The sequence below is a fragment of the Aureibaculum marinum genome (assembly GCF_003813905.1).
Taxonomy (GTDB): domain Bacteria; phylum Bacteroidota; class Bacteroidia; order Flavobacteriales; family Flavobacteriaceae; genus Aureibaculum; species Aureibaculum marinum.
This window is the reverse complement of sequence record NZ_RPFJ01000001.1, coordinates 57,672-115,342: the sequence shown is the minus strand read 5'-3', so window position 1 is coordinate 115,342 and position 57,671 is coordinate 57,672. Positions and strand designations below refer to the sequence as shown.

At 29.9% G+C, this 57,671-nt stretch carries 51 protein-coding genes (2 of these 51 cut by a window edge); 28 read left to right on the top strand and 23 right to left on the bottom strand.

What is annotated here, in order from left to right; translation table 11 throughout:
- From EGM88_RS00485 to EGM88_RS00470, 4 genes are all read right to left on the bottom strand, one after another.
- Positions 1–804 carry the 5' portion of a glycoside hydrolase family 30 protein gene (locus tag EGM88_RS00485; protein ID WP_123895918.1) on the bottom strand. It extends 702 nt beyond the left edge of the window, so the window shows 804 of its 1,506 coding nt (coding positions 1–804); it begins with the start codon at positions 802–804; its stop codon lies off the left edge, out of view.
- A 142-nt stretch (positions 805–946) separates the two neighbouring features.
- Positions 947–1,849, bottom strand: a complete 903-nt coding sequence (locus EGM88_RS00480; protein WP_123895917.1) for a PKD domain-containing protein — start codon at positions 1,847–1,849, stop codon at positions 947–949.
- A gap of 19 nt (positions 1,850–1,868) precedes the next feature.
- Entirely contained in the window at positions 1,869–3,383 is a 1,515-nt protein-coding gene (locus tag EGM88_RS00475) for a RagB/SusD family nutrient uptake outer membrane protein (RefSeq protein ID WP_123895916.1), read from the bottom strand.
- Positions 3,384–3,395: 12 nt separating this feature from the next.
- Positions 3,396–6,503 (bottom strand): SusC/RagA family TonB-linked outer membrane protein, encoded by a 3,108-nt coding sequence (locus EGM88_RS00470; protein WP_123895915.1) that lies wholly within the window; start codon positions 6,501–6,503, stop codon positions 3,396–3,398.
- 356 nt (positions 6,504–6,859) lie between these two features.
- Between EGM88_RS00470 and EGM88_RS00465 the strand changes: the two genes are divergently transcribed.
- The 3 genes from EGM88_RS00465 to EGM88_RS00455 are packed head-to-tail and all read left to right on the top strand — an operon-like array spanning position 6,860 to position 10,508.
- Positions 6,860–9,646: a helix-turn-helix and ligand-binding sensor domain-containing protein gene (locus EGM88_RS00465; protein WP_123895914.1), complete on the top strand. Its 2,787-nt coding sequence runs from the start codon at positions 6,860–6,862 to the stop codon at positions 9,644–9,646.
- Between the two features lie 41 nt (positions 9,647–9,687).
- The gene (locus EGM88_RS00460; protein WP_123895913.1) at positions 9,688–10,197 is read left to right on the top strand and encodes a GNAT family N-acetyltransferase; all 510 of its coding nucleotides are present in this window, start codon (positions 9,688–9,690) and stop codon (positions 10,195–10,197) included.
- Positions 10,191–10,508, top strand: a complete 318-nt coding sequence (locus tag EGM88_RS00455; protein WP_123895912.1) for an antibiotic biosynthesis monooxygenase family protein — start codon at positions 10,191–10,193, stop codon at positions 10,506–10,508. Before EGM88_RS00460 ends, EGM88_RS00455 begins: the two co-directional genes overlap by 7 nt.
- Before the next feature lie 4 nt (positions 10,509–10,512).
- Here EGM88_RS00455 and EGM88_RS00450 read toward each other — a convergent pair whose 3' ends face one another.
- The 7 genes from EGM88_RS00450 to EGM88_RS00420 all read right to left on the bottom strand — a co-directional run bounded on the left by EGM88_RS00450 (position 10,513) and on the right by EGM88_RS00420 (position 16,710).
- Positions 10,513–11,253 (bottom strand): endonuclease/exonuclease/phosphatase family protein, encoded by a 741-nt coding sequence (locus tag EGM88_RS00450; RefSeq protein WP_123895911.1) that lies wholly within the window; start codon positions 11,251–11,253, stop codon positions 10,513–10,515.
- Positions 11,254–11,578: 325 nt separating this feature from the next.
- A complete protein-coding gene (locus EGM88_RS00445; RefSeq protein ID WP_123895910.1) occupies positions 11,579–12,433 on the bottom strand; it encodes a rhomboid family intramembrane serine protease in 855 nt (284 codons plus the stop codon).
- A gap of 63 nt (positions 12,434–12,496) precedes the next feature.
- A complete protein-coding gene (locus EGM88_RS00440; RefSeq protein ID WP_123895909.1) occupies positions 12,497–13,222 on the bottom strand; it encodes a rhomboid family intramembrane serine protease in 726 nt (241 codons plus the stop codon).
- A gap of 21 nt (positions 13,223–13,243) precedes the next feature.
- A complete protein-coding gene (gene mutL / locus EGM88_RS00435) occupies positions 13,244–15,070 on the bottom strand; it encodes a DNA mismatch repair endonuclease MutL (protein ID WP_123895908.1) in 1,827 nt (608 codons plus the stop codon).
- The gene (locus tag EGM88_RS00430; RefSeq protein WP_123895907.1) at positions 15,071–15,340 is read right to left on the bottom strand and encodes a riboflavin synthase subunit beta; all 270 of its coding nucleotides are present in this window, start codon (positions 15,338–15,340) and stop codon (positions 15,071–15,073) included.
- 116 nt (positions 15,341–15,456) lie between these two features.
- Entirely contained in the window at positions 15,457–15,930 is a 474-nt protein-coding gene (ribH, locus tag EGM88_RS00425) for a 6,7-dimethyl-8-ribityllumazine synthase (protein ID WP_123895906.1), read from the bottom strand.
- Between the two features lie 6 nt (positions 15,931–15,936).
- The gene (locus EGM88_RS00420; RefSeq protein ID WP_123895905.1) at positions 15,937–16,710 is read right to left on the bottom strand and encodes a tetratricopeptide repeat protein; all 774 of its coding nucleotides are present in this window, start codon (positions 16,708–16,710) and stop codon (positions 15,937–15,939) included.
- A gap of 103 nt (positions 16,711–16,813) precedes the next feature.
- Here EGM88_RS00420 and recF point away from each other — a divergent pair, with 103 nt between their 5' ends.
- The 3 genes from recF (at position 16,814) to EGM88_RS00405 (ending at position 21,774) form a co-directional block, all read left to right on the top strand.
- Positions 16,814–17,896, top strand: coding sequence for a DNA replication/repair protein RecF (gene recF, locus EGM88_RS00415; RefSeq protein WP_123895904.1), 1,083 nt, complete (start codon positions 16,814–16,816; stop codon positions 17,894–17,896).
- Positions 17,897–17,899: 3 nt separating this feature from the next.
- The gene (locus tag EGM88_RS00410; protein WP_123895903.1) at positions 17,900–18,199 is read left to right on the top strand and encodes a DUF721 domain-containing protein; all 300 of its coding nucleotides are present in this window, start codon (positions 17,900–17,902) and stop codon (positions 18,197–18,199) included.
- Positions 18,200–18,267: 68 nt separating this feature from the next.
- Entirely contained in the window at positions 18,268–21,774 is a 3,507-nt protein-coding gene (locus EGM88_RS00405) for a choice-of-anchor D domain-containing protein (RefSeq protein WP_123895902.1), read from the top strand.
- Between the two features lie 153 nt (positions 21,775–21,927).
- Here EGM88_RS00405 and EGM88_RS00400 read toward each other — a convergent pair whose 3' ends face one another.
- A complete protein-coding gene (locus EGM88_RS00400) occupies positions 21,928–22,347 on the bottom strand; it encodes a nucleoside-diphosphate kinase (RefSeq protein WP_123895901.1) in 420 nt (139 codons plus the stop codon).
- 369 nt (positions 22,348–22,716) lie between these two features.
- Between EGM88_RS00400 and EGM88_RS00395 the strand changes: the two genes are divergently transcribed.
- The 5 genes from EGM88_RS00395 to yidD all read left to right on the top strand — a co-directional run bounded on the left by EGM88_RS00395 (position 22,717) and on the right by yidD (position 27,297).
- On the top strand, positions 22,717–23,748 hold the full coding sequence (locus EGM88_RS00395; protein WP_123895900.1) for a DHH family phosphoesterase: 1,032 nt from the start codon (positions 22,717–22,719) through the stop codon (positions 23,746–23,748).
- Positions 23,738–24,358 carry a gliding motility-associated peptidyl-prolyl isomerase GldI gene (gene gldI, locus EGM88_RS00390; protein ID WP_123895899.1) on the top strand — a complete coding sequence of 207 codons (621 nt, stop codon included), beginning with the start codon at positions 23,738–23,740 and terminating at the stop codon, positions 24,356–24,358. The genes EGM88_RS00395 and gldI overlap by 11 nt, the downstream gene beginning before the upstream one ends.
- A 13-nt stretch (positions 24,359–24,371) precedes the next feature.
- Positions 24,372–25,472 carry a peptidylprolyl isomerase gene (locus tag EGM88_RS00385; protein WP_123895898.1) on the top strand — a complete coding sequence of 367 codons (1,101 nt, stop codon included), beginning with the start codon at positions 24,372–24,374 and terminating at the stop codon, positions 25,470–25,472.
- 95 nt (positions 25,473–25,567) lie between these two features.
- Positions 25,568–27,043, top strand: coding sequence for a cysteine--tRNA ligase (gene cysS, locus EGM88_RS00380; RefSeq protein ID WP_123895897.1), 1,476 nt, complete (start codon positions 25,568–25,570; stop codon positions 27,041–27,043).
- 11 nt (positions 27,044–27,054) lie between these two features.
- Positions 27,055–27,297, top strand: a complete 243-nt coding sequence (yidD, locus tag EGM88_RS00375) for a membrane protein insertion efficiency factor YidD (RefSeq protein ID WP_162497517.1) — start codon at positions 27,055–27,057, stop codon at positions 27,295–27,297.
- 66 nt (positions 27,298–27,363) lie between these two features.
- Here the strand turns inward: yidD and EGM88_RS00370 are convergent, their stop codons facing one another.
- On the bottom strand, positions 27,364–28,536 hold the full coding sequence (locus EGM88_RS00370; RefSeq protein ID WP_123895895.1) for a putative sugar nucleotidyl transferase: 1,173 nt from the start codon (positions 28,534–28,536) through the stop codon (positions 27,364–27,366).
- Between the two features lie 108 nt (positions 28,537–28,644).
- On the opposite strand from EGM88_RS00370, the gene EGM88_RS00365 reads away from it, so the two are divergent.
- From EGM88_RS00365 to EGM88_RS00355, 3 genes are all read left to right on the top strand, one after another.
- Positions 28,645–30,366 (top strand): GMC family oxidoreductase, encoded by a 1,722-nt coding sequence (locus tag EGM88_RS00365; protein ID WP_123895894.1) that lies wholly within the window; start codon positions 28,645–28,647, stop codon positions 30,364–30,366.
- 4 nt (positions 30,367–30,370) lie between these two features.
- Positions 30,371–31,078 (top strand): gluconate 2-dehydrogenase subunit 3 family protein, encoded by a 708-nt coding sequence (locus EGM88_RS00360; protein ID WP_123895893.1) that lies wholly within the window; start codon positions 30,371–30,373, stop codon positions 31,076–31,078.
- Positions 31,079–31,141: 63 nt separating this feature from the next.
- On the top strand, positions 31,142–32,938 hold the full coding sequence (locus tag EGM88_RS00355) for a M61 family metallopeptidase (protein WP_123895892.1): 1,797 nt from the start codon (positions 31,142–31,144) through the stop codon (positions 32,936–32,938).
- Between the two features lie 9 nt (positions 32,939–32,947).
- On the opposite strand, the gene EGM88_RS00350 is transcribed toward EGM88_RS00355, so the two are convergent.
- The 6 genes from EGM88_RS00350 to EGM88_RS00325 form a co-directional block, all read right to left on the bottom strand.
- Positions 32,948–34,039: a DUF695 domain-containing protein gene (locus EGM88_RS00350; RefSeq protein ID WP_123895891.1), complete on the bottom strand. Its 1,092-nt coding sequence runs from the start codon at positions 34,037–34,039 to the stop codon at positions 32,948–32,950.
- 534 nt (positions 34,040–34,573) lie between these two features.
- The gene (locus EGM88_RS00345) at positions 34,574–35,131 is read right to left on the bottom strand and encodes a YqgE/AlgH family protein (protein WP_123895890.1); all 558 of its coding nucleotides are present in this window, start codon (positions 35,129–35,131) and stop codon (positions 34,574–34,576) included.
- A gap of 145 nt (positions 35,132–35,276) precedes the next feature.
- On the bottom strand, positions 35,277–35,549 hold the full coding sequence (locus EGM88_RS00340; RefSeq protein ID WP_123895889.1) for an HU family DNA-binding protein: 273 nt from the start codon (positions 35,547–35,549) through the stop codon (positions 35,277–35,279).
- A 323-nt stretch (positions 35,550–35,872) separates the two neighbouring features.
- On the bottom strand, positions 35,873–36,829 hold the full coding sequence (gene fmt, locus EGM88_RS00335; RefSeq protein ID WP_203229409.1) for a methionyl-tRNA formyltransferase: 957 nt from the start codon (positions 36,827–36,829) through the stop codon (positions 35,873–35,875).
- The gene (locus tag EGM88_RS00330; protein WP_123895888.1) at positions 36,822–38,720 is read right to left on the bottom strand and encodes a RecQ family ATP-dependent DNA helicase; all 1,899 of its coding nucleotides are present in this window, start codon (positions 38,718–38,720) and stop codon (positions 36,822–36,824) included. The genes fmt and EGM88_RS00330 overlap by 8 nt, the downstream gene beginning before the upstream one ends.
- 5 nt (positions 38,721–38,725) lie before the next feature.
- The gene (locus EGM88_RS00325) at positions 38,726–39,280 is read right to left on the bottom strand and encodes an AAA family ATPase (protein ID WP_123895887.1); all 555 of its coding nucleotides are present in this window, start codon (positions 39,278–39,280) and stop codon (positions 38,726–38,728) included.
- 95 nt (positions 39,281–39,375) lie between these two features.
- Between EGM88_RS00325 and EGM88_RS00320 the strand changes: the two genes are divergently transcribed.
- From EGM88_RS00320 to EGM88_RS00260, 13 genes are all read left to right on the top strand, one after another.
- Positions 39,376–39,657 carry a DUF493 family protein gene (locus tag EGM88_RS00320; RefSeq protein ID WP_123895886.1) on the top strand — a complete coding sequence of 94 codons (282 nt, stop codon included), beginning with the start codon at positions 39,376–39,378 and terminating at the stop codon, positions 39,655–39,657.
- A 75-nt stretch (positions 39,658–39,732) separates the two neighbouring features.
- Positions 39,733–41,628 carry a peptidylprolyl isomerase gene (locus EGM88_RS00315; protein ID WP_123895885.1) on the top strand — a complete coding sequence of 632 codons (1,896 nt, stop codon included), beginning with the start codon at positions 39,733–39,735 and terminating at the stop codon, positions 41,626–41,628.
- 1 nt (position 41,629) lies between these two features.
- Positions 41,630–42,469: a hypothetical protein gene (locus tag EGM88_RS00310; RefSeq protein WP_123895884.1), complete on the top strand. Its 840-nt coding sequence runs from the start codon at positions 41,630–41,632 to the stop codon at positions 42,467–42,469.
- 1 nt (position 42,470) lies between these two features.
- Positions 42,471–43,841, top strand: a complete 1,371-nt coding sequence (locus tag EGM88_RS00305) for a peptidylprolyl isomerase (RefSeq protein ID WP_238988330.1) — start codon at positions 42,471–42,473, stop codon at positions 43,839–43,841.
- A 110-nt stretch (positions 43,842–43,951) separates the two neighbouring features.
- A complete protein-coding gene (locus EGM88_RS00300; protein ID WP_123895882.1) occupies positions 43,952–44,905 on the top strand; it encodes an AAA family ATPase in 954 nt (317 codons plus the stop codon).
- Between the two features lie 234 nt (positions 44,906–45,139).
- A complete protein-coding gene (locus EGM88_RS00295; RefSeq protein WP_123895881.1) occupies positions 45,140–46,471 on the top strand; it encodes a TolC family protein in 1,332 nt (443 codons plus the stop codon).
- 11 nt (positions 46,472–46,482) lie between these two features.
- The gene (locus EGM88_RS00290; RefSeq protein ID WP_123895880.1) at positions 46,483–47,685 is read left to right on the top strand and encodes an efflux RND transporter periplasmic adaptor subunit; all 1,203 of its coding nucleotides are present in this window, start codon (positions 46,483–46,485) and stop codon (positions 47,683–47,685) included.
- Positions 47,686–47,689: 4 nt separating this feature from the next.
- Complete coding sequence (locus EGM88_RS00285) at positions 47,690–48,433, top strand: ABC transporter ATP-binding protein (RefSeq protein ID WP_123895879.1); 744 nt, start codon at positions 47,690–47,692, stop codon at positions 48,431–48,433.
- A 2-nt stretch (positions 48,434–48,435) separates the two neighbouring features.
- Positions 48,436–49,656: an ABC transporter permease gene (locus tag EGM88_RS00280; RefSeq protein WP_123895878.1), complete on the top strand. Its 1,221-nt coding sequence runs from the start codon at positions 48,436–48,438 to the stop codon at positions 49,654–49,656.
- A 41-nt stretch (positions 49,657–49,697) separates the two neighbouring features.
- Positions 49,698–50,732: a sensor histidine kinase gene (locus EGM88_RS00275; protein ID WP_123895877.1), complete on the top strand. Its 1,035-nt coding sequence runs from the start codon at positions 49,698–49,700 to the stop codon at positions 50,730–50,732.
- 3 nt (positions 50,733–50,735) lie between these two features.
- Positions 50,736–51,470, top strand: coding sequence for a LytR/AlgR family response regulator transcription factor (locus tag EGM88_RS00270; protein WP_123895876.1), 735 nt, complete (start codon positions 50,736–50,738; stop codon positions 51,468–51,470).
- A 123-nt stretch (positions 51,471–51,593) separates the two neighbouring features.
- A complete protein-coding gene (locus tag EGM88_RS00265; RefSeq protein WP_123895875.1) occupies positions 51,594–51,893 on the top strand; it encodes a hypothetical protein in 300 nt (99 codons plus the stop codon).
- A gap of 231 nt (positions 51,894–52,124) precedes the next feature.
- Positions 52,125–52,724, top strand: a complete 600-nt coding sequence (locus tag EGM88_RS00260) for a DUF6515 family protein (protein ID WP_123895874.1) — start codon at positions 52,125–52,127, stop codon at positions 52,722–52,724.
- Between the two features lie 84 nt (positions 52,725–52,808).
- Here EGM88_RS00260 and EGM88_RS00255 read toward each other — a convergent pair whose 3' ends face one another.
- The 4 genes from EGM88_RS00255 to EGM88_RS00240 form a co-directional block, all read right to left on the bottom strand.
- Entirely contained in the window at positions 52,809–53,540 is a 732-nt protein-coding gene (locus EGM88_RS00255; RefSeq protein ID WP_123895873.1) for a LytR/AlgR family response regulator transcription factor, read from the bottom strand.
- Positions 53,540–54,583, bottom strand: coding sequence for a sensor histidine kinase (locus EGM88_RS00250; RefSeq protein ID WP_123895872.1), 1,044 nt, complete (start codon positions 54,581–54,583; stop codon positions 53,540–53,542). The genes EGM88_RS00255 and EGM88_RS00250 overlap by 1 nt, the downstream gene beginning before the upstream one ends.
- A 232-nt stretch (positions 54,584–54,815) precedes the next feature.
- Positions 54,816–55,799, bottom strand: a complete 984-nt coding sequence (locus tag EGM88_RS00245) for a Kelch repeat-containing protein (RefSeq protein WP_123895871.1) — start codon at positions 55,797–55,799, stop codon at positions 54,816–54,818.
- Between the two features lie 2 nt (positions 55,800–55,801).
- Entirely contained in the window at positions 55,802–56,671 is an 870-nt protein-coding gene (locus EGM88_RS00240; protein ID WP_123895870.1) for a DUF6268 family outer membrane beta-barrel protein, read from the bottom strand.
- 225 nt (positions 56,672–56,896) lie between these two features.
- Between EGM88_RS00240 and EGM88_RS00235 the strand changes: the two genes are divergently transcribed.
- Positions 56,897–57,671: the 5' portion of a DUF4270 family protein gene (locus EGM88_RS00235; protein ID WP_123895869.1), read on the top strand. Its footprint extends 554 nt past the window's final position; 775 of the gene's 1,329 nt are visible here — the first part of the coding sequence; the start codon lies at positions 56,897–56,899; the stop codon falls past the right edge of the window.

Here is a 57,671-nt window from a genome sequence, read left to right as displayed (position 1 = left end):
GTCTCGCTCTGCTTCAGCGGTATAGATACACGATTCCCAAGTTTGTGTTGCCATAGGTTCGTTTTGGATGGTAATACCCCAAATAGGAATATTTTCCTTTTCATAAGCTTTAATGAATTTGGTATAATAATTAGCCCAACTTTGATAAAATTCAGGCAATAGAGTACCTCCTTTTAGCATATTTTTATTACTTTTCATAAAAGCAGGTGGGCTCCAAGGAGAGGCATATGTTAACAGGGTGCCTCCAGCAGTCTCAATTGCTTTTTTTATCATAGGAATTCTAAATTGCTTATCGTGTTCTATTGAGAATGTTTTTAATGTTGAATCTCCTTCTTGTATATAGGTATAACTGCCCGTAGCAAAATCAGAACTATGAATAGTAGTTCTTAGCAAAGAATAACCAATTCCTTTTTCTTTACTGTAATAAGCTTGTAAAAGTTCTTGTTGTTTGTCTTTATTTAATTTAGAAAACACTTCAGCACTTGCATCACTGATAGCTCCGCCAATACCTATAAATGTTTGAAAACTTTTTTCTGGATTAACAAATACAGAAATTTCTGTTTCTTTAGGCTGTACACCTTTTTTAAAAGTTAAATCATCAGTTTTTGTAAGTCTTAAATCAGAATTTTTAGCTGTTGTATATACTTGAATCGTTTTATTTTGAGTACTAAACGCTATTTGATTATCAAGTTTTTCTGAATTATCTTCAGTTTTCTCTAATTCTTTTTTACAAGCAACAAGTGCTAAACAAATGAATAGAGTATAAATATAATATGGTTTTAAATGATTTAAAGTACGTTTCATAAAATTGGGAGTTTTTTGATGTGCTAAAATTGTATTAAATAAGGTTTAGGTTGTATAAAAATAGCCCATAATCGTGATGAAATACGGGCTATTTTCTTAACTAACTCAAATATAAAATGTCTTTTATTTTAATAACTTGCTCTTATTCTTCTGAGGTTAGAATACAAAACCATCCATTACCATCAGAGCCAACTGTTCTTAGGGTCATTTCATTTTCACTGCGTGATAAAATTGTATAACTATGATTACCTCCTACATAAAAGCCATGAAATCCTTTTCCATTAAAAGTTAAGGTTTCTTGACCGTCAGGTGCAGATAAAGTCCAAGTATCAGTAAAATCATCTACAGGATAATTAGCATACTCACCATCAGAATTTGTTTCCCAAGAAATTCCATAATCAGCATCTAATGGTGCTGCTTGTCCATAAATATCGCCATTTGTTACATAGGTAAGTGTACCATCAGATTTGAAGGTAATTCTATCATCATAAGCACCAACACCAGCTTTGTCATTAGGTGAGGCTGCCCACCAAACAGGAGTGGTTTCATTAGCAGGGCCAACACCAAAATGACCGTTAGATTCAGCTTTTATTCTCCAGGTTTTTTCTCCATCGCCGTGTAACATTTCCAAAAGGTCATCTGGAGCTACATAAATAGATAACACTTCAACAGTAATGGTTTTGGAAGTGCTAACACCTCCTGCACCATAGGCTTCAACAGTAACATCGTAACTGTTAACACCAGAAGTAGAAAAAACAAGTGTAGCTTTCCCTGCAGGTGCCATTATTTCTTGACCATTATAGATATATTTGTAAGTAATTACATCTGATGCTGTGGCGGTAAAATTTACTGTTCCGCTACCATCACCGTATGGATTGTCTGTGTTCTGTCCTACAGGAATAGCAGTAATTTCCAAATTTGAAGGAACTGTTGCTAATCCATTCCCATTATCAAAATCATCGGGTTGACAAGCGATGATACTTGCCATACCTATCATACCAATGAATAGATATAAATAGCTATTAAATTTTATTTTTAGGTTCATAAGATTTTAATTTTTAAAATTAGTAGTTAGGGTTTTGTTCAATGATAGTATTTTCTAATTCTTTTAAAGGAATAGGAAAAATTTCATTTTTACCAGCAGTAAATCCTCTGTCGGCTAAAACAGTGGCGGCTTTTCCAGTTCTAACTAAATCGAACCATCTATGACCTTCTCCTGCCAATTCTAATCTACGCTCATTAGCAATAGCATCTAAAGAAACTGGAATTGAAGGTAACCCTACTCTTGCTCTAACAGCATCTAGTAAAGCTTGAGCTCTGGCACCGGAACCTCCAAGTGCTTCGGCTTCCATCAAATAAGTGTCTGCCAATCTTATAGCATACACATTTTGTCTATAATTTAAGATAGGTTCACCACCACCAGTAGTAACTTCAGAATTTAATGGCATAAACTTTTTAAGGAAATAGCCAGTATCTTTGTAACCAGGCGTATAATTTACTTTTCCTGCAGCCTTTAACGCTGCAAAATCAGCAATTGTGGCGTCAAATCTTGGATCATTTTTCATTACATCGTACAAATCTTGAGTAACTGTATTAAAGCTCCAACCAGAAGCATAATCAGGAGCGTCTTCAGTAAGTTTTTCAACACTTCTAGGGGCCACCATTGTATTTACTGTATTTCCTAAATTTCGACCATCTCCCCATTCACCCCATCCAACATTAGCTTGATTGGTATGAACAATTTCTATAATGGCTTCAGAATTAAAATTACCATCGAGTTCCCATAAATCATTAAAATTATCAACTAGCTTGTAACCATAAATGCTTGTTCCTCCTGGCGTTCCATTTACTTCAGCAAATTCAGCAGCAGCATCGGTGTTTTTTCCTTGGTATAAATATACTTTACCTAACAATGCTTGAGCTGCACCTTTTGTTAATCGTCCAGCTTCATTTGCCATATCAGTAATGGTATTTGGTAATCCAGATTTGGCATCAATTAGATCTTGTTCAATTTGAGCATAAACTTCTTCTGGAGTTGCTTGAGGCACATTGTATATTTCTGAAGTAGCTACTCTATCTAAAATTAATGGAATATTTCTAAATAATCTTACCAATTCAAAATAGTAATATGCTCTAAGAGCTTTAGCTTCTGCGGTGTAGCGTGTTCTATTAGCATCAGTGATTGGTGCATCAGGTAATTTAGAAAGTAAAATATTAGCTCTAAAAATTCCTTGATAGAAATCATTCCAAAAACTATTGGGAATAGTAGCTTCACTAATAGAATAATCAGAAAAAGATTGAATTCCTGTACCATCAGTAGGGCCACCACCACCAGCATAATGATCATCAGAACCAGCATTCATCATGGTAATCATGTTTTCAAAACCACTAGATTGTTTTCCTAATCTGTCATATACTGCAACAACGGCTGAATATACTTCTGCTTCATTAGAATAGTAATTTGCTTCTAAGGGCACATCAACCTTAGGGTCTAATTCGATAAAATCAGTACTACATGATAATCCTGTAAGAGAAATTATCAATAGTCCTATTATTATTTTTATATTTTTTAGTTTCATAATACTAGTTTTTTAAAATTGAACATTAATACCTAACATACCTGTTTTGGCTTGTGGATAATAACCTCTATCAACACCCAATACATTACCACCTATTTCTGGATCGAAACCTGTGTATTTTGTAAAAGTAAATAAGTTCTCTCCGGTTATATATAGTCTTACTTTAGATAATCCTACTTTTTCAATAACGGTATTAGGTAAAGTATATCCTATTTGAATTGTTTTAAACCTTAAATAATCACCATCTTCTAAATAAAAATCAGAAGGATTGCTAAAGTTTAAATTAGTATCATCAGTTGTTAGTCTTGGAAAAGAATTAGAAGTTCCTTCTCCAGTCCATCTATTTAAAGCTTTGGTTTGGTAATTAGCACTACCAATATCTAGTCTTCTTAAACCTTGATAAATTTGATTTCCTACTGCTCCTTGAGCGAATGCCATAAAATCAAAATCTTTATAAGATACGTTAATTGTAAATCCGTAGGTAAAATCAGGTAATGGATTTCCTATAAAAGTTCTATCATCAGCTGTTATGGTACCTTCTCCGTCGACATTTACATATCTAAAATCACCAGGAACGGCATTGGGCTGTATTAAACTACCATCAGCATTGGTATAAGCATCGATTTCTGCTTGATTTTGAAAAATACCATCAGTTTTAAATCCGAAGAAAGAACTGTAAGGTTGTCCTACTTGTGTTCTTGTAAAATCATAAGTACTAGATTGGATGCTTTCACCACTACCTAAAAATTCAATACCACTACCTAAAAAGGTAACTTCATTTTCAACAAAACCTATGTTGGCATTTGCAGAAACTTTAAGATCTTCAAAAGTTTGTGAATACCCAAATTCTAAATCAACGCCTCTATTTTCCATGTCGGCTACATTACCCCAAGGGTTTCCTGTTGTACCAATGTAACCAGGAAGTTCAACTTCTTGTAAAATACCAGTGGTTTTTTTGTTATACCAGTCAAAAGTAAAAGTAAAGTATTGGAATAATCTAGCATCAAATCCGATATTAAGTTGAGCTGTTTCTTCCCATTTTAAATCAGGATTTGAAGGAGCATTTGGGCTGTTACCAGCAACAACAGACCCACCGGTACCAAAACTATAATTACGACCACTACCTATGGTAGCTAAGTACAAAAAGTCAGCACTAGAATCGTTACCTACAACACCATAACCACCTCTAATTTTTAATTGATTTACGGCATTATTTTCAGGCCAAAAATCTTCTAAAACAGGATTCCAACCTACTGAAAAAGAAGGGAAAACACCAAATTTATTATTAGATCCAAATTTTGTAGATCCATCTCTACGGATAATTCCTGTAAACATATATTTTTCTTGATAGTTATAGTTAATTCTACCAAATAAAGAATATACTGTATGTTCATATCCGTCATAAGCATAAGACTGTATTTTATCTGCAGGATGACCACTTACAAAAGCAGCTTCTTTGTAATCATTAGTTGGTATATCAAAATAAGTAACAGAGCTACCACTATTGATACCTTCAACATAAGTACCTTGCCCAAGTAAAACCGTAAAATTATGATCATTTATAGATTTGTCATAAGAAATAGTATTTTCTATGTTCCAAGCAAAACCTCTATTAGATTGTTTATTAATGTTATTTTGACCAACAACAAAAGCCGAGTTTAGATAAGATACAGGAGTAAAGTTCTCTTCACCCCAATAGGCTAATTTTGCACCTACAGTAGATCTTACTTTTAATCCTTCTAAAGGTTCAATTTCTAAATATGCGTTGCCAACAAAGTTATCAGACCATTGATAGTTTCCTAATCTCGTTTGTATGTAGGCATAAGGGTTAGACATCTCTTGACCAACAAGACTAGAAATTGCATATGGATTGCCATTTTCATCTCTAAAAATACCAGCATTGTTATAAGGGGCCTGATTGGCTAAAACAGGATCAGTTTCAACAACAGGTGTTATTGGGTCTAAATTAATAGCAGAAGCTAAAGGTCCACCATATTCACTATTCGTATTTCCAATACCAACAACTTTTTCGTGTGAATAAGCTGCTGTTTGTCCAAAAGTTATTTTGTCAGTAATCTTATGGGTAGAATTTAATCGAATATTTTGTCTAATATAATTTGAAATTTCGGTGGCAACAATTCCTTCTTGATCAGTTAAACCAAAAGAAACATAAAAAGTCGATTTGTCATTACCACCACTTAAGCTTAATTCGTGACTTTGGCGTACTGCAGCGTTATTGAATATTTCATCTTGCCAATCAGTTCCTACACCATAAGATTCAGGATTAGGAAATAATATAGAACCACCCCCAGCTACAGAACGTTCATTCATTAATGTTGCATATTCAGTAGCATTTAATAAATCTAATTTTCTTGAAGGAGAAGAAAGTCCAGCATAACCATTATAATTAACACTCATTTTACCAGATTTTCCTTTTTTTGTTGTAACTAAAATTACACCAGTAGCAGCTCTAGAACCATAAATAGCAGCTGAAGCACCATCTTTTAATACTTCAATAGATTCAATATCAGCTTGGTTTAAATAACCAATACCACCATTATCCACAACCACTCCATCAACAACCCAAAGAGGATTATTATTGTTTAAAGTGGTAATACCTCTTACTCTAATGGTAGATGAAGATCCTGGTTGACCTGAATTGGCAGCAATTGTTAAACCTGAAGCTCTACCTTGCAGGGATTGTTCTACTCTGGTAATAGGTAAGTCTTCTAAATCACTTTGTTTAATACTTGAAATAGCACCAGTTACCACACTTTTCTTTTGTGTACCATAACCGACTACAACAACCTCTTCCAATAAAGCTGCATCTTCTTTTAAGGTAATGTTAATTTCTGTTCTACCATTTACAACTTCTTCTATGGTGGTATAACCTACAAAACTGAATACTAAAATACCTTCAGCGGGGACTTCAATTTCATAGTTACCATCAAAATCAGAGGTTGTACCTAATGTAGTTCCTTTAACAACTATTGTGGCTCCCGGAACAGGTTGCCCACTTTCGTCATTTATTACACCTTTTACAACAATATCTTGTGCATATAAGTTTATTGTGCATAATAGGAGTAAAAAATTAAAAACATAAAATCGTGTTTTTTTCATTTGAAATAGTTTTAAATTAATCTGAGTTAAATTATTGTTAATTCTAGTCAAAGATATATTAAATTACCTTTATTCTATGTAAAATTATCCTTACAAAAACACATCAAGGTGTATTGTTAAGCTATACAAAAACACATCATTTATATTTTAAAATGTTGTTAAATAGAGTTTTATATATATTTAAACTTATTTATTTTATAATTTGTAAAAAATTAACACTACATTTGGTAAAACTTACTTTATAAAAATTAAAAACGTTGAAATTTAACTTGCTACATAGTGAATTTTATAGATTTTTCTTTTTTTGTGCCTTTTTATTGTTTTATTCAATTGCTGTAAACGGGCAAGTAAAAAATATGGGGCTTCCTAAAATAAAAAACTTTACAAAAAAAGATTATAACGCAGGGACGCAAAATTGGCAAATTGATCAAGATACAATTGGTAATTTTTATTTTGCTAATAATAATGGACTCTTACAATTTGATGGAAATTCTTGGGAACTTTATAAGATACCTAATTCTTTAAATATTAGAAGTGTAAAATATGATGAGAAAAGTGGACGTATTTATGTAGGAGGTTACAATCAATTTGGGTATTTTGAACCTGATAGAATGGGGAAGTTAAGATACAATTCTTTAGTCTCTTTAATTGATGAGAAAGAGACTGATTTTGTTTGGAAAATACACGTGCTTAATGATGAGGTAATTTTTCAATCTTTTCATAAATTATATGTTCTTAACAATAACGAAATAGAAATTATTGATGCCCCAGGTAAATTTCAATTTTCTTTTCTTGTAGGGGATAAGTTGCTTATTCAAGATATTAAGTATGGTATTTTTGAATTAGATAATGGTAAATTATCTTTATTAGAAGGGACTGATTTTTTTAATACTACAGAAATTTGGGGTATTTTTTCTTTGTCTAATACTACATTTCTTTTTGCTTCTTTAGAGAAAGGCTTGTTTACCTATACCAATGAAAAAGTACAACCATGGGAAACCGAAGCTAATGAGTTTATTAAAAAGAACAGTTCTCTTGGTGGGGTAATGATAAAAAACGAGTTTATTGTATTAAACACTGTACTAGATGGAGCTATTATTTGTGATATGAATGGAACTATTGTTCAACATTTAGATTTAGATAGAGGTATTCAAAACAATACTGTACTTAATTCATACATTGATAATAACGACAATCTTTGGTTAGGTTTAGATAATGGTATTAGTCATATAAAAATAAATTCACCTATTACTTATTTTGGTTCAAGTCATAATTTGAGTACAGTTTACTCTTCTGTTATTCATAAAGGATATTTATATGTAGCAACTAATCAAGGTCTTTTTTATAGATTGTTGGAAAGCCCGTTTACAGAAGATACATTTAAGTTAGTTGAAGGTACCACTGCACAAACTTGGAATATTCAGGTTATTGAAGATGCTTTGATTTGTGCTAACAACAGAGGTGCAATGCTTATTAAAAATAATAAAGTACAAAAAATACTAGATCCTATTGGGTATTTTGGTTTTATTCAAATTCCAAATCGCCCCAATTTCTTTATTGGTGCTAATTATGGAGGATTTGCCGTATTTGAAAAAACTTATTCTGGTTTAATTTACAAGAATCAAATTGATGGTTTTGATAAGTCTTCAAATGAATTTGAACATGATGGAACTTTCTTGTGGCTAAGAAAAGACAATAACCTATATCAGATGAGTCTTACTGAGAGTTTAGATGCATTTATTTCTGTAAAAAAAATTACAAGATTATCAGATACTATTAATGGAATTAATAGTTTACAAACTATAAATGGCGAAGTATATTTTCAAGCAAATAATCATTTTTATACATATTCTAAAGCTCAAGATAGGTTTTTTGAAGATAAAAAATTAAGTTCATATTTTGATGAAATTGCTCCAGTAAATTCTTTAATTGAAGATGTAAAAGGCAATATCTGGTATATGTTTGACGAATCATTAGGTGTTTTACTTAAGAATGATAATAGAAGTTATACCAAAGTAATTGAACCCTTTTCTAATTTAAAAGGTAATTTAGTTTCTAATTATTTATCAGTAGATATATTTGATAGTAAAAATGTTTTTATTGGCTTAATAGATGGGTTGGCTCACTATGATACTACAATCTCAATGAAAAATATTAAACCAAAAGCTTTTATAAGAAATTTTATATATGAAAATGATACAATAATACAAGGCAATGCTAAGCATCAATCTTTTGAAATAAAAATTCCTTTTAGATCTAACAATGTGCAGTTTTCTTTTTCATCTCCAGAGTATGATAATGGTGAACCTTCAATGTATTCCTATAAGTTAGAACCCTTTGATAATGATTGGAGTCCATGGTCAGAAATATCCATAAAGGAATATACAAATTTGATGGAAGAAGATTATACTATGCATGTTAGAGTTAAAAATAGTTATGGCAATATATCTAAAGTAACTAAATTTAACTTTAGCATTTTACCTCCTTGGTACAGACATTATCTTGCTTACTTATTATATCTAGTACTTCTATTGATTGGTTTTTATTTTTTAAATTCTTGGATGAAATTAAAAATTAGAAAAGATAAATATTACGAGACACTAGAACAACGAAAACATTATTTAGAAAAAGAAGCCAAAATTAAATCGGAACAATATAAATTAGAGAAAGAAATTGAAAAATTAAATAGAGAAAGATTACAAACTAGACTACTTGCTAAGGATAAAGAATTAGTTAATAACTCTTTACAGGTTGTGAAAAAAAATAAAATTTTAAATGGTATTATTGAAAAGTTAACTAAGCTAGAGAGAGGAACTATGAGTTCTGAAACTAAATCTCAATTAAATAATTTAAAAAATAGTATACTAAAAGAAATTAATGCAGATCATAGTTGGAGAGATTTGGAGAAGCATATAAAAAATGTACATTTTGATTTTTTAAAGCGATTACAAGATAAATATGAAAATATAACTCCTCGTGAATTGGATTTATCTACATATTTACTTATTAATATGTCAACAAAAGAAATTGCTGAAGTAATGAATATTTCTAAAGGAGGCGTTGAGTTGGCTCGTTATAGGCTTAGAAAAAAATTAGGATTATCTAGAAAAGAAAGCCTCACAGCATTTTTAATGAATATTTAGTGTTGTAAAAGGATATACTACTCTTAAAAATAATAATTAAAATGGAAATTCTATTTACAACAGAAAGGGTATTTGTAAGGTGGTTAAAATTTGATGATTTTGAAGCTTTTAATAAAATGCAGTCTAGTGCAATAGTTATGAAATATGTAAGCCAGAAACCTATGACTTATCAACAAAATAAAGAAGATTTACAGAATTTAATATTGTCTTATCAAGACTTGAATAATGATTTTTTAATTTATGCTGTTGTAAAAAAAGATAATTCTGAATTTATTGGTACTGTGGCCTTAGTTAAAGACGAAAATAATAATGATGAAATAGGATATCGATTTTTGGAAGAATTTTGGGGAAAAGGCTATGGAAGTGAAGTGTTAAAAGGATTAATATATTACTGTAAATCTATCCAAATAAAAAGAATTGTGGCTAATGTTGCTGTTGAAAATATGGCATCTGTAAAAATGATACAAAATGCTGGTTTTCAATTTGTAAAAAGCTTTATAAGTGAAGATTTAAAACTGCCTGAACGAAAATATATATTAGAATTATGTTAGACGAAACTCCAGAACCACCTTATTATGCTGTAATTTTCACTTCATTAAAAAATGAAAATGAACAGGGCTATGCCGCTATGTCTGATAAAATGATTGCTTTAGCCTCAAAGCAGCGAGGTTTTCTTGGAATTGAATCAGCCAGAGAAACTATTGGTATTACGGTATCATATTGGGATAGTATAGCGTCAATTAAAAAATGGAAATTTAACACAGAACACACAGAAGCTAGAAATAAAGGGAGAAACTTATGGTATAAAAAATTTAAAGTAAGAATATGTAAAGTAGAAAAAGAGTATTCTTTTAGTAATTAACAACTCATTTTATAAGCTCCAAGGTAGTCATAATAGGAGAGTGGTCTGACAAATGAGTATTATAGTTTATATGAGATTTTACTTTAAAGTTTTTATCTGCAAAAATATAATCTATTCGTAAAGGAAACTTTTTAAATTGATAGGTTGTTCCAAAACCTTCGCCAGTTTCTAAAAAGGTGTCTTGTAGGTCTTTTTTAGTATTTTTATAAGCCCATGAATAGGATGTGTTATTTAAATCTCCTGCTAATATAACTTTATACTTGTTATTTTTAATATGTGCATTTAAAGAGTCTATTTGTCGTTGTTGTATTTTAAAAGATTTACTTACTTTTTTTACTAATTTTTCTGAATCATCATGACCAAAATATGAAGCATCAGGAATAATTCCTAATGATGCCATATGAAAAGTATAAACTCGTATTGTATCCTTATTTTTGACAATATCGGCAAACATTGCCGAAGAATATGTTCTAGCATATTTAATGATACCTTCGTTTACAATAGGGTATTTTGAATAAATTGCCAAATTGATTCTATTTTTACTATTTAAAATAGAATCGCTATAATTTCCCATGGGTGGATTACTAAAATAAGGATAGTTAAATATTAACTTTTTGGGAGTTTTATACTCCTGTAAAGCCAAAATATCTGGATTTTCTTTTACAACAAATTCTTTTATTTTAGTTTCAATGTCATCGGTTTCAATCCATTTGTACATGTTAAATTTTCTAACATTAAAACTCATCAAGCTAATAGAATTTTTGTTTATGCTAGTGTCATTTCTATCAAATTTATACAATTGTGGAATAAAAAAATAAGAGATTACTAAAACTAAAAAGGACTGGAGTAACTGTTTTTTAAATCCGATTATAATCCAATAGATAACAAATAAAATATTTATTATGATAACTGCCGGAACGAGTATACTAAACAAAGAAATAAATCCAAATTTATTAGGGGAAAGCTCAGGTAAAAAAATAGCAAAAATTAATCCTAAGGAAAAAAAAATGTTTGCTATAAATAAAATTCTATTAATAAATGATAATTTTTTCACTATTCTAATATCTTTATTATTTTTTACCAATATTGAAAAGAAAATCTTTTTCTTCTTTAGTTAAAGCTTCGTATCCAGATTTACTAATTTTATCTAATATAGCATCTATCTTTTGCTGTTGAATAGATGTTGTTGTTGATTTTTTTTGAGGGTTAGGATTTTTAAATACAGTTTTTAAAGGTGTTGATTCTTTTGATTTAAATAAAAAAGCAAAGAGTTTATTTAAATTTTTTCCTTTATTGGCTTGATTTGTCAATAGAAACCCAATCAATGCCCCACCTAGATGAGCCAAATGTCCTCCAGTATTGTTAATAGGTAGTTGAATGAGATCAATAACAATCATGGCAACTGCAATATACCATAATTTAACCGGGCCAATAAATCTAAAATGAATGGCAAAATTAGGCACTTTGGTAGCTAGGCCTACCAGAATTGCAGTAACTCCAGCTGAAGCACCGAGTAAAACAGCATTGCTTCCTAACAAGGCAGGAAAAACATTATAACTGGTCAAGTAAATGATTCCTCCTACAATAATTCCAGAGAAATAAAAAATTAAAAAATCGCGTTTTGAGAAAAAATCTAAAAATAAATTACCAATGTAATACAATAGCATTAAATTGAATAAAATATGAAAAAAATCGGCATGTAAAAAACCATAAGTAACTATCGTCCATGGTTTTGATAAGAACTGGTCAAAGGTTGCAGGTAATGAAAACCAACTTACAAATAAATTCTCGTGCCATTGCATTAACGTAGAGAAAGCCCTAAATAATAGAGTAATTATATAAATTATAATATTAGCATAAATTATCTGTTCTGCAATATTTGCAGTTTTTAGTTTAAATGCTATTTTGTCTCTAAAGGTGTTCAAGGTTTTTAATTTGTGGTTTTATTTAGTCGGATTAGTTTCTAATTATATACATTTAATTGAGGATTAACTATTCCATCGCTTAAATTGATTCTTTTTCCAATACATCATAATGATAAATCCTACTATTGCTCCACCTACATGAGCAAAATGTGCAACACCACCTCCAAAAATAGAAAATCCTGTTAAACCAGAGAACAAATCCATTAGAATTAAAGCTGGAATAAAATATTTTGCTGCAATGGGTACGGGAAAAAAAATTAATGCAAGTTTGGCATTAGGAAAACTCATTCCGAAAGCTACTAAAACTCCATAAAGTGCACCAGAAGCACCAACAGCTGGAGTGTTAAAAATCTCATTTACCTTTTGTAAATATTCATTTTGATAGATTTTAGTCACATCCATTAATCCTGAAATTTCAGCACTTGTAGCTCCAGATTGAATCAATTCTTGAAACGCCATGTTGTATTGAAAATAGTTTACGCCTGTGTAAATTAAACCAGCACCAATCCCTGCAGAAAAATAAAAGAATAGAAATTTATTTCGGCCCCATAATTGTTCTAAAGGGCTACCGAACATCCAAACACCAAGCATATTAAAGGCAATGTGCATTATTGATTGTTGGCTGTGCATAAACATATGGGTAACATATTGCCAAATTCCAAAGTTTGGGTTTTTTGGGAAATGTAACGCAAATAAATCCTGTAATGGAGGATAAGCAAATTTTGTTACGAAATAAAGTAATATATTAATTATTATTATATGCTTAACGGCATCTGTAATTCTTCCCATTGTTTTTTATATGTTACGATTTTAATTGTCAAATTTAAGTTGAATTTCTTCAGAAGAAAGAGTTATAAATGTTTTTCTACCAAATGGAGATTGATTAGGTTCTTTACAAGAGAACAATTTCTCTAAAATTTCTTCTTGTTCTTTATTATCTAGTTTTGTTCCATTTTTTATAGCTAAACTTTTGGCTAAACTTTTAGCAATAGTATCTAATTGACTAAAACTAGAATCAGGTATTTCATTTTTTATATCTTCAAATAGTTCTTCAAATAAGCCTTGTAAATTATTTTGCTTAACATTTACTGGAATTCCATCTAAAACAATAGTGTCATTTTTTATAGCTGCAAATTGAAAACCAACACTTTCCAAATCGGGTTGAATTTCTTTTAATAAAGTAATATCTTCTTTATTAAAAGCTAAAGTTAAAGGAAACAAAAGTTGTTGGCTAGAAGTATCTTCAAGAGTCATTTTTGTTAACAGCTCTTCATATAAAATACGTTGGTGAGCCAAATTTTGATTGATATAAACAACACCAGATTTAATAACACTAAGTATGTATTTTTTATGTATTTGAAGAGTTTTTGATTTAAATTCACTTTCAGAATTGTCAAATAATTGATGTGTGAAAACATCAGGTTGAATTTCTGGTTGCTTTGGTTTAAAATCAGTATCTGTTTCGGTATATAGAGATTCCCATTGAGCTGTTTTTGGTTTTTGAAAAGAAGTATTTTTTGCTTCATTTTCAAAAGGATTAAAACTTGGGTTAACTTTTATTTTTGGGGTAGAAACTGATGATTTATCTTTAAAGGAGTAAGGAACGTCTAAGGTGTCATCTCTATTAAAATCTAAAACAGGAGCAACGTTATATTGTCCTAAACTATGTTTAATAGTAGAACGTAAAATAGCATACAAAGCTTGTTCATTATCAAACTTTATTTCTGTTTTCGTAGGATGGATATTAATGTCAATTGTATTTGGAGGTACATCTAAGTATAAAAAATAGGAGGGATGATGCCCTGAAGGTATTAATTGATTAAAAGCATTTAGTACTGCATGATGTAAATATCCATTTTTAATAAAACGATTATTTACAAAAAAGAACTGTTCACCACGTTTTTTCTTAGCAAATTCAGGTTTTGAAACAAATCCATTAATGCTAACAATATCTGTATGTTCTTGAATAGGTACTAGTTTTTCGTTTATTTTTTTTCCAAATACCGCAACAATACGTTGTCTTAAATTACTGTTTTTTAAATTCAGAATCTCACTATCATTATTATAAAAATCAAATGCTATAGAAGGGTGTGTTAATGCCACACGGTAAAATTCGTCTTTGATATGACGTAATTCTACTGAATTAGATTTTAGAAAGTTTCTACGTGCAGGAATGTTAAAAAATAAATTTTTAACAGCTATGCTTGTTCCTGTTGGAGTAGAAACTACATCTTGATTTTGTATAGTACTACCTTCAATTTTTATATGTGTGCCAAGCTCTTGGTCTGATTGTTTGGTTTTGACTTCAACATGTGCAATAGCTGCAATAGACGCTAATGCTTCTCCTCTAAAACCTTTTGTACTTAGATTAAATAAATCTTCGGCAGTTCTAATTTTTGAAGTGGCGTGTCGTTCAAATGATAATCTTGCATCAGTTGTGCTCATACCTTTTCCATTATCAATAACTTGAACCAAGGTTTTACCAGCATCTTTAATTAATAATTTTATTTCGGTAGCACCAGCGTCAATGGCATTTTCCAATAATTCCTTAACAACTGAGGCGGGACGCTGAACCACTTCGCCTGCAGCTATTTGATTGGCAACATGATCAGGGAGTAGTTGAATAATATCTGACATTTATTTCAGTTGAAAAATGGATAAATCAAAATCGATAATATATAGAAATATAAATACAAGAATAGCGATTGTGATTAATATAGTTTTATTTATACCTTTTGAGTTTTTAGTTTCTTCAACAGCTTGACTAAATTTAGCCTTTAAATTTTTTTTACCTACAGTAGTTCTAAATTCATCAAATTTATGTTCTATTTTATAGGGATTTCCCTCTCCTTTATAATATCTTGGGGTATACTCAAATTTTTTATGTGTGCGGTTAAAAAATCCCATAATTAGTAGTCTTTTAATTAATTTTCTAATTTAATTATAACAAAAATTAAACCAAAATCAAATTTACAGAAATTTTTAGGGCAATCAAATTATAAATTAGAAATCAGCTGTTAAATTTATGCCAAGGTTGCCATTTTTATAGCAGCAACTGCACATTCAACACCTTTATTTCCATGTTTACCTCCAGATCTTTCAATAGATTGCTGCAGTGTGTTGTCCGTTAATACACAAAAAATAGTAGGAATATCAAATTGAATATTTAAATCTTTAATGCCTTGAGAAACGGCCTCACAAACAAAATCAAAATGTTTAGTTTCGCCCTGAATAACACATCCAATTGCTATAATAGCATCAAACTTTCCTTGTTTTAACAGATACTTACTTCCAAAAATAAGTTCGTAACTGCCTGGAACATTTAATCTAGTGATATTTTCCTCTAAAGCTCCATTATCTAGTAATGTAGTAATAGCACCTTTGTAAAGATTTTCAGTAATAGAACTATTCCACTCAGAAACAACAATGCCAAATTTTAAGTCTTTAGCATTGTTTAAAGCTGATTTATCGTAATCTGATAAGTTGGTAGTTGCCATAATGGCTTAGTTTTGAGAAGCTAATCTAGCTCTGTTTAAATAAATGTCTATTTCCAATCCTTCGTCAGAATTTGGATATTCATTTTTTATTTTTTCAAACAATTCTACTGCTTTCTCAAAGTCACCCATGTCCATAGCTGTATTACCAGCTTTTAATAAATATAGTGGAGAGGTAAACTCATTACTTTTAAAGTTAGCAGCTTTTAAATAATGTTTAATAGCATCTTCAGGTTGATTAACTTGAGTAAAAGCATCACCAATATTACCCTCTGCAATAGCTCCTAAAATTTCATCATCAGTTGAGAAATCACTTAATAATTCAATGGCTTTCTCGTATTCACTTGTTTTTAAGTAAGAAATTCCAGCCATGTATTTAGCTAAGTTACCCGCATTGGTACTTCCATAATTATCAATGATGTCTAATAATCCATATCTTCCATCCGTACCATTTAATGCCAAATTATACAGAGAATCTGTAGCAATAGTAGCAGCACCTGATTCTGCTTGATCAAAAAAGGTTTTTGGGTAGGCCAACTCATTAGCAGCCTCTATTCCTTTTGGCTCTACAACAAATTTATTATAGGCCAAATATCCTAAAATAATAGCTGCTACAGCAATAATTCCTATCATTAAGGGTTTGCTGTTCTTTTCTACCCATTTTTCAGATTTAGAAGCTGTTTCATCTAGCGTATTAAACACTTCTGCTGTTGTGCTTTCTTGCTCAATTTTAGAGACCTTTTCTTTATTAGCTTTACCGCCTTTTTTCTTATACGTTGCCATTTCTATATCAAAATTTGTGGGTGCAAAAGTAGAAATTTTTATGATATTATATTCTTATTATTGATGTAAATTTTGTTTTTTTGTGCAGAACTCTGAAAAATGTATGTATTTAAAGAAAATTAACTTAGTTAATTATAAGAATTTTGAGGCCGAAGCTTTTGAATTTAATACCAAAATTAACTGCTTTGTGGGTAGTAATGGTGTTGGTAAAACCAATGTTTTAGATGCTATTTATCATTTAGCATTTACAAAAGGGTACTTTAATGCTATTGCAGTACAAAATATTAAGCATCATAAAGAGTTTTTTGTTATTGAAGGTGTTTTTAATTTAAACGAAAGAGAAGAACATATTAATTGTAGTGTTAAAAAAGGCCAAAAAAAAGTAATTAAGCGAAATGGAAAGGAATATGAAAAACTCTCTGAGCACATAGGTCTTATTCCAGTGGTTATTATTTCTCCTAATGACACAAACCTAATTAGTGAAGGAAGTGATCTTAGAAGAAAATTTATGGATAGCGTTATTGCTCAATCCGATAAAAGTTACCTTCAAAACCTAATTCATTACAATAAAGTGCTTTCTCAACGGAATGCTTTATTAAAGTATTTTGCTTCTAACCATACTTTTGATGCATTAAATATTGAAGTATATAACCAGCAACTTGTTGAAGTAGGGAATCAAATTTATCAAAAAAGAAAATCCTTTACAGAAAAATTTACACCAATTTTTAAAAAAAGGTATCATCATATTAGTAATGCTGTAGAGAGCGTGAGTTTTGGCTATAAAAGTCAATTAGAAAAATCTGATTTTAATGAATTGTTGCAGAAAAACTTAGAAAAGGATAGAGTATTACAATATACTTCAGTAGGAATTCATCGTGATGACTTGTTATATTCTATAGGTGATTATCCTATTAAGAAATTTGGATCGCAAGGACAACAGAAAACATATTTAATTGCGTTAAAGTTGGCAGAATTTGATTTAATTAAATTACAGTCAAAAAAAACACCAATTTTGTTATTGGATGATATTTTTGATAAATTAGATGAGAATAGAGTTTCAAAAATTGTAGATTTGGTAAATGATGATAATTTTGGACAAATATTTATTACAGACACCCATGCAGAACGCACTGAAAATGTTATAAAAAAAACAAATCAGTCTTACAAAATGTTTCAACTGAGTTAAGGTATGAGCAATAGAAGAAATAATGAGTTTTTATCCATTAAAGATGTTATGGCACATGTTTTGCAAGAAAACAAATTGCAAAAAGGGATTGATTTGGTGCTTATAAAAGAGGCATGGGCTTCTGTAATGGGAAGTGGTGTAGTTAGTTACACCAACGATGTGCAATTTAAAAATGGCGTGTTGTATGTTACGCTAACCTCTTCTGTTTTAAGAGAAGAATTAAGCTATGGAAAAGAAAAAATTGTAAAGCTTTTAAATGAAAAGTTAAATAAAATGTTAATAAAAAGCGTTAAGCTTTTATAGTCTAGTTATATAATTTGTATATTTGCGGATTAAGAAAAAGCTGTTAAAGACACTAACACACAAAAAAAATGATGAAAAAATTACTATGTACTCTTCTAGTTGCAATTTTTGCAATAGGATTTATAAACGCTCAATTTGGTGATGTAAGTGGAGGAAGTCCACTACAGGTAATTACCACAACGAGTTCACCTTCAACAGCAAACACACCCATTGCAGCAGATGGAACTGACATGGGAAGTGTAGTGGTTGGTAATTCAATAAGTAAAACGTTTACGTTTACTGCTGCAACAAATAATAATTTATATATCTCTACAGTTGCATTGTCGGGGGATTTTACTGTTAATTCACCTTCGCCATTTTTAACAACAAGTATTGGTGATACATCTAGTTTTACAGTTAATTTTACGCCTACCTCTGTAGGTACCCAAACAGCAGTAGTGCATGTGCGAGCAACAGATCCTGTTCTGCTTATATTTGGTGTGACTGAAGATTACTACTTTGAAATTACGGCAGAAGGACTCCCACCTGTTCCCGATATTGGTGTAGTTGGAGATGATAGTGTGGTTATTAATAATGGGCATTCAACTACTTCAGGAGATAATACTGATTTTGGTCAGGCTGTGGCTAATGTAGAGACTGTAACACGTTCATTTACTGTTGCTAATAATGGTGGGGAAGATTTAGATATAAGTTATCTTGATTTTATTCCTTCTCCAGATTCACATTACAGCATTGTTTTACCACCAGGGGTAACTTTACCTTACACATTAACACCAGGTTCTTCTTTTACTTATGAGATAGTTTTTAGTCCTGTTTCTATAGCAAGTCCACTTAGTGGTACTGTTTTTATTTTTAGTACTGATCCTGATACACCGTTTTTTACTTATCAAGTTTCAGGTGAAGGTGTAGCACCATACCCAATTATGGAAGTAACAGGGAATGGTAATCCAATAGCAGATGGTTCTGCAACGGCTAGTGACTCCAATCACACTCAGTTTTTAGATACAGATATTAATGCATTTGGAGGTTCTACAAGAATCTTTACCATTGAAAATACAGGTACAGATACCTTACGTTTAAATAATATTCCAATTGTACAAATTTCAGGAGCTGATGCCGCTGATTTTACGGTTATTGCTAATCCTGCAACAATTATTGCCCCAGGAGGTACTACTACATTTACGGTTGAATTTAACCCTACAATTTCTGGTACAAAAGTTGCTGAAATTAGTATAGATAATAATACTCCAGGTACAGACCCTTATAATTTTGTAATTCAAGGTGAAGCAACAGATGTTGTTACAACAGGTCAATTAATGATATCACAATATTATGAAGGGCTGGGGACTGAAGATCAATGGATTGAAATAAAAAATATTTCTAATGCACCTTCTCCAGGGGGGAATTATTATTTATGTTTATATGTAGATGCGAATACAAACCAAGGTACAGTTGAATTTACGGCTCCAGATCATTCTGTAGCTATACCTGCTATACCAGCTGGTGGAGTACTGTTATTTAAAAACAGTTTAGCTGGAGGTGCCACATTACCTCTTGCAGCAAATATGGGGTCAGCTACAGTTATACCAACGTTAGCAGCCAATTTTACTGGTAATGATATTATCTTAATTTCTACTTCAACAGCTGCAAGTACTTGTTATAATGATAGAATTGATATTTTAGGAGTGTCTAATATAGGATCAGGTTCTCCTACTCCTTGGGGAGAAAATCTTAGTATAATTAAAGGATGTGGTAATACACAGTTGCCTTCTAGAACTTTTGATATTAATGATTTTATTATTTTAGATTTAGATGAAGTTAATAATGCTGACCCTGATAGTAATGTTGCCTTAGGTACACAATATTCTGGGCCTGCAGAATGGACAACAGTATGGAATAATGGAAAACCAGATAGAACAAGAAGTGTTACTATCACGGGTACTTATACAGCTGCAGATGGTTCACTTACGGCATGTAACTTAACTGTAGATGGCAATTTAGATTTTAATAGTGGTACTTCAAATTATGTAGAGGTTACTACAAGCTTAACAATAAATGGTACTTTTACCGTTGGAGATCAAGAATCGTTATATACGGTAAATGAAAGAGATCCTTATGGAACTACAGTTGCTATATCTGGTGTTATTACTAAATACGAAACTACAACATCACTTACTAATGCTAGTGACTATACCTATTGGTCATCTCCGGTACAAAATGCGAGTATATCTTCTGTATTTCCTTCAGGAACTTATGATCAAGGTCGAATTTTTTATTGGGATCAATCGGCAACAAATGTTGATGGCGTTGGAGGTAATCAAGTTTTAGGAGAATGGATACCTGCAGCTGGTCAAACTATGAAAGTAGGTCAAGGCTATATTTCACAAGGTCCTGTTACAGGGTCTTATCCAGGAACAGCTACAGTTGCATTTACTGGTATACCTAATAATGGTACAATTAAATCAGAAGCAACTGGTGTAAATTTAGTTTTTAACGATGATGGTAACTCTTTAAATGATATGAATTTAATTGGTAACCCTTATCCATCAGCTATAGATGCTGATAAATTTATACTTGAAGGAAATAATTTATCTACTTTAAGTGGTACGCTTTATTTTTGGTCGCATAAAACACCTAATAATGAAGATACAACAGGAGAGCAATATACATTTAATGATTATGCTCTTTATAACTTAACCGGATTTGTTGGTCCTGGTTCGGGTACAGGCTCACCATCTGGAGCTCCTGCACCTGGACAATATATAGGTTCGGGTCAAGGATTTGTTGTAGCGGCAGATAATGCTAATCCTAAAACTACTTTTACGGATGCAATGCGTGTAAAAGGAGATAACACTCAATTTTTTAGAGGTACAGAAACTAAAAAGTCTACTTCAGAAGAAAAAAATAGAGTATGGTTACAAGCAAATAGTAGTATAGGTGGAGCTAACAGTCAAATATTAGTAGCTTTTGACGAAAATGCAACGGACGGATATGATAAGGGGTATGATGGTATTAAGTTAAGTGAAGGTTGGATAAACCTATACTCAAAAATTGATACTTTAAAATATGGTATTCAAGCCTTAGGTAATTTTAGCATTGATAAAGAAGTGCCATTAGCATTTCAAACGTATATAGAAGATGCTGATGTATCATATACTATTGGTATAGATCAGTTTGAAGGAGCTATAAAAGATAATGATCTTTATTTAGTAGACCACGAATTAAATGTAACTCACGATTTAAAACAAGGTGATTATACATTTGAGGCAGCAACAGGAAGTCATGATGATAGATTTTCTTTAGTGTTTAAAAAAGCTACTTTAGGTGTTGATGATATTGAAATGAATAATGATTTTGTAATTGTTAGTGAAGAAAGTGCTTTACTAATTAAATCTAAAACAATAGTTAGTGAATTAAAAATGTATGATGTTACTGGTAGATTGCTAGTGAATATGTTACCTAACGAAAGTGAATTTAGAGTAAATACTCATAACATTAGAAAAGGTACAGTACTTATATTAAATACTACCTTTGAAAACGGAACAGAGCTTAGTAAAAAAGCTATCAAATATTAGTAGTGTTTAACTACTATAAGTGTAAAAAAAATGCCTCGAAATTTTCGAGGCATTTTTTATTTTATAAACTTGAAATAAATATATTCTAAAAAAGTGTAAATACTTGTTTTAAGTCTTATCTATTTCTGATTAAGGTGTGTTTAAATAATCATGTTAAAACACTTCTCTACCAGCAAAATGAAAAGCTCCTTCTATAGCTGCATTTTCATCGCTGTCACTTCCATGTATAGCGTTTTCACTAATAGAAGTAGCAAATAATTTTCTTATGGTACCTTCAGCAGCTTCTTCGGGATTAGTAGCCCCAATTAATGCTCTAAAATCTTCTACAGCATTAGATTTTTCTAAAATAGCAGCAACAATAGGCCCACGTGTCATATAAGTTACTAAGTCATTGAAAAAAGGTCTTTCTTTATGAACAGCATAAAACGCTTTTGCATCATTCTCTGTCATTTGTGTTAATTTCATAGCTACTATTTTAAATCCAGCAGCGTTAATTTTTTCTAAAATTGCACCAATATTACCTTTTTCAATAGAATCAGGCTTAAGCATTGTAAAAGTTCTGTTTGTTGTCATTTTAAGTTATCTTTTTATGAATTGCAAAAGTAGTTGTTTTATTAAAATTACCTATAAAATATCTAAACAATCTATATATATGGTGACCTTTTTTTAAACAAAAAAATTACTAAGCATTTTTATGTTTACAACTAAGTCATTAAAATTGACAATACACCATGATATTTTATAAAATAATAATCATTTTTTAGACAATAGTTCTTTAAGAATTGATTGTTCTATAGTTTAGTTTATATGATGTTTTGTATATTTATAGGATAGAATTATTAAGTTTTATGGTTAAAAATGTTTTGTTTAAAAAACAGTTTAAAATAACTACAGAACGTTAATAATTATCTGAAAGATGAAAATATTGTATATTCGCAAGCAATGAATACCAAAGAAATAGAAGAGGTAAAGCAGCTGCTTATAAATCCTAAAAAGATAGTAATTGTATCACATCGAAACCCTGACGGAGATGCTTATGGCTCAAGTTTGGCATTATACCATTACTTATTAAAATTAAATCATAAGGTAACTGTAGTTTCACCTAATGATTGTCCTGATTTTTTGAAATGGCTACCAAATCAGGATAAAGTAGTTGTTTTTGAAGAAAATGTTAGAGAAGCATCAGAGTTATTGCAAGACGCAGAAATTGTATTTACTTTAGATTTTAATGCACTACATAGAGTAGGAGATCAAATGCAAAAAGTATTGGAAGGTATAAACCCTACTTTTATAATGATAGATCATCATGAGCAGCCAGATGATTATGCTAAGTATTGTTATTCTGATCCGCTAATAGCATCTACGAGTGAAATGATATATCATTTTATAGATCAATTAAATGAATTAGAAAATCTTGATAAGGATATTGCATCTTGTATCTATACTGGAATTGTAACAGATACTGGGTCTTTTAAATATTCAGCCACATCAAGTACAACGCACTTAATTGTTGCTAAATTAATGGATTTAGGTATTGATCATACTAAAATACACAATCGATTATACGATACCAATTCTTTTAATCGTTTACAATTATTAGGTATAGCGTTAAATAATTTAAAAGTACTAAATGAATATAGAACCGCATATATTACCATTTCTCAACACGAATTAAATAGTTTTAATTTTAAAAAAGGGGATACTGAAGGGTTTGTAAATTATGGATTGTCAGTAAAAGGTGTTGTTTTTGCAGTTATATTTATTGAAGATCAAAAACAAGGTATTATAAAAATTTCTTTACGCTCTAAAGGAAAATTCTCAGTAAATGAATTTTCTAGAACTCATTTTAATGGAGGAGGGCATTTAAATGCTGCTGGAGGAAGAAGTGAAGCATCGTTGCAAGATACAGTAAAACATTTTTTAGAAGCTTTGCCAAAATATAAAAACGAATTAGAAAATTCATATGATTACTAAAATTAAAAACAGATTTAATCAAAATCTTTTATTGAAATTATTTTCAATACTTAAATTTAAGAATTCTAAAAATGTATGGAATAAAATACTGACCATTGGAGTTGTTGTTGTATTTGTTTCGTGTACAAGGCCACAGCCAAGAAAACCAGTAACACAAAGCACATCCACTTTTTTACAAGAATCTATTATACGTAATAAAATTATTAATAAAGTTGAAGAAGAAGCTTTTATCAAATTAATGCAAGCAGATTCAAGTAAAGATTATATTACATCAGAATATGGATTTTGGTACTATTATAACAATAAAATTTCTGAAACATCGGCATTGCCAAAAACAGGTGATGAAGTTACTTTTACGTATGAGATTAGAGATATTAATGATGAGATTATCTATACTAAAGAAGAGTTAGGTGAGAAAAATTATCTTGTGGATAAACAAGAACTTATAACAGGATTACAAGATGGTATTAAATTAATGAAAGAAGGAGAGACGGTAACATTTTTATTCCCTTCCCATAAAGCATATGGATATTCGGGGTATAAAAAAATTAAATCTAATGAACCTTTAATATACAAGGTTACTTTACATAAAATTCTCACTAACAATTAATAATGGAATTACGATGAGAGTTTTAAAAGGATTGTTTCTTATATTATTATTTGTAGTTACTTCTTGTAAAACAGGTGATTATCCTGATTTGGATGATGGGTTATATGCAGATATTAAAACAGATAAAGGAAGCATCTTGGTTCTTCTTGAGTATAAAACTGTACCAATTACAGTTGCCAATTTTGTTTCATTAGCAGAAGGCACTAATCCTTATGTGGCTCCAAAATTTAAAAAGAAACCTTTTTATGATGGGTTAAAGTTTCATAGAGTCGTTAAAAATTATATTATTCAAGGAGGAGATCCTGAAGGGACAGGTTCTGGAGGTCCAGGCTATCAGTTTGAAGATGAGTTTCCTACCAATGAAAATGGAGATTTAATACTTACTCATAATAAGAAAGGAGTGTTATCAATGGCCAATTCAGGATTTAATACCAATGGAGCTCAATTTTTTATAACTCTAAAACCTGCACCTAGTTTAGATGGAGTTCATACAGTTTTTGGTAATTTAATTGAAGGGCAACAGGTTGTGGATTCAATTCAAGAAGGTGATATAATAAATAAAATAAAAATTATTAGAATTGGAAAAGAATCAAAAAAGTTTAATGCTCCTAAAATATTTGGAAATTACTTCAAGAAATTAGAAAAGGAAGCTGAATTAAAAAATAAAAAAGCCCAAAAAGCCAAACAGAGATTTTTAAAGCTCAAAGAAAACTATGAAGCAAAAGCAGATAGTTTGGAATCTGGACTAAAAATTTATTTCATTAAAAAAGGAAATGGGGAAAAACCTAGGACGGGCTCTACTGTTAATGTTTATTACTCTGGTTATTTCAAATCCGGAGAGTTGTTTACTTCAAATGATATAGAAATTGCAAAACTTTTTCTAAAATATGATCCGAAGTTTGAAGCACAAGGCGGATATAACTCAAAAGAGATGGATTATAGTCCCGATGCTGCATTAATTCCAGGATTTAAAGAAGGCTTACAGAAAATGAATGTTGGAGATAAGGTAATGTTATTTATACCATCTCATTTGGCATATGGAACTCTAGGTCGTGGACCTATCCCACCAGATACAGATTTAATTTTTGAATTAGAAATAGTGAGTAGTAATTAAATTATTAAAAAAAACCTCTAAATTTTATAAAATTTAGAGGTTTTTTACTTCCTAAATTGTTGTTACCTTTAGCCCATCTAAAAAGAACCGATTTTATGGAGTTGTATAAACAACAAAAAATAAAAATTTATAATTCACTTTCAAATCAGAAAGAAGATTTTATTCCTTTAATTGAGGGCTATGTTGGTATGTATGTTTGTGGACCAACAGTTTATAGCAATGTGCATTTAGGCAATGTAAGAACTTTTATGTCTTTTGATTTAGTGTATCGTTATTTTAAACATTTAGGTTATAAAGTTCGCTATGTAAGAAATATTACAGATGCTGGACATCTAGAAAATGATGCCGATGTTGGTGAAGATAGAATAGCTAAAAAAGCTCGTTTAGAAGAGATTGAACCCATGGAGGTTGTACAACAATATACAGTTGATTTTCATAATGTATTGAGGAAATTCAATTTATTGCCTCCCAATATTGAGCCAACTGCCACAGGTCATATTATAGAACAAATTGAAATTATTAAAAATATAATAGATAAAGGATTGGCTTATGAAGTAAATGGTTCTGTTTACTTTGATGTTTTGAAATATAATGAAAAGGAACATTACGGTATTTTAAGCGGAAGAAACATTGAAGATGCAATTCACAATACTCGTACTTTAGATGGTCAATCAGAAAAACGTAATCCACAAGATTTTGCGTTGTGGAAAAAAGCTCAACCAGAACATATAATGCGTTGGCCTTCGCCGTGGAGTGATGGTTTTCCTGGTTGGCATTTGGAATGTACGGCTATGAGCACTAAATATTTAGGAGAAGAGTTTGATATCCATGGTGGTGGAATGGATTTAAAATTTCCGCATCATGAATGTGAAATAGCTCAGGCTAAAGCTCATAACAATGTTAGTCCAGTTAAATATTGGATGCATGGAAATATGCTTATTTTAAATGGCAAAAAAATGGCAAAATCTACTGGTAATTTTATTTTACCTGAAGAGATAATTACAGGAGATAATGATATCTTAAGTAAGCCATTTCCAGCAACTATTGCTCGTTTTTTTATGCTTCAAGCTCATTATAGAAGTATATTAGATTTTTCTAATGATGCTTTAGAAGCTTCAGAAAAAGGCTATTACAGATTGATGAATGCAATAAATCAACTTAAAAGCATTGAACCTTCAAAAGCTTCTACTGTTGATGTAGGTTTGTGGAGACAAGGTTGTTATGATGCTATGAATGATGATTTTAACAGTCCAATACTTATAGCTCAATTATTTGAAGGTGTAAAAATTATAAATGCATTAGTAGATAAAAAAGAAACGCTATCGTCAAAAGATTTAGAAACGTTTAAGAATACATTTAATGTCTTTATTTTTGATGTATTAGGATTGGAAAATGTAACTTCTGTAGACAATTCAGAAGTATTAAATAACGTTGTAGAATTACTTATAAAAATGCGTAATGAAGCCAGAGTAAATAAGAATTGGGCATTATCTGATCAAATCAGAGATGAACTTTCTGCTATGGGTGTTCATTTAAAAGATGGAAAAGAAGGAACCACATTTACATTATAATTTTTATTTCAATTAAAAAGATACTTACATATCCATTTATTTTGTTGGTTAGGTTTTATCAAGTAGCCATTTCACCATATACACCATCAAGTTGTAGGTTTACACCAACTTGTTCTCATTATACGGTTGAAGCGTTACAAAAACATGGTCTTTTTAAAGGAGGATGGCTATCAATAAAACGGATTTTTAGTTGCCATCCTTGGGGAAGAAGTGGGTATGATCCTGTGCCAGAAGTAAAAGATAAAAAAGAATAGTAATTAACAAAAAAGGATAAATTAAATATAATTTATCCTTTTTTTGGGTTCGTTAGAATCTATGTTTTAATCTCTAAATTTTTTAGTAATTTCAAATATATGATGAAGAATTTTTTGTTCAATTTCGGTATAAGGCAAATGTTTTCTGTACATTGCTCTTGTGGCAACTTCATCAACTTTATCTAATTTAAATGAAGTAAAACCTTCTGGACTTCCATATGAAAAAGAAGGAATAAAAGTTTTATGAAAATTAGAACCATATAAATTGGCAGAAACACCTACAACAGTTCCTGTATTAAACATGGTGTTTATTGCACATTTAGAATGGTCTCCCATCATTAAACCACAAAATTGTAAACCAGTATCTTGATAACTTTCAGTGTCATAATTCCATAGTTTAACAGTTGCATAGCTGTTTTTTAAGTTTGAATTGTTTGAATCGGCTCCAATGTTACACCATTCGCCAATCACAGCATTTCCTAAATAACCCTCATGACCTTTTCCAGAATATCCAAAAATAACTACATTATTTAATTCGCCTCCAACTTTACTTAATGGACCTAACGTGGTAGCTCCATAAATTTTTGATCCCATTTTTATTACAGCATCATTGCATACTGCTAATGGACCTCGTATGGAAGTACCTTCCATAATAATAGCATTTTTACCAATATATATTGGTCCTGACGAAGCATTTAAAGTAGCAAAACTAATATCAACTCCTTCTTCTAAAAAAATATTTTCTTTATGAATACATCCTACTGTATCAGGTATTGGTTCAGATTTTCTACCTTCAGTTATTAATTTAAAGTCATGTTTAATGGCTTGTTCATTAAAGGTAAATATATCCCAAGTATTTCGTAATTGTATTAGTTCTTCATTATAATTTATGGAAGTATATTGGGTAAAGTCAATTTCTTCTTGTGTTTCAAAAGTATAGAAAGCAACAATTTCATCATGGTAATAAATTGCTTGATGCTCTCGCAGCTCTCGGACCATTTCAACTAATTTTTCAGTAGGCAAAAAAGAAGCATTTATCATAATATTCCTTTCCATTTCAACCATTGGAAATTTCTCTTCTAAGTATTCTTCAGTTAAGGTTGTCGTGGTAAGTCCTAAATATTTTTCCCATTTCTCTCTTATGGTTAAAATACCAATTCTTATATCAGCAACTGGTCTCGTGTAAGTAAAAGGAAGTAAACTGTCTCGTACTGACCCGTCGTATAGAATGTAATTCATTAGTTTTTATTATTTTGCAAAAATAAAACTAATTATTAAATAATTTATTGTTAAGCTAAAATAAAAGTGAGTTAGTTTTTATATATTTGAAAAGAAACACAATTTTTCATGCAAATAAAAGAATCACCCAAAACTTTTGATGTTATTATAGTTGGTTCTGGAGCTGGAGGTGGTATGGCCACTAAGGTGCTTTCAGAAGCCGGTTTAAATATAGCTGTTGTTGAAGCGGGTCCTTATTTTGACCCTGCCAATGAGGAACAAAAAAATCAATTAAAGTGGCCTTATGAATCTCCTAGGAGAGGAGCAGGAACTACTAGACCTTTTGGAGAATTTGATGCGGCTTATGGTGGTTGGGATATTAAAGGCGAACCTTATACAAGAAAAAATGGAACAAAATTTGAATGGTTCCGATCTAGAATGTTAGGAGGACGAACCAATCATTGGGGGCGAATTTCTTTACGATTTGGCCCATTAGATTTTAAACGTCGAAGTCATGACGGCTTAGGTGATGATTGGCCAATTTCTTACGAAGATGTAAAACCCTATTATGATAAAGTTGACAAGTTAATTGGGGTTTTTGGTAGTAAAGAAGGTATTGAAAATGAACCAGATGGTTTCTTTTTACCAGCACCGAAACCAAGGCTTCACGAGTTATACTATAAACGTGGTGCTGAAAAATTAGGAATCCCCGTAATTCCTTCTAGATTATCAATTTTAACAAAAAAAATTAATGAAGATAGAGGAGTCTGTTTTTATTGTAGACAATGTAGTAGATCATGTAGTATTTATGCCGACTTTTCTTCAGGATCATGTCTTATTTTTCCTGCACAAAAATCAGGAGGTCAAATAACTTTATATACTGATGCTATGGTCCGTGAAGTACTTACTAACGATAATGGAAAAGCCACAGGCGTAGTTTACATAAACAAAAAAGACAGAAAAGAATATCAACTTAGAGCCAAAGTGGTAGTATTAGCAGCTTCAGCTTGTAGTACAGCTAGAATTTTATTAAACTCTAAAAGTAAAACTCATAAAGATGGTTTAGGTAATAGTAGCGGGCTAGTTGGTAAATATTTACATGATTCTACTGGAGCAGATCGAGTAGGTTTTGTCCCCGGATTAATGAATAGAAAAATGTACAATGAAGATGGAGTAGGTGGTATGCATTTATATTCTCCATGGTGGGGAAATGACAAGAAATTAGATTTTCCAAGAGGATATCACATTGAAGTTTGGGGAGGGTTAGGGATGCCAGCTTATGGATTTGGCTTTAATGTTAATGGATTAAATGAATATATTGGAGGTGAAATAGGAGGGTATGGTAATGCCCTAAGAGATGATGTGAAAAGATTTTACGGTTCTATTGTTGGAATGGCTGGTAGAGGAGAATGTATTGCCAGAGAAGATAATTATTGTGAAATTGACCCCGATGTTGTAGATGAATGGGGAATTCCAGTATTGAGGTTTAATTATACGTGGTCGCAACACGAAAAACTTCAAGCAAGGCATATGGTAAATACATTTGATGAAATTATCGATGCTATGGGAGGAAAGGTAATTAGTGGAGAAAAACCAGGTGAAGATAAAAATTATGGATTGTTAAAACCAGGTGAGATTATTCATGAAGTAGGTACAACCCGAATGGGTAATAATCCTAAAAAATCAGTTACCAATAAATACATGCAGTTACATGATGTTGATAATGTTTTTATTGTTGATGGTGGACCTTTTGTTTCTCAAGCGGATAAGAATCCTACATGGACTATTTTAGCCTTATCATGGCGTACTTCTGATTATATTGTTGATCAATTAAAAAAGCAAAATATTTAGTGTAATGGACAGAAGAGATACTATAAAATCATTATTATTAGGTTCTGTTGCTGTTGGTTTAACAGTACAAGGCTGTATTTCAAAGGAAGATAATACTACCGAAGTACTACCTAAAGACAATACACCATTTTATGGACGAACACCTGAAGAAAGGGAAAGAGATAAAAGGTTACACGAAGAAACATTTTTTAATGAACATGAACTTGAAACTATAGCTGTTTTATGTGATATAATTCTTCCCAAAAATGAAAATTTTGGATCAGCCACAGATGCAAAAGTTCCTGATTTTATAGAGTTTATAGTAAAAGATATGCCTTATCACCAAACTCCTTTACGTGGAGGTATTATGTGGTTAGATAATTTTTGTAATAAAAATTATGGAAAAGAATTCAAAAAATGTTCACAAAAAGAGCAATTAGAGGTGTGTGATTTAATTGCATATCCTAAAAAAACAAAGAAAGAGCATAAACAAGGTGAAAAATTTTTTACTAAAATGCGAGATTTAACACTAACCGGCTATTATACTTCAAAAATGGGTATAGAAGATTTAGGATACAAAGGAAATACACCTAATGTTTGGGATGGTGTACCTGACGATGTATTAAAGGCTCATGGCTTTGAATACGAAAAAGAGTGGTTGTCAAAATTTATAGATCAATCAAAACGTGGAGAAATAGCAAAGTGGGATGCAGATGGAAATCTAATATCGTAGTAGTTTCTATATTAAAATATATATTTATTTTCTTTACTAATAACTAATTATCCTAAAAATATAATGAGATCAAAATTTCTTTTTACTTTAGTTACTGTATTATTTTCTTTTTTAACATTCAGTCAAACTGCAAATAATTACACCATTTCATTTGAAAATGCAGAACATCACGAAGCACAAATAACAGCAGTATTTAGCAATTTAGAAAATAAAGTACTAAAGTTACGAATGAGTAGAACCTCACCAGGACGTTATGCATTACACGAATTTGCTAAAAATATTTATAATGTAAAAGCGGTTGATGGAAAGGGTAATGAATTGACCGTTACACGAGCCAATCCTCATCAATGGAATATAGGTAAACATGATGGAACAGTAAAAGTTACGTATACATTATTTGGAAATAGAGGAGATGGTACGTATAGTCAAATTGACCAAACTCATGCCCATTTAAACATTCCTGCAACATTTATGTATGCTTTAGATTATGAGCATAGGCCAATTAATGTAACATTTAATGTACGAAAAGATTTAGATTGGAAAATAGCTACGCAGTTAAAAAAAACAGGAAATAACACTTATTATGCTCCAAATTTGGACTATTTTATGGATAGTCCTACAGAAATTAGTAATCATTCAGTAAGAAGTTTTACGGTAGAAAATGGAACAAAAAAACAAAAAATTAATTTTGCTTTACACCATAATGGAACTGAAGCTGAATTAGATGAATATTTTGAAAAGGTTAAAAAAGTGGTTTTAACTCAACAGAAAATTTTTGGAGAATTGCCTGATTTTGATTTTGGAGAATATACTTTTTTAGCTTGCTATATACCTAATGCTTCTGGAGATGGAATGGAGCATAGAAATTCTACAGTTTTAACCAGTACAAGAAGTTTGGCTAATGGGGGTTTAGATATTAATATTGGAACTGTAGCACATGAATTTTTTCATATTTGGAATGTAGAACGAATAAGACCTCAAACCTTAGAGCCTTTTAATTATACTGAAGCTAATATGTCTGGTGAATTATGGTTTGCTGAAGGATTTACTAGTTATTATACTAATTTAACACTTTGTAGAGCAGGATTAATCACTCAAAAAGAATATGTTGAAAGGTTAGCAGGAGGGCTTAATTATGTATGGAATTCTCCTGGACGAAATTATTTTAATCCTATCGAAATGAGTTATCAAGCTCCTTTTGTAGATGCTGCCAAATCTGTAGATCCCGTAAATAGAGTAAATACTTTTATTTCTTATTATACCTATGGTAGTGTATTAGGATTGGCACTTGATTTATCTTTAAGAAATTTAGATAATGATAAAACTTTAGACGGTTTTATGAAATTGGTTTGGAAAAATTATGGAAAAACTGAAGTTCCGTATACAGTTAGAGATATACAATATGCATTACAACGTTATGCAGGAAAAGAATTTGCAGATGCCTTTTTTTCTAAGTATATTTTTGATAGTCAAATGCCAGATTATAAAACTTTGTTTAGTTCTGTAGGAATAAGTTTTGTGCAAGACAAAAAAGATGAATTGAGTTTAGGAGCAAGATTTTCAGGTTTTAAAGTAAGTTCAAATCCTATTGTAGGAGGTGCTGCTTATAAAGCAGGTTTATCGGTTGGAGATGAGTTTGTTTCTATAAATGACCAACTTATTACAGCAGAAACCAAGCCTTCAGAATTTTTTGGACAATTTAGACCTAATCAGACAGTAAAACTGATTTTTAAACGGTTTGGTAAACAAAAAGAAACCATGTTTACTTTTGATAGTAATAGAGATTACACTACTAAATTGCAAGAAAAAGTAACAAATAGAGAGAAAAAGAGTAGAGACAATTGGCTTGGTAGCAAATAGAGAGTACACTTAAGGTAAAAACCGGTTAAATGATTGCCAATATTTATCTTTATATATGGTAAAGTTTACTTCTATTTTATCTTTATATAATAGTTTTAGTTTATGGAGAACTTTTGAGGGTTTTCTAAAGTCTATACAAGCAAAGTATATATCACGAATAGAATCTGCAGTTTGTCTACCAAGGTTTAAATATCCATCATAGTCTTTTAACTCTTCCATTATTTTTTCTTCTATTTCATTCAAGAGTTCATATTCGTAACTATTAGGCATTCCGTTATTAGCATCTCCATTGTATTTTATTTCTACAACTGAAATCCACGGATGTGAAGCTTTACTATCCCAATTTAATAAATCCATATTTATAACAGCAACCAATGGTAGACCATTGTTTAAAGTGCCTTCTAATCCAGAATAGCTGTCGTTTTCTGTATTGTGTCTTAATCCTTTATATTTTTCCACAAATTCTTTTTCTCTCCAAGTTAAAAAGTCTTTAAGTTTATTTAAAGGAATTAGCTCTTCAGTAGCATCTTTTGGGTTAATAATAGTTACATTATCTATAGTTGTAATAGATTTTAGTTCACCTAGAGTATTGTCTAAGCTGAGGTATACTCCATTTGTTATTACGGCTTTATTTTCTTCGTTAAAATCTTGATGCGTAATGGTAATATCAATTTCATCAGGCATATATTTATGAGTGGTAGAAAAGAAATTCATTTTACTACTATCAAACTTATAACCATCTATTTCAATTCCAAATTTGGTGATATCAGAAGGTTGTTTCAGAGCTGTTATTTTCCAGTTGTTAATTTTAGGAGCTGCCTCAACCAATTCTTCAACAAATACAATATTTTTTATCACTCCATCAGCGGTTAATATTAGTTCAGCAGTAGTATCGTTTAACATACCTGCTAAAAACCAATACCCATCTTTTAATTCATCTAATTTTGGAGATAGTTTATCAAAAAAATCTTTTTCAATATTTCCCTGATTTTTTAAAACCTTATAAAATTTTTGTTCATTTTGGGTAAACCAACTCCAAAAGTTTGCGTATGAGTTAATAGGTTGATCTTTTGAATTAAATAATGATTTAATATAACTCATACTGTGGTTTTGTTTTAGTTTATTGTTCTTTTATATTTTATAAACATTCAAAATTAAATATGGAAAATACTTATTTCAGCAAAAGAATGATAATTTTATTTTGTGATTATTTAAAATTTACAAGCCAAGTCATGTTTCGTGGAATAATTAAAATATTCAGATTTCGAATAATGAGGATTGTTAATTTTTCTAAATTCCGCATTTTTAAAACGATAATTGTTTGTAAAAGTTTTTTAATAGCATTGTATTTTTTTCAGGCCAACTTTTTTATTTCCAAGTACAATTTCAGTATTAAAATATTTTTTTAGATGAATACTAAAATTATTTATGTGTTTTTGGTTTATCACTTTAGCTTTTATAATTTTTGGTATGGTATTTTGAGTAGTTTATGTGCTAAATGTAACAAATATTAACTAAATAGAAAATTTGAAAGCCTTAGAGAAGTAGTTTGGTGAAAATTATAAGAATTTTACTTGCTTTCCATCTTATCTCAGATCTTCAAGAAGTTTTGCTTTTATGTTGGGCAATTTATAGTTAGTTTAAACTGGGGTTTTCAGGTGCATTTGCCCAAAGTTTATATTCGCCACCAAATCTCATTAATTGATCTTTCCAAAAGGATTGATCGGAAACATCAAAAATATTTTGATATTTATTTTCTATTACTATCCATGAAGTGGTATCTAACTCGTCTTGTAATTGGTTTTTACTCCAACCAGAATATCCCAGAAAAAAACGAATATCATCTTTTCCAAGGGTATTATTTATTAAAAGTTCTTGTACAGCATCAAAATCACCTCCCCAAAAGATACCATCAGCTATTGTGACACTATTCGGAATTAAATGTGGAACTCTATGAACAAAATATAAGTTTTCTTTAGAAACAGGTCCACCTTTGTATATAATAAGATCTGATTCTATTTCAGGTAATAAATCACCTAACACAAATTTAGAAGGTTTGTTAATAATAAAACCGATGGAACCCTCTTCATTGTGTTCAGAGAGTAGTATTACTGACCTATTAAAAGAAGAATCATTTAAAATTGATGGCTCTGCAATCAGCAATTTTCCCTTAGTTAGTTTTATTTGTGCCATAAGTTATTTAATTATCCAACTAATATAGTAAATTTTATTAAAAAACTTGTTGATAGAAACTTTTACCTTAAATAGATATAGGTATAAACAAAAAAAACTCTCATTTAATAATGAGAGTTTTTAAAATTTTTAAGCTAATTTAAAATTAGTTTACAGCATTTTTTAATTCAGCACCTGGTTTAAATCTTACTACATTTTTAGCAGGAATTGAAATAGTTTTTCCTGTTTGAGGGTTTCTACCATCTCTAGCTGCTCTAGAAGAAACTGACCAAGAGCCAAAACCTACTAAAGAAACTCTTCCACCTTTCTTCAAAGTACCTTGTACATTATCCATAATAGAGTCTAATGCTTTTTTTGCAGCTGCTTTTGAGATTCCTGCATCTGCAGCCATTGCTTCTACTAATTCTGATTTGTTCATAATTCTTAAATTTAAAATTGATTAATATTTATTTTGCTTGTTGTTAAGCTCAACAAATATAGATTTTATAAGGCTTCACGCAAGTTTTAGTACTCAAAATCTTTAAATTTGTTAATAAAATGGATAAAATTGTTAACAACCATGGGTTTTTACCTATGTTTTCCTCTAAAAACTCAATGAATATGGGGGTTAGTGTTAATTTTATCTTAATTCATTATCGCCTATACAATAGATTACATTTCCATTCAAAACTAAATGTTTGAGTTGTCTATAGGAACTTTCTATTTAAGTTTTATTGAATTAATTTTTTAACATAAAAGAGATTAATTAAAAACATAGCTATTTATATCAAAGCTATATCCGTTAAGTAAGTCTCCAATTTTCATTTTACGCTTTCCAGGCAATTGTAATTCTTCAATGCTAATATATCCTTCATTTACGGCAACTTTTAATTGAGATTTGCCAACTATTAATTTACCAATAGGGTGTGTGTGATTTTCTTTTTCTTTAGATACGTTATAAATTTTCATTTCTAAAGATTGGTTGTTGTTATGTAAAAATGTCCAAGCTCCAGGGTATGGGTTTAATCCTCTAATTTTATTAAAAATGGCATCCATAGAATTATTCCAATCAATTTTACAAGTTTCTTTAAATATCTTTGGAGCCTCTTTTAGTTGATGTTGTTCTAATTTGGTTTGCTGTATAGTTTTTACGTTTCCTTTTTCAATTTCTTTTACAGTTTTGACGACTAGTTCACTACCCAATACCATTAATTTATCATGTAAAGATCCTGCCGTATCGTTTTTGTCAATTGCTAACTCCTCCTTTAATATAATAGCACCAGTATCTATTTTATCATCTATAAAAAAAGTGGTTACTCCTGTCCGAGTTTCTCCATTAATTATAGCCCAATTGATTGGGGCAGCACCTCTGTAATTTGGTAACAAAGAAGCATGTAAATTAAAGGTCCCCAAATCAGGCAACTGCCATACAACTTTTGGTAACATTCTAAAGGCAACTACAATTTGTAAATTAGCATTGAGTTGTTTTAGTTCGGATAAAAACAATTCGCTTTTTAAGTTTGTAGGTTGCAAAACAGGCAGGTTTTGCTCTATAGCATACTTTTTTACTGCAGATTGGTTTAATTTTCTTCCTCTTCCGGAAGGTCTATCAGGAGCCGTAACAACACCTACGACATTAAAATTGGTATCAATTAACTTTCTTAATACACCAACTGCAAAATCTGGTGTACCCATAAATACAATATTCACATTAATCATTTTTTACAATTTCTAATTTATTTTGCGAATTTAGGGTAATTTTATTAGTGTTTAATAGGTTTTGTAGGGTCTTTAATATTGTAAATGATGATTGGTTTAATTGTGCAGCTATTTCTTTGCTAGATAATGATTGTTGGGTTTTAAGTAATTCTATTATTTGATTTGAAAGCATGGTGTCATCTAACAATACACTATTTGAGCTTTTACAAACATCACAGATACCACAATTTTCTTTTATCTTTTCATCAAAATAATTTAATAATAATTTGCTCCTACAAACAGAATCATTAGTTACATAATTTAATACGGCATTAAATTTTTCCAATTTAATGTCGTTATATTGTTTAATATATTTAGAAATACTATTAATGGTTCTATTATCTTCTCTTGGAACTAAAAACTGTATTTGGCTTGTGGTTTTATTGTTTTTATAATTTAGTAATCCATCTTTTTCCAATCTAATAAGTGAACTTTTAATTTTAGATTGTGATGTATTTAATTTTTGAGCTAAAACAGATTCATTAATTTTTATAAAATGATCAAAAATTCCTCCATAAGTTCTTAAAATTACTTTAATAAGATTATTATTATTTCTATTAGCATAATCTAAAACGTTTTCTGGAGAGATTATAAATTTTAATGCCGACTGTTTATTAAATCCTTCACTAAATAAAAGAATCTGTTCACGTTCTAGTAACTTTAATGCATTATAGGTTTTAAGGATGTTAATTTTATACAGATGACAAAAAGTTGCAAGGTCAAATTCTAATAAATTTTCGGGCTTTTCACCATAAGAGATATAGAAATATTGATTTAAATTTTTATAGATGTTTTTAATAAAATCTTCTGTAACTATTCCTTTTTCAAAATTAGTTTTAAGGGTATTAATATTATTATTATTTGCAAATACAATAGAAGTTGCGTTGGCTCCATTTCTACCGGCTCTACCAGCTTCTTGCATGTAATTTTCTAAGCTATATGGTGGGTCGATATGTACAATAAGTTCTACATTATCTTTGTCAATACCCATACCAAAGGCATTGGTAGCAACAATTATTGGTGTTTTTTCTTCCATCCAATTTTCAAAGGCTTGTTGTTTTTCTTCATTAGATAAACCTGCATGATAATAAGAACTTTTAAATCCATTCTTGTTTAAATAAATGCTTAAATCATGTACTCTTCTTCGGCTGTTTACATATATAATTGCGGTATGAGATAGTTTTTTTAAAATTTTGGTTAATTCAAAATAAATATCTTCATGTCTAGATATTATTAAGGCTAAGTTTTTTCTAACTAGAGATTGTTTATATACAACGGCATTATTTATTTTTAAATTGGTCATTAAATCATTTAAAACCCGATTAGTTGCAGTAGCAGTTAAAGCCAAAATAGGAGCTTTAATGTCTAGTTCTTTTAGAATAGGAATTTTTAAGTAAGCAGGTCTAAAATCATGTCCCCATTCAGATATGCAATGAGCTTCGTCAATTGCAATTAAATTTATATTTAATTGTTTTAATTTTTGTTGAATAAATTCGGTTTGTAGTTTTTCAGGAGATAGATATAAAAATTTATAATTACCAAATTGTAAGTTGTCAAAAGCTTGAATGGTTTGCTCTTGATTTAAGTTTGATGTAATTGCAATTGCTTTTATTCCTTTGTTTTTTAAATTAGTTACTTGGTCATTCATCAAAGCAATTAAAGGAGAAATTACCAAACATACACCTTCATTTACTAAAGTAGGTACTTGATAACAAATAGATTTTCCGCCACCAGTTGGTAAAATAGCTACTACATTTTTACCTTCTAAAATACTGTTGATAATCTGCTCTTGAGAGGCTCTAAAATCAGAATAATTCCAATATTTTTTTAAAATGGTTTTGGTTATATTCATTAGTTTTATACTAAGTTATTAAGAATATAATTAACTCTAAAATCAATCTCACCAATGGGAACTTCTAGTATGGAATATCCAAGTTCCGTATATGAGTTTTTTAAATGATGATGAAGTTCAGTAGCCATTTCAAAACTTTCATATCGCTCATCGTCGGTTTTGTAAATATCTTTCCAAGGAGGTAATAAAAAAATATGATCGTATTTGTACTTTTCACTTTTTTCAAGATAAACTTTAGGATAAACAGTCTTAGTATGATTCATATAAGCATGAATATCTGGAATGCCTCTGTCAAAAAATACAATATCTGCATCTAGTTTTAAAGATTGTAAGTATTGATTTTCTCTACCTTCCAATAATAATTTACTAAATAATAAAGGATCTTTGAGAAATAAATATTCAATGCCATTTTCTCTTGCTTCTAATGTAATTTGTCTAGAAATCTCAGGAATACAAACAAAACTTCTATGTTCTAACTCATTAATTAATGTTGTTTTTCCTGTTCCTGGAGCTCCAGTAATTACAATTTTTTTTGGAGTGTCTTTTAGATTACTTGTCATATAACAAAGAAACTAAATTTTATCTGTATTTTTGTCAGGTAATGTCCATTTTTATAAAGTGGTACATTAATTGTTTAAAAAGTTAAAAAAAACGAATGAATAAACAAATAGAATTTTATAAAAAATTAAAACATAGTTTAGAAGAAACAACTGACTTTCCAACAAAATATATGTATAAATTTATAATTCCAGAAGATGAAAGTAAGGTTTTAGAGATAGAAAATATATTTAATCATACAGGTGCAGTTATTGAAAAAAAATCATCAAAAACAGGAAAATATATCAGTTTAACTATATTAGTTCAGATGGATAGTGCTGATGCTATTATAGAGAAATATCAAGAAGTAGCAAAAGTTGAAGGAGTTATATCTTTGTGATATTTTTAACAGCAATTTTAAGAAATAAAAAATATTTTTGACATCGTTTTAAGGAGCCATTACATTTATTTTTTTATGAATTTTAAAAACTTATTGATTTGCATTTTACTTGTAAATTCTATTTACATAAAAGCACAGTCAAAAAAAGACATTTTATTTACAGTAGCAGACACTCCCGTTTATACGGATGAGTTTGTGAGAGTGTTTAATAAAAATAGAGATATTGTTGCGGAAGAGAATAAAAAGTCTGTTGAAGAGTATTTAGAATTGTATATAAACTATAAGTTAAAATTAAAACAAGCTTATGCACTTAAATACGATACAGTTTCGTCATTTAAAAATGAGTTAAATTCTTATAGAGAGCAGTTAATTGTTCCATATTTAAAAGATAGTAAAATTACCGAATCTCTGATTCAAGAGGCTTATGATAGGCTTAAGTTAGAGGTAAATGCTAGTCATATATTAGTTCGTGTTTCTAAAGAAGCAATGCCTGCTGATACTTTAAAAGCTTATAATAAAATACTTGAAGCTAGAATGAAAGTTGTAAACGGACAACCATTTGAGGAAGTAGCTAAAGAATACTCAGAGGATCCATCAGTAAAAAGTAATGGTGGAAACTTAGGTTACTTTACAGTATTTGATATGGTTTATGATTTTGAAAATGCAGCATATAACACCGAGATTGGTAAAGTTTCAATGCCTTTTAAAACACAATTTGGCTATCATATAGTTAAAGTAAATGATAAGAGACCTTCAAGTGGTGAAGTTGAAGTTGCACATATAGTAATTAAACATAATCCACAAGATTCACTTTATGCTAAAACCAAAATAAATGAGGTGTATGCCAAAGTAAAACAAGGTGATCCTTTTAATGTTTTAGCAAATAAACATTCTGATGATAAAGTTTCTGCAATTAAAGGAGGAGCATTGCCTAAATTTAATGCAAACAGAATGATAAAGCCTTTTTCTGATGTAGCTTTTTCATTAAAAGAAGTTAATGATGTTTCTGAACCATTTAAAACAAATTATGGTTGGCATATTGTAAAATTATTAAAGAAACATCCTATTGGAGATATAGAAACTAGAAGAGGGGAGTTGGTGCAAAAAACAGAAAGGAATGAACGTTCAAAAAAAGCAGGAAAATCTGTTGTTAAAAAGTTAATGAATAGTTATAATATTTCTGTTGACACTAACTTAAAAGAAGCTTTTATAGCTAATAATAAAAGTAAACTTGACACCAATTTAGACAATGCTATTTTCACAATAAATGGAGAAAAAACGCTATTGTCAGATTTAGTTGAGTATAGTAAAGGAAGAATTAAAAATATAGATACTTTTACTAATTTTTTAGAACTGAAAGTTCTAGATTATTATAAAGCTAATTTAGAAAAAACAGATGCTGATTTCGCTTTTACGATGCAAGAATATAAAGATGGTTTATTGCTATTTGAATTGTTACAAAATAAAGTTTGGAAAAAAGCAGAAATGGATACCATAGGGCTAAAAGCTTTTTATCGAGATAATGCTGATAAGTATATGCAGAATAAAAGAGGAGATGTTATTATAGCCTCATGTACAGAAGAAGAAAAGGCTTTATTGGTTAAGAATTTACTTGAGGCTGGTAAAAGTATTAAAGAGATTAAATCTGCAGTAAATGAAGGTCCTACAATACATGTGCTGTTTACAAATGGTATTTTAGAAGAAAATCACAGAAAGTATCCAAAAGGCTTTGTGTTAGAAGATGTTGGAGTTTCTAAAGTGTTTAAAGAAAATACAAATAACTTTGTAGTTGTTAAAACGAATAAAATTTTACCACCAGAACCTATGAAGTTTGAAAAAGCTAGAGGTAAGGTAATTAATGATTATCAACAACAATTGGAAAACGATTGGATTGCTGAATTAAAGAATAGATACCCAGTTAAAATTAATAAAAGGGTGTTAAAAAAGGTGATTAAACAAAATCAAAATTAAGTTGTATTCAAAATTAATTTACATATTTATAATTTTTGCTCTATTTTCTTGTAAACCAACAGAAGATGAAGGTAAAGCAGTAGCTAAAGTTTATGAAAATTATTTATATGAAAAAGATATAAAAGAAGTATTGCCAAAAAATATATCTAAAGAGGATAGTTTAATTTTTGTTAAAAATTATATTAACAACTGGGCAAAGGAGCATTTGCTAGTTCAAAAGGCAAAAATTAATCTTCACGAAGAAAAAGAGCACATTAATACTTTAGTAGAAAAATATCATAATGATTTATTAATTAATAAATATAAAGAAGCAGTAGTAAAACAAGAGTTAGATACGTTGGTTACTGAAGAAGATATTGAAAAGTTTTATGAAGAAAATAAAGGTATTTTTAAACTTAATGAAGCTCTAGTTAAATTCAGATATATTTATTTTGATAAAAAAATTAATAATGCCAAAGAATTTATTTCTTTATTTAAGGACGATAGTTATAAATCTAATCTTGAAATTACAAAACAAGAATTACAACTAAAGTCACATAATTTAAATGATTCAATTTGGATTAAGTATGATGATGTTATAAAGAATGCTTCTTTCTTAAAAAGTTATGATAAGAGCAATTTTTTAAAGAAAAATAAATTTATTCATAAAGAAGATTCAACGAGTGTTTATTTAGTTAAAATTAAAGATGTATTATTGCGGAATGATATTGCTCCAATGAGTTATGCGATACCAACTATTAAACAAATGATTTTGCACAAGCGAAAGCTTGAATTGTTAAAAAGAATTGAAGAAACATTAACCGAAGATGCTATCAAAAATAAAGAATTTCAAATTTACTAATATGTTAAAAAAAATAATAGTACTACTATTACTAGGAGTTGTGTTTACAGTTAAAGCACAGGATACAACACAAACTCAAAAAAGAGTAAAGTTAGATGGAGTAGCTACAGTAGTTGGAAAAAATATTGTATTAGATTCAGAAATTGCAGCTTACAAATTAGAATTTGAGCAGCAAAGTGAGGGTAAATTAGAAATTTCTGATTGTGAAATGCTAGAGCAAATCATGGAAAGAAAATTATTATCACACCATGCTGTTATTGATAGTGTTGAAGTATCTGAGTCAGAAATTAATAGTCGTGTAGAGCAAAAAATTGCTTATTTTTTACAACAACTAGGTTCAGAAGAAAAAGTGTATACCTATTACGGTTTTAACGATATGGCTGATTTGCGTAAAGAATTTAATGAAGTTGAAAAAGAAGCTTTGTTGGTTCAAAAAATGCAAATGAAACTAACGGAAGAAGTTGATGTAACACCTGAAGAAGTTAGAAATTATTATAAAAGTTTAGAGGATGAAAACAATTTACCAGAAATAGGCTCTGAAATTGAATTACAGCAAGTAGTACTATACATAGAACCTTCAGAGAAAGAAACTCAAAGAGTTATTGATAAATTAGAAGAGATCAAACAACAAGTTGAGAATGGAGACAATTTTAAAATGAAAGCCATTTTATACTCACAAGATCCTGGTGTAACACAAAATAGTGGATTGTATACACTTACTAGAGAAAGTGAATTTGTTACAGAATTTAAAGAAGCCGCTTTTAGTTTAGATGAAGGTGAAATGTCAGAACCGTTTAAAACAGATTTTGGATACCATATTTTAAAAGTTGAGAAAATTAAAGGAAAACAACGCGATGTTAGACACTTATTAATGATTCCAGAGATAACAGCAGATCAAAAAAAGAAAGTAAAAGATTCTTTAGAAAGTATTAGAAAGGAGATTTTAACATTAAAAACAACTTTTGATGATGCGGTTGAAAAGTATTCGCAAGAAAAGGAAACTAAAGCAAACAAAGGACTTTTAATGAATCCTGAAACTAATGATTCTAAATTTGATTTAACAAGAATGGATCCTACTCTTTATGCTCGTGTAAGTGCATTAAAAGAAGGAGATATTACAGATGTTTTTTATGATGAGAACAGACAAGGAAAACAAATGTATAAAATCATTTTAATGAAATCTAAAACGGATGCCCATACAGCAGACTTAATAGCTGATTATGTGAAAATTCAAGATTTAGCATTAAAAAAGAAAAAAGAAGAAACTATTGCTAAATGGACTAAAGAAAAAATAGGAGATACCTATATTAAAATTAATAAAGATTATAAAGATTGTAATTTTAAAAACAATTGGAAGAAAGAGAGCCTTTAATAACCATGTATTAAGTTTTAATTTATACACTAAATAAATTATAGGCATAAGTTTTTACTTACGTTTTTTGTATTCTTATTTATTATTTATTTTTCATTAAACCTATATCTATGTCTGACGTAGCAGCAGTAGAAAATTTAGTAAAAAAGTATAAAGATCTTCAACAAGAGGTTGGAAAAATAATAATTGGTCAACATCAAGCCATAGACCATGTATTGCTTTCTATTTTATGTGGAGGACATTCATTGTTAATTGGAGTTCCTGGTTTGGCCAAAACATTATTAGTAAATACCATTTCTAAAACATTAGGTTTAGATTTTAAACGAATACAGTTTACGCCAGATTTAATGCCTTCAGATATTATTGGTAGTGAGATTTTAGATGAGAACAGACATTTTAAATTTTTAAAAGGACCAATATTTTCAAATATTATTTTAGCTGACGAGATTAACCGTACACCACCTAAAACACAAGCAGCTTTATTGGAGGCTATGCAAGAAAAGTCAGTTACTGTTGCGGGACATCAATATAAATTAAATGCTCCATTTTTTGTGTTGGCAACTCAAAATCCAATTGAACAAGAAGGAACTTATCCTTTACCCGAGGCTCAATTAGATCGCTTTATGTTTTCAATCTTTTTAGATTATCCTTCTTATCAAGAAGAAGTAGATATTGTAAAAAGTACAACAACTGATGAGGTTAAACAAATTAACTCAATTTTTTCAGCTCAAGAAATATTGAGCTTGCAACATTTAATAAGAAGAATTCCTGTTGCGGATAATGTTATAGAGTATGCTGTAAGTTTAGTTTCTAAAACAAGACCCAATTCAACAAAAGCAGCCCAAATAGTTAATGATTACATTGATTGGGGGGCTGGCCCAAGAGCTTCACAAAACTTAATTATTGCTGCAAAAGGGTATGCGGCTATTCATGGAAAATTTTCTCCAGACATTGAAGATGTTCAAGCTGTAGCAGAAGCAATTTTGCGTCATAGAATTGTTAGAAATTATAAAGCAGAAGCAGAAGGTATTACAGAAGAACATATTATAAAAGAATTGTATTAAGTTGTATTGTTTTTTCTGATAGTTGTTGCTAATAATAGCATATTTTTCTATGAATAATTATTTGTTTTTTTAGCTACATAATTGGTTCTAATAAACAGAATTTTTATAATTCCTAAAATTCTCATCTATAAAATTAGACTTTCTGTCTATTTATAATCCCAAAACGTCTATTACACTTTCATTTACAGGTAGATAGTTTCACTTTTGTAGTGTTAAATTAAAAAAACATTCAAAATGAGAATATTTACGTTTGCCATTTTCTTTTTCTTTGCCGTGCTAGCCTCAGCTCAAGAAGTTGAAAATAGTACAGCATCAAAAGTTTGGTCATTAGAAGATATGATTAATTATGCGTTGGAGCATAGTATTACAGTAAAAGACGCTGCTTTAAACACCACACTTGCTGCGGTAGATTATAACAAATCAAAATCTTCGAGATTACCTAATTTATTCGGTAGTGCTTCACAAAATTTTTCTAGTGGAAATACAATTGATCCTATAACTAGTGATTATGTAGCAGATCAAATAAATAGTACTAATGTTGGTATTAATAGTTCTATGACTTTGTTTCAGGGAAATCAATTAAATAATCAAATTAAACAAAATAAATTAATTCTTGAACAAAGTGCTTATTTGGAAGAAGTAGAAAAAAATAACATTGAGTTAAGCATTTTAGAAACCTATTTACAAGCATTATATAGTAAAGAAAGTATACAAATTGCAGAGAATAATTTAAAAACTTCAGAGCAGGAAGTTATTAGAGCTAAAACCCGTTTAGATGCTGGTTCTATTGCATTAAATGATTATGCCGATGCACAAAGTCAAGCAGCAACTAATAAATATAATGTAATAGCAGCAAAAAATGATTATCAACAATATATTATTGAGCTCAAACAATTGTTAGAATTAAAACCTACAGATACTTTAGAAATTAAAGCACTTGATGATGATATAGATTTAATGAATTTAGAACTTAATCAAGTTGAAATTTATAACAAAGCTTTAAAAACGTTGCCAGAAATTAAAGCAAGTTCCTTAACTATCGCAGCTAATGAAAAAGAATTAGATATAGCTAAAGGCTCATTTTTACCTTCATTGACATTATCAGGTAGTTTAGGCTCGGGTTATACAAGTGTTAACGATAATTCGTTTTCAGATCAGTTTGATATAAATTTTAATCAAAAACTAGGTCTTTCATTGTCAATTCCTATTTTTAATAGAAATCAAACTAAAGCAGCGGTACAAACAGCAAAAATTAATATTGACAAAGCTGAAATTCAAAAAACAAACACAGAAAAAGAACTTTATAAAAAAATTGAAATAGCCTTTCAAAATACGTTGTCAGCTCAAGAACAACTTGTAGCAGCAGAAGCTTCAAAAGAAGCTGCAGAACAATCATATAAATTGGCTCTAAAAAAATATGAATTAGGAGATTTAAGCACAACTGATTTGATTATAAATCAAAATACATATACCAATGCACAGCAAAATTATTTACAAGCTAAATACTTAAATATTTTATACCATCAATTATTACAATTTTATCAAGGAAACGATATTAAACTTTAATAAATATTAAAATGAAAACTAAAAGAAAAATAATTATAAGTGCCATTGTATTAGCTGTACTAGCATTTGTAGCATTCAGCTTTTTCAAGGCAGATGATGCTGTTATTATTAAGGCAGAAACAGTACCTGCAAAAAAATCAAATGTGGTTACAATGGTTACAGCTACGGGTACCATAGAGCCTATAACACAAGTAGAAGTAGGTACACAAGTGTCAGGAGTAGTAGAGAAAATTTATGTAGACTATAATAGCACTGTTAAGGAAGGGCAATTAATTGCTGAGTTAGATAAAACAAACTTAAGAGCTACCTATACTCAAAGTAAAGCAGCGTATGATAATGCAGTAAGTCAGAAAAATTACTTGGAAACTATTTATAAAAGGCAAAAAACTTTATATGAAAATCAGGTAATCAGTAAGTCAGATTATGATGATGCTTTATATAATTATGAAACAGCTAAGGGAACAGTAACTGAACGTTTGTCTGATTTACAAAAAGCAAAAACAAATCTTAGTTATGCAGATATCTATTCGCCTATTGATGGTGTCGTATTATCTAGAGATATTGATGAAGGGCAAACAGTAGCTGCAAGTTTTAGCACGCCAACATTATTTACTATTGCACAAGATTTACGAGAAATGCAGGTAGAAGCTGATGTGGATGAAGCAGATATAGGAGGAGTAAAGGAAGGACAACGTGTAACTTTTACAGTTGATGCATATCAAGGACAAGAATTCCATGGAACCGTAACTCAAGTAAGGTTAGACCCTACAGTAACTTCTAATGTGGTAACTTATACTGTAGTAATTAAAGCTGATAATCCAGATTTAAAATTAAAACCAGGATTAACTGCTACAATTTCTATTTATACATTAGAATTAAACGATGTTTTAACTGCAGAAGCTAAAGCAGTAAACTTTAAGCCTGTAGAAGAAATATTAAAAAAGTATAATTTACAACATAATTTACCAGAAAACAACACCGACTTAGATGAAGAAAACACAAAACTTTGGGTACAGGAATCAGATGGCTCTATTGTTCCTAAAAAAGTCACATTAGGAGCCAGTGATGGTGTAAATGTACAGATATTAAGTGGTGTTAATGAAGGGGATAACTTAGTTTATAGTTTAAAGGAGGTGAAAAAAGCTGAAATTAAAGATAAAGATTCAAATGAAAGTCCTTTTATGCCACAAGGCGGAGGTCCTAGAAGAATATAAGATTATGAGTAAAGAAATCATCAAAATAGAAGAATTAAAACGAGACTTTACCATGGGTTCAGAAACCGTTCATGCACTAAAAGGTATCTCGTATAGTATTACTGAAGGTGAATTTGTTACCATCATGGGATCTAGTGGTTCTGGAAAAAGTACAATGTTAAATATTTTAGGTTGCCTAGATCAGCCCACTTCTGGTACGTATGAAATTGATGGTGTAAGAGTGAAAGATTTAAACAAAAACGAACTTGCCACCATTAGAAATGAAAAAATAGGTTTTATCTTTCAATCCTATAATTTACTGGCAAGAACATCGGCTATAGAGAATGTAGAACTGCCTTTGCTTTATAATAGTAAAGTAAGCACAGAAGAGCGGAGAGAACGAGCAGTAAAAGCTTTAAAAATGGTTGGTTTAGGGGAAAGGTTACACCATACACCTTCTCAACTTTCAGGAGGACAACAACAACGAGTGGCCATTGCTAGATCTTTGGTTAACAATCCAGTGATGATATTAGCTGATGAGGCTACCGGAAACTTAGATACCAGAACCTCTTATGAGATTATGTCACTTTTTCAGGAGTTAAACCAGCAAGGTATTACCATTACTTTTGTAACCCACGAACCAGACATTGCTACCTTTAGCAGTAGAACCATTGTGCTAAAAGATGGTAATATTATTAAGGATTACAAAAATGAAAATATACAAGATGCTGCGGAGCATTTAGCGAATTTACCTAAAGAAGATCATTAATTATGAGACTATTAAATTTACTTAAAATAGCATTCAAAGCTATTGTTCTTAATAAAATGAGAACATTGCTTACTATGCTGGGTATTATTATTGGAGTTGCTTCGGTTATAGCAATGTTGGCCATAGGCGAAGGCTCTAAAGAGAGTATTCGTTCTACTATTTCCAGTATGGGGTCTAATATGATTGCCATTAAACCTGGAGCCGACATACGTGGTGGCGTGCGTAGAAGTAGAGAAGATATGGAGACGTTAACGCTAAAAGATTATGAAGCTATTAAATCGCAAGCAAGTTTGCTAAGTTACATTACACCATCGGTAGATGGAGGGGGACAAGTAATAAATGGGGCTAATAACTGGCCTTCTACTATTTATGGTGTTAATCCAGACTATTTAAATATTAAAGTATGGGATTTGCAAAGCGGAAGCATGTTTACCGATGCCGAGGTGAAATCAGCCGCAAAAGTAGCTGTAATTGGTCAAACTATTGTGGAAAATGTATTCCCTGATGGAACAGATCCTGTAGGGCAAATGATGCGTTTTAATAACATTCCCTTTAAAGTAATTGGCGTATTGGAAGAAAAGGGGGAAAGCACTAGCGGACAAGATCAGGACGATATAGTAATTGCACCTTACACCACAGTACAAAAACGTATCTTAGCAATTGATCATTTAATGGAAATTATGGCTTCCGCTATTAGCGAAGATCAAGCACAAAATGCTGTAGATGAAGTTTCAGCTATCTTACGTGTATCACATAAGTTAAATGAAACTGACGATGATGATTTTCATGTGCGTTCTATGGAAGAGTTGATTTCTACCTTTAGCTCCACCAGTGAAATGCTTACTCTTCTTTTAGTTGCAGTTGCTAGTATTTCATTGTTAATTGGTGGTATTGGTATTATGAATATAATGTATGTTTCTGTAAAAGAACGCACAAAAGAAATTGGTTTGCGGATGGCTGTTGGAGGTAAGGGGTCAGATATATTAATGCAATTTTTAATTGAGGCTATTTTAATAAGTGTAACAGGAGGGGTTTTAGGAGTAATCTTAGGTCTTGGAGCAACATTTTTTATTGAAAAATTCTTAAATTGGCCAACTAGTGTTGCTTTGTATTCTATTGTAATATCCTTTGCTGTCTGTGCAATAACAGGTATATTTTTCGGATGGTATCCTGCAAGAAAAGCATCAGCTTTAGATCCAATAACTGCATTGCGTTACGAGTAATTACTATTATTAGATTCGTATAAAAAATTTAAACCTATTCAATGTATAAAAATAAAGTCATAACATTTTTTTCTCATATTTTAGTTTGGCTAACATTATTTTCTTTGCCTTACTTATTATCATATGGACAAGAACAAGAAATTAGTAGGGTTATTGCACATTTTTGGGTGCCTTTGTTTTTTTCTGCAATTATCTTTTATCTCAATTATTTTGGGTTGATAGACCGCTTTTTATTTCCAAAAAAAATGCTACTTTTTATTGTTATAAATGCAGTAATGATTGTGTTTTTTTTGTTTTTAAAAGAGTATATTGAGGATAACTTTTTTAAAAACATTATTAATAAAGGTCTTGAAAGTACACGACGTAGACCTACATTTAAAATGGCGATTTATCTACAGTTATTATCTTATATGGCTCCTTTATTGTTTTCAATTGCTTTAAAAACAACAAAACGTTGGAATCAGATGGAAACAGAACGTAAAGAAGCTATTAACTTTAAACTAAAATCGGAGTTACAACATTTACATTATCAATTGCAGCCACATTTCTTTTTTAATTCGCTTAATAATATTTATTCATTAGTGGATATTTCACCTAATCAGGCAAAAAAATCCATACATAGTTTAAGCAAATTAATGCGTTATATGTTGTATGAAACAAATATGGAACTGGTGCCACTTTCAAAAGAAATCGATTTTATGAAAAAATATATCGATTTAATGAAACTACGTGTATCGGTTAAAACAATAGTTAATTATAATTTCCCATCTGAAGAAACTGGTATTCAAATAGCTCCTTTATTGTTTATTTCATTAATAGAAAATGCTTTTAAACATGGGGTATCTGCAAGTAAAGCTAGTACAATTGAAATAAAGATGACTATAAAAGACAACAAGATTATTTTTACAATTGAGAACGATAATTTTCCTAAAAAAACAGATGACAAAAGTGGTTCTGGAATAGGACTTGTTAATTTGGAGAAGCGTTTACAATTATTATATGCTAATAAGCATAATTTTAAAACTAGTCTTGCTAATAATCGTTTTTTAGTACATTTAGAAATAGAAACAGCATAAGAGATGGGCAACTTAAAAATAACATGTGTTATTGTGGATGATGAACCTATGGCACTTAATTTGGTAGAGAGTTATGTAGAGAAAACCCCTTTTTTAGTACTTAAAAAAAAGTGTAGCAGTGCTATAGAAGCTATGGAATTTTTGAAAGATACCCCTGTAGATTTATTATTTTTAGATATACAAATGCCAGATTTAACCGGTATTGAGTTTTCAAAAATGTTACCAAAAGAAACACGTGTAATTTTCACGACAGCTTTTGATCAATATGCATTAGAAGGTTTTAAAGTAGAAGCCTTAGACTATCTATTAAAACCTTTTGATTATGCTGAATTTTTATCAGCTGCTAATAAAGCCAATGAATGGTTTTCTTTAGTTAAAGCAAAAAAACAAACCATTCTTTCAGAAGAAAAGGAATTTCTTTTTGTAAAATCAGAATACAAACAACTTCGTATTAAATTAGCTGACGTACTCTATTTTGAGGGACTTAAAGATTATATTAAAATTTGGTTAAAAGACAATCCAAAGCCTATTTTAACACTAATGAGTTTAAAATCTTTACAAGAAGAACTTCCAGAAACTCAATTTATGAGAGTACATCGCTCTTTTATTGTGTCATTAAAAAATATTGAAGTTATTGAGCGTAGTCAAATTATTATAAATAATAACCGTATTACGGTTTCTGAGCAATATAAAGAAAACTTCTTAGCGTTTGTAAATAACAATTCTCTTAATTTATAAATTGTATTGTTAATCTGTAAAAAAGTTACATTGATAGGTGAAAAGTGACTATTTGTCTATTTATTTTTTCTGTTGTTAGGAGTAGCTGTACTTTCGCCGAAATTTAAAAATACATATAATATTATGAAAAAAATTGCATTATCACTTATTGTAGTAGTAACAATGGCTAGCTGTAATAGTCTTAAAAGTGCTAACACTTCAAACATCGCTGAGGCGGCAACATTGTTAAGTTCTTTAAGTTCTAACTCTACATTACAACAAATATCTACTCTTTTTAATTTATTAGATTCAGATAAAAATAATGCTATAAGTTCTACAGAAGCTATAGGGACTGTTGCAGATAATTTTAAGGTATTAGATACTGATAATAATTCTAATCTTAACCTTTCTGAATTACAAGGCTTACTTGGTCTATTAAAATAATAAAAACTTGTTATGAAAAAGGAGAAGTGTTTTCTAGTATTTCTCCTTTTTTTATAAAATTAAGCGAAAGGATTTTATTACGTATATAGAATTACTGTAAACGTCGATAAAAAGATGAAAACTATCGATTATCATATTTTTTGGCTTAAAATTTGAAATGTATTTAAACGTATAATACTTAATAGAGTCTAAGTATTAAAAGTAAGTTAAGTTGAATAAAATATATGAATTATGAAAACAATTGTTAAAACATCGGTATTAACATCACTAATTTTAATGGCTTTTGCAACAGACGTTTCAGGACAATCTCGTCGAAGTTCAACCACTACTAAAAAAGTAGTTAAAACAACAACTGTTAAAACAATAACACCTAGTAGAAGGGTGTCTAGTACTAAAGTTACTTATAAAAAACCAACTAGAAAAGTAGTTTCTGTACGTAAAGTGCCTAATAGAAAAGTAATTAATTATAGAGGACAAAAATACTATTACTCCAATAATAAATACTATACCTATTCAAGAGGTAGGTATATTGTAATAGCACCAAAAGTAGGATTTAGAATTAATACATTGCCTGCTAATTATAAAAGAATCCATCATAATAATCATATTTATTTTAATGTAGGTGGTATTTTTTATACACAAATTAATAATGAGTATGAAGTTGTTGATCCAGAAGTTGGTACTATAGTATATGAACTACCAGATAATTATGAAAAAGTAATTATAGATGGTAATACTTATTATGAATATGCTAGTATACTTTATGAAAAAATTCAAGTTAATGGAACAAGAGCTTATGAAGTAGTTGGTGTTATAGAATTAGATGAATAAAAAGTCACAATTATAATTTGAGTTAGTTAGTTTTTTAAAAGACTTCATATTTTAAATATGGAGTCTTTTTTTTTATCTCTTAAGTTATACACCTAAATCTTTAAAAACTTGATCTTTAAAAGTTTCTCCAATAGGCACTCTAATGTTATTGTCAAGTACAATTTTAGTTTTTTGTAAAGCTTTTATAGCGTTTACATTAATAATGTATGAGCGATGTACTCTAATAAATTCTGATGTGGGTAGTTTTTCTAAAATATCTTTAAAGCTAGATAATGTTAAAATAGATTTTTTAGAGTCTGTAGTGTAAATTTTGATATAATCTTTTAAACCTTGTATGTATTTAATTGTATTAATATTAATCTTAACATTTTCATATTCTGATTTTACGAAAATAAATTTATTGGGGGATGGTGGAGCTGGTAATGGGGTAGCAGATGTAAAATTTGCAGTGTTTTTATGTTCTAGTTGGTGTCTTTCTTTAGCTCTAGAAACAGCTTTTAAAAATCGTTGAAAAGAAATAGGTTTTACTAAATAATCAGTAGCATTTAATTCAAACCCTTCTAAAGCATATTGAGGGTAAGCTGTAGTAAAGATAAATTGAGGAATATTGTCCATTATATTAATAAGATCTATCCCTGTTAAATTAGGCATTTCTATATCCAAAAAAACCAAATCGATATCCATTTTTTTTAGAAATCCAATGGCTTCTATTGGATTATGGCATTTGACTGTAACTTCCATACCATCAATTTGATTGATATAAGTCTCAATAACGTCAACCGCCAGAGGTTCATCATCTATAATTGCACATCGCATTAATTTAGTTTTAGTGTTAGGTTAATTATGTATCTATTGTTTTCTTCTTTTATGTTTAGCTCATGCTTTTCCGGATACAAAAGTTCTAGTCTTTCACGTGTATTTTGCACCCCAATACCTGAATGTTTTTTATCTTTCTTTTTATTTCCAATTAAGTTGATACAATTGAATTTTAACTCATTATTAAGAACTGTTATAATAATTTTTACTTCAGTTTTACCAGCAAAATTAGTACCGTGCTTAAAAGCATTTTCTATAAAAGAGATTAGTAAAAGAGGTCTTATTTTTTGATTGTATACATCTCCATGTATGTTTATTGTAACATTTTCATTGTTAGGAATTCGTAAACGTTGTAATTTTAAATAATTTTGAATGTATTCTAACTCATCTTTAAGCAGTACAAAATCATTATCAGTTTTATACAACATATATCGCATCAGTTCAGATAATGTAATTACAGCTTCTGGTGCGTCGTCCGATTTTTTTGAAGTTAAAGAGTAAATGCTATTAAGCGAATTAAATAAAAAATGAGGATTGATTTGATGTTTTAAAAAATGTAATTCAGTTGAGTTTTTTTGACTTTCTATCAAATGTCTTTTTCTTTCATTTTTGTTCCATTCTTCATAAATTCTAATGGAGGTTCCTATAACGATAAATCCTAAATTAAAAAATAAAGGAAACATAGGAAATAGAAATTTTCTTGCGGGTTTAGGAAAATTTTCTAGAGGAGGAGAAGTTGTCCCTTCAATGTTTTCGAAGGGTCTAGGGGCATCAAATGGAATTAATGAGGCCAAAAAAATAGAAATAAAAATTAGAACTAGTGCGGAAACAACATATATTGTAGTTTTTCTTTTTAATAAGAATCTAGGCACTAAATAAAAATAGTTAATATAAAAAATGATAATTGCAGAACATAAAAGGGCAATGGTTTTGTAATGTATTGATCCTCTATCATAATAAATTGGGAGTAAACTTACCAAAACAAAAGCCAACCATATTAAAATATGGATTGCTATTTTTTTAGAATTTAAAATCTTACTCATTTTAGTATTACAATTGAAAATTATCTTTTTTTTCAGGTTCTAAGTTTTGAGAGGTTTATGGTAAATTTATGGTTTTGTTATATTGTTTTTGCTAAAAAACATCACTTTCTTATTTAAATAAATAAAAATATAGAAACTATAGATTATAAAACCCAAAGTGAGTTAATAAAAACGAACTACATAACTTACTTTGGGAAATAAATCTGAAAAAATATAAAAACTACTAATTAACTTAATCTTCGTCGTTATATTCCTCTTGAGGGAATATTTCGTAAGTGTCGTATAGATATAAACTTCCAGTTCTACCTAATGATACAAAAGCTCTATTATTTTCGTAAAAGCTTACGGCATCTTGTCTTGCTGTAGCTTCTAGGCTTGTTATTTCTTCCCAATCATCATTAATTGGGTCGTATTCCCAGGTTGATGTTATAGCACCACTTGCATATCCAGTAGAAACATATCCTAATCCGTTAACCGCAAATGACACAGTATTAGATCTTGTAATTGAATACTCATCTTCTTCGTCCAGGTCTAAAAGACGTGTCCATTCTTCGTTTTGAGGGTCAAATTTCCAAAAATCTGTTTGATAAATTCCGTTGGTGATACCAAAGCCTAAATAAACCATATTGTCAATTATAAAAGCGGTTCCATCTCTTCTTTTATTTCCACCAAAACCTAGTATTTGTGACCATTCATTGGTTGAAGGATTATATTTCCAAAAGTCTTTATAATCATAATCACCGTCATATCCTGTTCCAACATAACCGTAATTGTTTACACCAAAACCAATGGCTGCTCTTCTTGCTCCACCACCAAAATCGGCTATTTGTTTCCATTGGTTAGTAGTAGGATCGTATTCCCAAAAATCACTAAGTTCATTATCCCCATCATAACCGATTCCTATATATCCTTTACCGTCAATTGAAAATCCAGTAGCAGAACTTCTAGCGACTCCTGGAAAATCTGGTAATCGTTCCCAATAATCATCAGCTATATTATATCGCCAAAAATCATTTAAGTAATCGTCTCCATCATATCCGGTTCCCATATACCCATAACCATTTATGGTAAAACTAACTGCATTGCTTCTAGCTACTCCATCAAAAGCAGAACGTTGTACCCAGTTTCCTCTTTCATAGCTGTCATCATCTGAACAGCCAATCAAGGTTGTTAAAGAAACCATTATTAAAGTTAAAAATTGTATTTTGTTTTTCATTTTTATTGATTTTTGTTTTTTATATTAAATTTTACTCCTGTTGATATAAAGGGTGATTTAAAAAGGTCAAAACCTTCTTCATTGTTTGTATTTGTATTATTTAAAGAATAGTCACTATTTAAATATCCACCGGCATTGATTGATATTGTCCAATTACTATCCATATTATAATTGTATCCTATTTTTAAATTTGTATTGTTAAATTCAACTTTGTTAGCACTTTTATAAGTATCTAATACTACTAAATTGCTGAGGTTTGAGTAATTTCCTTTAAAAGCTAATTCAGAAGTGATACTACTTTTATCATTAAATTGATAATTAATATTTGAAATGGGAAAACCTAATTTAAAAGTTAACATTTCGTTTATTTTTGAAGAATAACTTATAGTGGGTAATATTTTGGGTTTGCCTAAAAAGGTATAATATCCTAAACCGAATTCAAAAATTGAGTTTATAAGTTGTTTTTCAAATGTAATACCTCCTGTTAAAAATAAATCATCACTATTTACAGAACCTTTAAAGTTAGAAGATAGGGCTAGTGTTGCATTTGTTTTAAGTTTCCAATCGTTATATATAGGGTATAATAAGGACAATCCATAACTGATGTTATATATATTTTCAATAGCTTGGTAATCATAAAATGTCTTTTTAAAATCAAAATTATAAATGCTATAATTTAGCGTATTTAAAAAATGTATTTTACCTAATTTAAGAGGAACATTTATAGCAAAATCAATATCCGATGAACTTCTGTTTTTATCCATATTAGCTGTATTCATTAAATAATTAAATGATATCAGCGATTCTTTAAATTGACAGTTGGCTTTAATTCCATAAGATAAAATTAGACACGCCATAATTCTTTTTACCATTGGTAATTAATAATTTTTGCTCAAAACTATCTTTAAACTTGTTGATATAAAAAGAAAATAGAAGTTCACTAGATTAGTCTATACAAACTCATGTTTTTTAAAGACCAAAAGAGAATAAAGGGTTTGTAGATAGAATTTTCCAATTGGCATATCAAATAGACTACTTTGTATAACTCTTTTTAAAATAACTAATACTATGTTTAGGTTCGCATCAAAAATTGAAAAATGCGATATATATCAATAAGGTCAATTATTATAATTCTGAGCTTAGTAGTTCTATTATTTTCCTGTAGCGAAAGTGATTCTGAATTGGTAGTAGGAGGTGATTGGGTAAATACAAATACGAAAGTTTATTTTCTTGATACTATTTCAGTAAAATCATCTACTTTTAAAATGGATACGTTAAATGTAGAAAGTGCTGAAAGGTTTTTAATTGGAGCTTACCAAGATCCTATTTTTGGCTCGATAAAGGCAAAAACCTATTTACAATTATCGCCTTCTAATTATTCCATTGCTAATGATGTTGAATACGATTCAATTGTTTTAGTTTTAAAGTATGACAATTATTTTTACAATGACACCATACCCACCCAGGGAATAAAAGTTTATGAAGTTACTGAAGAAATTGAAACTGATGATGAAGATTATCCTTACTTCTATAATACAACAGAATTTGAACACAGTACAACGCCAATTGCAAATTTAGATTTTCTATATAGGCCAAATAAGATTGGTGATTCTCTTCATGTAACTTTAAATGATAATTTTGGTGTAGAGTTGTTTAACAAAATCAAAGAAAATGAAATTAACAATAACGACGATTTTTTAGATGAATATAAAGGATTATTTATAGAACCTAAAGATGACAACACTACAATTTTTGGCTTTTCTAATACCAGTTATGTTCGTTTATATTATAGTACTGATGTTGAGTTAACCTCTGAAGAAGAAGGGTTACTTTATTCTGATTTTTCAATAAATACAACTAATAGTTTTCATA

Bases quoted from the DNA above. Each gene is read 5' to 3' on its own strand.
- EGM88_RS00480 (WP_123895917.1), bottom strand. From the start codon at position 1,849: ATGAACCTAAAAATAAAATTTAATAGCTATTTATATCTATTCATTGGT.
- EGM88_RS00475 (WP_123895916.1), bottom strand. From the start codon at position 3,383: ATGAAACTAAAAAATATAAAAATAATAATAGGACTATTGATAATTTCT.
- EGM88_RS00470 (WP_123895915.1), bottom strand. From the start codon at position 6,503: ATGAAAAAAACACGATTTTATGTTTTTAATTTTTTACTCCTATTATGC.
- EGM88_RS00465 (WP_123895914.1), top strand. From the start codon at position 6,860: ATGGGGCTTCCTAAAATAAAAAACTTTACAAAAAAAGATTATAACGCA.
- EGM88_RS00460 (WP_123895913.1), top strand. From the start codon at position 9,688: ATGGAAATTCTATTTACAACAGAAAGGGTATTTGTAAGGTGGTTAAAA.
- EGM88_RS00455 (WP_123895912.1), top strand. From the start codon at position 10,191: ATGTTAGACGAAACTCCAGAACCACCTTATTATGCTGTAATTTTCACT.
- EGM88_RS00450 (WP_123895911.1), bottom strand. From the start codon at position 11,253: ATGAGTTTTAATGTTAGAAAATTTAACATGTACAAATGGATTGAAACC.
- EGM88_RS00440 (WP_123895909.1), bottom strand. From the start codon at position 13,222: ATGGGAAGAATTACAGATGCCGTTAAGCATATAATAATAATTAATATA.
- mutL (WP_123895908.1), bottom strand. From the start codon at position 15,070: ATGTCAGATATTATTCAACTACTCCCTGATCATGTTGCCAATCAAATA.
- EGM88_RS00430 (WP_123895907.1), bottom strand. From the start codon at position 15,340: ATGGGATTTTTTAACCGCACACATAAAAAATTTGAGTATACCCCAAGA.
- ribH (WP_123895906.1), bottom strand. From the start codon at position 15,930: ATGGCAACTACCAACTTATCAGATTACGATAAATCAGCTTTAAACAAT.
- EGM88_RS00420 (WP_123895905.1), bottom strand. From the start codon at position 16,710: ATGGCAACGTATAAGAAAAAAGGCGGTAAAGCTAATAAAGAAAAGGTC.
- recF (WP_123895904.1), top strand. From the start codon at position 16,814: ATGTATTTAAAGAAAATTAACTTAGTTAATTATAAGAATTTTGAGGCC.
- EGM88_RS00410 (WP_123895903.1), top strand. From the start codon at position 17,900: ATGAGCAATAGAAGAAATAATGAGTTTTTATCCATTAAAGATGTTATG.
- EGM88_RS00405 (WP_123895902.1), top strand. From the start codon at position 18,268: ATGATGAAAAAATTACTATGTACTCTTCTAGTTGCAATTTTTGCAATA.
- EGM88_RS00400 (WP_123895901.1), bottom strand. From the start codon at position 22,347: ATGACAACAAACAGAACTTTTACAATGCTTAAGCCTGATTCTATTGAA.
- EGM88_RS00395 (WP_123895900.1), top strand. From the start codon at position 22,717: ATGAATACCAAAGAAATAGAAGAGGTAAAGCAGCTGCTTATAAATCCT.
- gldI (WP_123895899.1), top strand. From the start codon at position 23,738: ATGATTACTAAAATTAAAAACAGATTTAATCAAAATCTTTTATTGAAA.
- EGM88_RS00385 (WP_123895898.1), top strand. From the start codon at position 24,372: ATGAGAGTTTTAAAAGGATTGTTTCTTATATTATTATTTGTAGTTACT.
- cysS (WP_123895897.1), top strand. From the start codon at position 25,568: ATGGAGTTGTATAAACAACAAAAAATAAAAATTTATAATTCACTTTCA.
- EGM88_RS00370 (WP_123895895.1), bottom strand. From the start codon at position 28,536: ATGAATTACATTCTATACGACGGGTCAGTACGAGACAGTTTACTTCCT.
- EGM88_RS00365 (WP_123895894.1), top strand. From the start codon at position 28,645: ATGCAAATAAAAGAATCACCCAAAACTTTTGATGTTATTATAGTTGGT.
- EGM88_RS00360 (WP_123895893.1), top strand. From the start codon at position 30,371: ATGGACAGAAGAGATACTATAAAATCATTATTATTAGGTTCTGTTGCT.
- EGM88_RS00355 (WP_123895892.1), top strand. From the start codon at position 31,142: ATGAGATCAAAATTTCTTTTTACTTTAGTTACTGTATTATTTTCTTTT.
- EGM88_RS00350 (WP_123895891.1), bottom strand. From the start codon at position 34,039: ATGAGTTATATTAAATCATTATTTAATTCAAAAGATCAACCTATTAAC.
- EGM88_RS00345 (WP_123895890.1), bottom strand. From the start codon at position 35,131: ATGGCACAAATAAAACTAACTAAGGGAAAATTGCTGATTGCAGAGCCA.
- EGM88_RS00340 (WP_123895889.1), bottom strand. From the start codon at position 35,549: ATGAACAAATCAGAATTAGTAGAAGCAATGGCTGCAGATGCAGGAATC.
- fmt (WP_203229409.1), bottom strand. From the start codon at position 36,829: ATGATTAATGTGAATATTGTATTTATGGGTACACCAGATTTTGCAGTT.
- EGM88_RS00330 (WP_123895888.1), bottom strand. From the start codon at position 38,720: ATGAATATAACCAAAACCATTTTAAAAAAATATTGGAATTATTCTGAT.
- EGM88_RS00325 (WP_123895887.1), bottom strand. From the start codon at position 39,280: ATGACAAGTAATCTAAAAGACACTCCAAAAAAAATTGTAATTACTGGA.
- EGM88_RS00320 (WP_123895886.1), top strand. From the start codon at position 39,376: ATGAATAAACAAATAGAATTTTATAAAAAATTAAAACATAGTTTAGAA.
- EGM88_RS00315 (WP_123895885.1), top strand. From the start codon at position 39,733: ATGAATTTTAAAAACTTATTGATTTGCATTTTACTTGTAAATTCTATT.
- EGM88_RS00305 (WP_238988330.1), top strand. From the start codon at position 42,471: ATGTTAAAAAAAATAATAGTACTACTATTACTAGGAGTTGTGTTTACA.
- EGM88_RS00300 (WP_123895882.1), top strand. From the start codon at position 43,952: ATGTCTGACGTAGCAGCAGTAGAAAATTTAGTAAAAAAGTATAAAGAT.
- EGM88_RS00295 (WP_123895881.1), top strand. From the start codon at position 45,140: ATGAGAATATTTACGTTTGCCATTTTCTTTTTCTTTGCCGTGCTAGCC.
- EGM88_RS00290 (WP_123895880.1), top strand. From the start codon at position 46,483: ATGAAAACTAAAAGAAAAATAATTATAAGTGCCATTGTATTAGCTGTA.
- EGM88_RS00285 (WP_123895879.1), top strand. From the start codon at position 47,690: ATGAGTAAAGAAATCATCAAAATAGAAGAATTAAAACGAGACTTTACC.
- EGM88_RS00280 (WP_123895878.1), top strand. From the start codon at position 48,436: ATGAGACTATTAAATTTACTTAAAATAGCATTCAAAGCTATTGTTCTT.
- EGM88_RS00275 (WP_123895877.1), top strand. From the start codon at position 49,698: ATGTATAAAAATAAAGTCATAACATTTTTTTCTCATATTTTAGTTTGG.
- EGM88_RS00270 (WP_123895876.1), top strand. From the start codon at position 50,736: ATGGGCAACTTAAAAATAACATGTGTTATTGTGGATGATGAACCTATG.
- EGM88_RS00265 (WP_123895875.1), top strand. From the start codon at position 51,594: ATGAAAAAAATTGCATTATCACTTATTGTAGTAGTAACAATGGCTAGC.
- EGM88_RS00260 (WP_123895874.1), top strand. From the start codon at position 52,125: ATGAAAACAATTGTTAAAACATCGGTATTAACATCACTAATTTTAATG.
- EGM88_RS00255 (WP_123895873.1), bottom strand. From the start codon at position 53,540: ATGCGATGTGCAATTATAGATGATGAACCTCTGGCGGTTGACGTTATT.
- EGM88_RS00250 (WP_123895872.1), bottom strand. From the start codon at position 54,583: ATGAGTAAGATTTTAAATTCTAAAAAAATAGCAATCCATATTTTAATA.
- EGM88_RS00245 (WP_123895871.1), bottom strand. From the start codon at position 55,799: ATGAAAAACAAAATACAATTTTTAACTTTAATAATGGTTTCTTTAACA.
- EGM88_RS00240 (WP_123895870.1), bottom strand. From the start codon at position 56,671: ATGGTAAAAAGAATTATGGCGTGTCTAATTTTATCTTATGGAATTAAA.